The sequence below is a fragment of the Bradyrhizobium sp. CSA207 genome (assembly GCF_029051685.1).
In the GTDB taxonomy this organism is placed as follows: domain Bacteria; phylum Pseudomonadota; class Alphaproteobacteria; order Rhizobiales; family Xanthobacteraceae; genus Bradyrhizobium.
Map to the genome: position 1 here is coordinate 115,343 of NZ_JAACFT010000017.1, position 56,987 is coordinate 172,329.

General features: G+C 63.3%; 53 protein-coding genes (1 of these 53 cut by a window edge). 28 read left to right on the forward strand and 25 right to left on the reverse strand.

Translation table 11 applies throughout. The features are described from left to right. Window positions 1-147 precede the first annotated feature (147 nt). The gene (locus tag GWG65_RS20510) at window positions 148-1,434 is read left to right on the forward strand and encodes a divalent metal cation transporter (protein WP_275197355.1); all 1,287 of its coding nucleotides are present in this window, start codon (window positions 148-150) and stop codon (window positions 1,432-1,434) included. A gap of 134 nt (window positions 1,435-1,568) precedes the next feature. Next, a complete protein-coding gene (locus tag GWG65_RS20515; RefSeq protein ID WP_275197356.1) occupies window positions 1,569-2,783 on the forward strand; it encodes a mandelate racemase/muconate lactonizing enzyme family protein in 1,215 nt (404 codons plus the stop codon). Between the two features lie 34 nt (window positions 2,784-2,817). On the opposite strand, the gene GWG65_RS20520 is transcribed toward GWG65_RS20515, so the two are convergent. The 4 genes from GWG65_RS20520 to rocF form a co-directional block, all read right to left on the reverse strand. After that, complete coding sequence (locus tag GWG65_RS20520; RefSeq protein WP_275197357.1) at window positions 2,818-3,102, reverse strand: hypothetical protein; 285 nt, start codon at window positions 3,100-3,102, stop codon at window positions 2,818-2,820. Window positions 3,103-3,214: 112 nt separating this feature from the next. After that, window positions 3,215-3,757, reverse strand: coding sequence for a cytochrome c (locus GWG65_RS20525; RefSeq protein ID WP_275197358.1), 543 nt, complete (start codon window positions 3,755-3,757; stop codon window positions 3,215-3,217). Further along, the gene (soxC, locus tag GWG65_RS20530; protein ID WP_275197359.1) at window positions 3,744-5,015 is read right to left on the reverse strand and encodes a sulfite dehydrogenase; all 1,272 of its coding nucleotides are present in this window, start codon (window positions 5,013-5,015) and stop codon (window positions 3,744-3,746) included. The genes GWG65_RS20525 and soxC overlap by 14 nt, the downstream gene beginning before the upstream one ends. A 165-nt stretch (window positions 5,016-5,180) precedes the next feature. Next, window positions 5,181-6,158 carry an arginase gene (gene rocF / locus GWG65_RS20535; RefSeq protein WP_275197360.1) on the reverse strand — a complete coding sequence of 326 codons (978 nt, stop codon included), beginning with the start codon at window positions 6,156-6,158 and terminating at the stop codon, window positions 5,181-5,183. A gap of 274 nt (window positions 6,159-6,432) precedes the next feature. Between rocF and GWG65_RS20540 the strand changes: the two genes are divergently transcribed. After that, window positions 6,433-6,693, forward strand: coding sequence for a hypothetical protein (locus GWG65_RS20540; RefSeq protein WP_148738681.1), 261 nt, complete (start codon window positions 6,433-6,435; stop codon window positions 6,691-6,693). 15 nt (window positions 6,694-6,708) lie between these two features. On the opposite strand, the gene GWG65_RS20545 is transcribed toward GWG65_RS20540, so the two are convergent. Further along, on the reverse strand, window positions 6,709-9,453 hold the full coding sequence (locus tag GWG65_RS20545; RefSeq protein WP_275197361.1) for an EAL domain-containing protein: 2,745 nt from the start codon (window positions 9,451-9,453) through the stop codon (window positions 6,709-6,711). Between the two features lie 57 nt (window positions 9,454-9,510). Next, window positions 9,511-10,743, reverse strand: coding sequence for a FecR family protein (locus tag GWG65_RS20550; protein WP_275197362.1), 1,233 nt, complete (start codon window positions 10,741-10,743; stop codon window positions 9,511-9,513). A gap of 131 nt (window positions 10,744-10,874) precedes the next feature. Between GWG65_RS20550 and GWG65_RS20555 the strand changes: the two genes are divergently transcribed. The 3 genes from GWG65_RS20555 (at window position 10,875) to GWG65_RS20565 (ending at window position 14,229) form a co-directional block, all read left to right on the forward strand. After that, window positions 10,875-12,671 (forward strand): ShlB/FhaC/HecB family hemolysin secretion/activation protein, encoded by a 1,797-nt coding sequence (locus tag GWG65_RS20555; RefSeq protein ID WP_275197363.1) that lies wholly within the window; start codon window positions 10,875-10,877, stop codon window positions 12,669-12,671. 154 nt (window positions 12,672-12,825) lie between these two features. Next, window positions 12,826-13,656: an alpha/beta fold hydrolase gene (locus GWG65_RS20560; RefSeq protein ID WP_275197364.1), complete on the forward strand. Its 831-nt coding sequence runs from the start codon at window positions 12,826-12,828 to the stop codon at window positions 13,654-13,656. 255 nt (window positions 13,657-13,911) lie between these two features. After that, the gene (locus GWG65_RS20565; RefSeq protein WP_275197419.1) at window positions 13,912-14,229 is read left to right on the forward strand and encodes a cytochrome c; all 318 of its coding nucleotides are present in this window, start codon (window positions 13,912-13,914) and stop codon (window positions 14,227-14,229) included. Window positions 14,230-14,428: 199 nt separating this feature from the next. Here GWG65_RS20565 and GWG65_RS20570 read toward each other — a convergent pair whose 3' ends face one another. Both GWG65_RS20570 and GWG65_RS20575 read right to left on the reverse strand, forming a co-directional pair. Next, on the reverse strand, window positions 14,429-14,770 hold the full coding sequence (locus GWG65_RS20570; RefSeq protein WP_275197365.1) for a phasin: 342 nt from the start codon (window positions 14,768-14,770) through the stop codon (window positions 14,429-14,431). 154 nt (window positions 14,771-14,924) lie between these two features. Then, window positions 14,925-15,110: a hypothetical protein gene (locus tag GWG65_RS20575; protein ID WP_275197366.1), complete on the reverse strand. Its 186-nt coding sequence runs from the start codon at window positions 15,108-15,110 to the stop codon at window positions 14,925-14,927. Window positions 15,111-15,825: 715 nt separating this feature from the next. Between GWG65_RS20575 and GWG65_RS20580 the strand changes: the two genes are divergently transcribed. Then, entirely contained in the window at window positions 15,826-16,182 is a 357-nt protein-coding gene (locus tag GWG65_RS20580) for a hypothetical protein (RefSeq protein WP_275197367.1), read from the forward strand. 40 nt (window positions 16,183-16,222) lie between these two features. Here GWG65_RS20580 and GWG65_RS20585 read toward each other — a convergent pair whose 3' ends face one another. Together GWG65_RS20585 and GWG65_RS20590 are read right to left on the reverse strand one after the other, a co-directional pair. Beyond that, a complete protein-coding gene (locus GWG65_RS20585) occupies window positions 16,223-16,798 on the reverse strand; it encodes a hypothetical protein (RefSeq protein ID WP_275197369.1) in 576 nt (191 codons plus the stop codon). A gap of 40 nt (window positions 16,799-16,838) precedes the next feature. Further along, window positions 16,839-17,372: a GcrA family cell cycle regulator gene (locus GWG65_RS20590; protein ID WP_275197420.1), complete on the reverse strand. Its 534-nt coding sequence runs from the start codon at window positions 17,370-17,372 to the stop codon at window positions 16,839-16,841. 168 nt (window positions 17,373-17,540) lie between these two features. On the opposite strand from GWG65_RS20590, the gene GWG65_RS20595 reads away from it, so the two are divergent. Continuing rightward, complete coding sequence (locus GWG65_RS20595) at window positions 17,541-18,149, forward strand: S24 family peptidase (protein WP_275197370.1); 609 nt, start codon at window positions 17,541-17,543, stop codon at window positions 18,147-18,149. A 108-nt stretch (window positions 18,150-18,257) separates the two neighbouring features. After that, window positions 18,258-18,533 carry a hypothetical protein gene (locus GWG65_RS20600; protein WP_275197371.1) on the forward strand — a complete coding sequence of 92 codons (276 nt, stop codon included), beginning with the start codon at window positions 18,258-18,260 and terminating at the stop codon, window positions 18,531-18,533. 37 nt (window positions 18,534-18,570) lie between these two features. Here GWG65_RS20600 and GWG65_RS20605 read toward each other — a convergent pair whose 3' ends face one another. After that, entirely contained in the window at window positions 18,571-19,545 is a 975-nt protein-coding gene (locus GWG65_RS20605; protein ID WP_275197372.1) for a quinone oxidoreductase, read from the reverse strand. 222 nt (window positions 19,546-19,767) lie between these two features. Between GWG65_RS20605 and GWG65_RS20610 the strand changes: the two genes are divergently transcribed. From GWG65_RS20610 to GWG65_RS20620, 3 genes are all read left to right on the forward strand, one after another. Beyond that, complete coding sequence (locus GWG65_RS20610; RefSeq protein WP_275197373.1) at window positions 19,768-19,968, forward strand: hypothetical protein; 201 nt, start codon at window positions 19,768-19,770, stop codon at window positions 19,966-19,968. 147 nt (window positions 19,969-20,115) lie between these two features. After that, a complete protein-coding gene (locus GWG65_RS20615) occupies window positions 20,116-21,063 on the forward strand; it encodes a MoxR family ATPase (protein WP_275197374.1) in 948 nt (315 codons plus the stop codon). Between the two features lie 5 nt (window positions 21,064-21,068). Then, window positions 21,069-22,445: a VWA domain-containing protein gene (locus GWG65_RS20620; RefSeq protein ID WP_275197375.1), complete on the forward strand. Its 1,377-nt coding sequence runs from the start codon at window positions 21,069-21,071 to the stop codon at window positions 22,443-22,445. 17 nt (window positions 22,446-22,462) lie between these two features. Here GWG65_RS20620 and GWG65_RS20625 read toward each other — a convergent pair whose 3' ends face one another. Further along, window positions 22,463-22,645, reverse strand: a complete 183-nt coding sequence (locus tag GWG65_RS20625; protein WP_275197376.1) for a hypothetical protein — start codon at window positions 22,643-22,645, stop codon at window positions 22,463-22,465. Window positions 22,646-22,991: 346 nt separating this feature from the next. Between GWG65_RS20625 and GWG65_RS20630 the strand changes: the two genes are divergently transcribed. After that, on the forward strand, window positions 22,992-23,213 hold the full coding sequence (locus tag GWG65_RS20630; RefSeq protein ID WP_275197377.1) for a hypothetical protein: 222 nt from the start codon (window positions 22,992-22,994) through the stop codon (window positions 23,211-23,213). A 23-nt stretch (window positions 23,214-23,236) separates the two neighbouring features. Here the strand turns inward: GWG65_RS20630 and GWG65_RS20635 are convergent, their stop codons facing one another. Genes GWG65_RS20635 through GWG65_RS20645 form a run of 3 tightly spaced genes read right to left on the reverse strand, consistent with a single transcriptional unit; the run spans window position 23,237 to window position 27,217 of the window. Then, window positions 23,237-24,643 carry an NCS2 family permease gene (locus tag GWG65_RS20635; protein ID WP_275197378.1) on the reverse strand — a complete coding sequence of 469 codons (1,407 nt, stop codon included), beginning with the start codon at window positions 24,641-24,643 and terminating at the stop codon, window positions 23,237-23,239. 20 nt (window positions 24,644-24,663) lie between these two features. Next, the gene (locus GWG65_RS20640) at window positions 24,664-26,538 is read right to left on the reverse strand and encodes an adenine deaminase C-terminal domain-containing protein (RefSeq protein ID WP_275197379.1); all 1,875 of its coding nucleotides are present in this window, start codon (window positions 26,536-26,538) and stop codon (window positions 24,664-24,666) included. Window positions 26,539-26,551: 13 nt separating this feature from the next. Further along, window positions 26,552-27,217, reverse strand: a complete 666-nt coding sequence (locus GWG65_RS20645) for a TetR family transcriptional regulator (RefSeq protein WP_275197380.1) — start codon at window positions 27,215-27,217, stop codon at window positions 26,552-26,554. 307 nt (window positions 27,218-27,524) lie between these two features. On the opposite strand from GWG65_RS20645, the gene GWG65_RS20650 reads away from it, so the two are divergent. Then, window positions 27,525-28,538 (forward strand): formamidase, encoded by a 1,014-nt coding sequence (locus GWG65_RS20650; protein ID WP_275197381.1) that lies wholly within the window; start codon window positions 27,525-27,527, stop codon window positions 28,536-28,538. A gap of 83 nt (window positions 28,539-28,621) precedes the next feature. Next, a complete protein-coding gene (locus GWG65_RS20655) occupies window positions 28,622-29,941 on the forward strand; it encodes a dicarboxylate/amino acid:cation symporter (RefSeq protein WP_275197383.1) in 1,320 nt (439 codons plus the stop codon). Window positions 29,942-29,949: 8 nt separating this feature from the next. On the opposite strand, the gene GWG65_RS20660 is transcribed toward GWG65_RS20655, so the two are convergent. Together GWG65_RS20660 and GWG65_RS20665 are read right to left on the reverse strand one after the other, a co-directional pair. Further along, the gene (locus GWG65_RS20660) at window positions 29,950-31,323 is read right to left on the reverse strand and encodes a hypothetical protein (RefSeq protein ID WP_275197384.1); all 1,374 of its coding nucleotides are present in this window, start codon (window positions 31,321-31,323) and stop codon (window positions 29,950-29,952) included. A gap of 103 nt (window positions 31,324-31,426) precedes the next feature. Beyond that, the gene (locus GWG65_RS20665; protein WP_275197385.1) at window positions 31,427-32,701 is read right to left on the reverse strand and encodes an allantoate amidohydrolase; all 1,275 of its coding nucleotides are present in this window, start codon (window positions 32,699-32,701) and stop codon (window positions 31,427-31,429) included. Window positions 32,702-33,101: 400 nt separating this feature from the next. Here GWG65_RS20665 and GWG65_RS20670 point away from each other — a divergent pair, with 400 nt between their 5' ends. From GWG65_RS20670 to GWG65_RS20695, 6 genes are read left to right on the forward strand one after another with little or no spacing between them, the layout of a single operon-like run. Further along, complete coding sequence (locus GWG65_RS20670; RefSeq protein WP_275197386.1) at window positions 33,102-34,214, forward strand: BMP family ABC transporter substrate-binding protein; 1,113 nt, start codon at window positions 33,102-33,104, stop codon at window positions 34,212-34,214. Then, complete coding sequence (locus GWG65_RS20675) at window positions 34,211-35,323, forward strand: ABC transporter permease (protein ID WP_275197387.1); 1,113 nt, start codon at window positions 34,211-34,213, stop codon at window positions 35,321-35,323. The genes GWG65_RS20670 and GWG65_RS20675 overlap by 4 nt, the downstream gene beginning before the upstream one ends. A 1-nt stretch (window position 35,324) precedes the next feature. Beyond that, window positions 35,325-36,251, forward strand: coding sequence for an ABC transporter permease (locus GWG65_RS20680; RefSeq protein ID WP_275197388.1), 927 nt, complete (start codon window positions 35,325-35,327; stop codon window positions 36,249-36,251). A gap of 25 nt (window positions 36,252-36,276) precedes the next feature. Then, entirely contained in the window at window positions 36,277-36,960 is a 684-nt protein-coding gene (locus GWG65_RS20685) for an isochorismatase family cysteine hydrolase (RefSeq protein WP_275197389.1), read from the forward strand. Next, window positions 36,957-38,489, forward strand: a complete 1,533-nt coding sequence (locus tag GWG65_RS20690; RefSeq protein WP_275197390.1) for an ABC transporter ATP-binding protein — start codon at window positions 36,957-36,959, stop codon at window positions 38,487-38,489. Before GWG65_RS20685 ends, GWG65_RS20690 begins: the two co-directional genes overlap by 4 nt. Window positions 38,490-38,502: 13 nt before the next feature. Further along, on the forward strand, window positions 38,503-38,988 hold the full coding sequence (locus tag GWG65_RS20695) for a nucleoside deaminase (RefSeq protein ID WP_275197391.1): 486 nt from the start codon (window positions 38,503-38,505) through the stop codon (window positions 38,986-38,988). 117 nt (window positions 38,989-39,105) lie between these two features. On the opposite strand, the gene GWG65_RS20700 is transcribed toward GWG65_RS20695, so the two are convergent. Further along, entirely contained in the window at window positions 39,106-40,212 is a 1,107-nt protein-coding gene (locus GWG65_RS20700) for a hypothetical protein (RefSeq protein WP_275197392.1), read from the reverse strand. 574 nt (window positions 40,213-40,786) lie between these two features. Here GWG65_RS20700 and GWG65_RS20705 point away from each other — a divergent pair. The 4 genes from GWG65_RS20705 to GWG65_RS20720 all read left to right on the forward strand — a co-directional run bounded on the left by GWG65_RS20705 (window position 40,787) and on the right by GWG65_RS20720 (window position 45,491). Next, window positions 40,787-42,358 carry an ABC transporter ATP-binding protein gene (locus GWG65_RS20705; RefSeq protein ID WP_275197393.1) on the forward strand — a complete coding sequence of 524 codons (1,572 nt, stop codon included), beginning with the start codon at window positions 40,787-40,789 and terminating at the stop codon, window positions 42,356-42,358. Then, the gene (locus tag GWG65_RS20710; protein ID WP_275197394.1) at window positions 42,342-43,433 is read left to right on the forward strand and encodes an ABC transporter permease; all 1,092 of its coding nucleotides are present in this window, start codon (window positions 42,342-42,344) and stop codon (window positions 43,431-43,433) included. Before GWG65_RS20705 ends, GWG65_RS20710 begins: the two co-directional genes overlap by 17 nt. Then, on the forward strand, window positions 43,420-44,337 hold the full coding sequence (locus GWG65_RS20715) for an ABC transporter permease (RefSeq protein WP_275197396.1): 918 nt from the start codon (window positions 43,420-43,422) through the stop codon (window positions 44,335-44,337). Before GWG65_RS20710 ends, GWG65_RS20715 begins: the two co-directional genes overlap by 14 nt. 77 nt (window positions 44,338-44,414) lie before the next feature. Further along, the gene (locus tag GWG65_RS20720; RefSeq protein WP_275197397.1) at window positions 44,415-45,491 is read left to right on the forward strand and encodes a BMP family ABC transporter substrate-binding protein; all 1,077 of its coding nucleotides are present in this window, start codon (window positions 44,415-44,417) and stop codon (window positions 45,489-45,491) included. Window positions 45,492-45,600: 109 nt separating this feature from the next. Here the strand turns inward: GWG65_RS20720 and GWG65_RS20725 are convergent, their stop codons facing one another. Beyond that, entirely contained in the window at window positions 45,601-46,950 is a 1,350-nt protein-coding gene (locus GWG65_RS20725) for an 8-oxoguanine deaminase (RefSeq protein ID WP_275197398.1), read from the reverse strand. 153 nt (window positions 46,951-47,103) lie between these two features. Here GWG65_RS20725 and GWG65_RS20730 point away from each other — a divergent pair, with 153 nt between their 5' ends. Beyond that, the gene (locus GWG65_RS20730) at window positions 47,104-47,934 is read left to right on the forward strand and encodes an FAD binding domain-containing protein (RefSeq protein ID WP_275197399.1); all 831 of its coding nucleotides are present in this window, start codon (window positions 47,104-47,106) and stop codon (window positions 47,932-47,934) included. Next, window positions 47,931-50,657 carry a molybdopterin cofactor-binding domain-containing protein gene (locus GWG65_RS20735; protein ID WP_275197400.1) on the forward strand — a complete coding sequence of 909 codons (2,727 nt, stop codon included), beginning with the start codon at window positions 47,931-47,933 and terminating at the stop codon, window positions 50,655-50,657. The genes GWG65_RS20730 and GWG65_RS20735 overlap by 4 nt, the downstream gene beginning before the upstream one ends. Here the strand turns inward: GWG65_RS20735 and uraD are convergent. From uraD to GWG65_RS20755, 4 genes are all read right to left on the reverse strand, one after another. Further along, window positions 50,654-51,541 carry a 2-oxo-4-hydroxy-4-carboxy-5-ureidoimidazoline decarboxylase gene (gene uraD, locus GWG65_RS20740; protein WP_275197402.1) on the reverse strand — a complete coding sequence of 296 codons (888 nt, stop codon included), beginning with the start codon at window positions 51,539-51,541 and terminating at the stop codon, window positions 50,654-50,656. The genes GWG65_RS20735 and uraD overlap by 4 nt on opposite strands. A 7-nt stretch (window positions 51,542-51,548) precedes the next feature. Beyond that, complete coding sequence (gene puuE / locus GWG65_RS20745) at window positions 51,549-52,484, reverse strand: allantoinase PuuE (RefSeq protein WP_275197404.1); 936 nt, start codon at window positions 52,482-52,484, stop codon at window positions 51,549-51,551. After that, on the reverse strand, window positions 52,485-52,898 hold the full coding sequence (locus GWG65_RS20750; protein WP_148738639.1) for a DUF3830 family protein: 414 nt from the start codon (window positions 52,896-52,898) through the stop codon (window positions 52,485-52,487). Window positions 52,899-52,988: 90 nt separating this feature from the next. Next, window positions 52,989-53,267 (reverse strand): hypothetical protein, encoded by a 279-nt coding sequence (locus GWG65_RS20755; RefSeq protein ID WP_275197405.1) that lies wholly within the window; start codon window positions 53,265-53,267, stop codon window positions 52,989-52,991. A 2-nt stretch (window positions 53,268-53,269) separates the two neighbouring features. Between GWG65_RS20755 and GWG65_RS20760 the strand changes: the two genes are divergently transcribed. Then, window positions 53,270-53,713, forward strand: coding sequence for a hypothetical protein (locus GWG65_RS20760; RefSeq protein ID WP_275197406.1), 444 nt, complete (start codon window positions 53,270-53,272; stop codon window positions 53,711-53,713). Between the two features lie 1,051 nt (window positions 53,714-54,764). On the opposite strand, the gene GWG65_RS20765 is transcribed toward GWG65_RS20760, so the two are convergent. Beyond that, entirely contained in the window at window positions 54,765-55,154 is a 390-nt protein-coding gene (locus GWG65_RS20765) for a hypothetical protein (protein WP_275197407.1), read from the reverse strand. 333 nt (window positions 55,155-55,487) lie between these two features. Then, window positions 55,488-56,987: the 3' portion of a chloride channel protein gene (locus tag GWG65_RS20770; RefSeq protein WP_275197408.1), read on the reverse strand. 288 nt of this gene lie beyond the right edge of the window; the window shows 1,500 of its 1,788 coding nt (coding positions 289-1,788); its start codon lies beyond the right edge, outside the window; its stop codon occupies window positions 55,488-55,490.

Consider the following 56,987-nt stretch of genomic DNA (forward strand, 5'->3'; position numbering starts at 1 on the left):
CCCGACGGAGCACACGCGTTTCGTATAATCGGAAACAGCGCCGGCACCGGGGCAAGCCCCCGGAACTTTCGTTCCTGCTTTAGCATTTGTATGCGAAGCCGGGCGTCCCCAGACCCGGGGTCGTTGGTGCGGAGGAGACGCCCGTGCATGCATAGGACCGCCGTTTCCCCCGCCAAATCCGCGCTGACACTGCTGCAAAGGCTGGGGCCGGGCCTGGTCACCGGCGCAGCCGACGACGATCCCTCCGGCATCGCCACCTACTCGCAGGCGGGCGCCCAATTCGGCTTCGGGCTGCTGTGGACGGTGTTTCTGACCACGCCGTTCATGATCGCCATCCAGCTCGTCAGCGCGCGGATCGGGCGGGTGACCGGCAAGGGGCTCGCCGCCAATGTCATGCAGGTCGCGCCGCGCTGGACGGTGCTGGCGCTGGTGTTCATGCTGGTTGCCGCCAACACCTTCAACATCGCCGCCGACATCGCGGCGATGGCGGAGGCGCTCTCGCTCGTCATCGGCGGGCTCAATCACGAGCACGCCCTGATCTTCGCGGCCGGCTCGACCCTGCTCGAGGTCTTTTTGCCCTACCGGCGCTATTCGCCGGCGCTGAAATTCCTCACCCTGGCGCTGTTCGCCTATGTCGCGACCGCCTTCACCGTGAAGATCCCGTGGAGCACCGCGCTGCTCGCCACGGTGTGGCCGAAGCCGAATGTCAGCGCCGAGTATTTCCTGATGATCGTCGCCGTGCTGGGCACCACCATCAGCCCATATCTCTTTTTTTGGCAGGCCTCCCAGGAGGTCGAGGAGATGAACCACGGCAGGCATGACAAGCCCCTGCGGGAGCTCAAGCACGGCGGCAACCCCGAGATCGACCGCATCAAGATGGATACCATCTCCGGCATGCTGCTCTCCAACGGCATCGCCTTCTTCATCATCCTGACCACGGCATCGGTGCTGCACGCGAACGGCGTCACCAACATCAACTCGGCCACCGAAGCCGCCGAGGCGCTGCGGCCGCTCGCCGGCGATTTCACCTTTGCGCTGTTCGCGCTTGGCATCATCGGCACCGGCCTATTGGCGATCCCGGTGCTGGCGGGGTCGGCGGCCTACGGCGTTGCCGAGATTTTCGGCTGGCGCGCCACGCTGGAGGCCAAGCCGGACGAGGCGGTCGGCTTCTACACCATCATCGCCACCGCAACCCTGATCGGCTTCGGCCTCGGCTTCACCGGCATCAGCGGGATCCACATGCTGGTGTGGAGCGCGGTGCTCAACGGCATCGTCGCCGTTCCCATCATGGCGATGATGATGGTTATCGTCTCGAGCGGCGCAATCATGGGCCGCTTCAAGGCGCGCCGATGGCTGGTCGCGCTGGGATGGTTCGGCACCGCGCTGATGGCGCTGGCCGTGCTCGCCCTGCTGGGCTCGTCCGTGATCGGCTGAGGCTTCGGAAGTGCTCCCGGCTGCACCTGTCCAGTCTTCACGCCGGGCCGTCCTTGGCCTAACAATTGGCACCGAGGCCGGGCTCCGCGACCCCGGCCAAAAAAACCAAGCCCGGTCGGGCAACGGGGAGCGACATGACAAAATCATCAAAAGCAACAAGTCTCGAAATCCTCGCCTGCGACGCCGGCTGGAGAAACTACCATTTCGTCAAGCTGACGACGGACGATGGCATCGTCGGCTGGAGCGAGTTCGACGAGGGGTTTGGCTCTCCGGGCGTCGGTGCTGCGATCCAGCGCCTGTCCGCCCGCGTGATCGGACAGAACGTGTTCCAGCATGAGCGCATCCATGCCGAGCTGTTCGCGGCCACGCGTCCGGCTGCCGGCGGGGTGGTGGCGCAGGCACTCGGTGCGATCGAGAATGCACTGCTCGATGCCAAGGCGAAGCTGCTGGGCGTGCCCTGCTACGAGCTGCTCGGCGGAAAGATCCGCGACCGTGTTCGGGTCTACTGGTCGCATTGCGCGACCTGGCGGATCAATCATCCGTCCTGGTACAAGCCGCCGATCGAAAGCCTCGACGGCGTCAAGGCGATCGGGCGCGAGGTCGCGGAGAAGAAGTTCACCGCGCTCAAGACCAACATCTTCTCCTATGACGACGGCAAGCCCACCGGCTGGCGTCCGGGCTTCGGCTCGCCCTTTGCGCCCGAGATCAATGTCGATCGCAAGATCCTGCGCGACCTGCGCACGCATCTGGAAGCCATCAGCGACGGCGCCGGTCCCGATGTCGACATCCTGCTCGACTGCAACTTCAACGCCAAGACCGAAGGCTATCTGAAGATCCTGCGGACCATCGCGGACCTCGACATGTTCTGGGTCGAGATCGACAGTTTCAATCCGGAAGCGCTCGGCTATATCCGCAGGCAAAGCCCGCATCCGATCTCGTCCTGCGAGACGCTGCTCGGCCTGCGCGAGTTCCTGCCCTATTTCCATCAGCAAGCCATGGATGTCGCCATCATCGACACGCCCTGGAACGGCGTTTGGCAATCAATGAAGATTGCGGCCGCCGCGGAAGCTTTCGAGGTCAACGTCGCGCCGCATAATTTTTACGGCCACCTTTGCTCGATGATGAACGCGCATTTCTGCGCTGCGGTGCCGAACCTGCGCATCATGGAGATCGACATCGACCGCCTCGCCTGGGACCGCGAGCTGTTCACGCACGAGCCCGAGATTCAGAACGGTCATCTCGTCATTCCGGACAGGCCCGGCTGGGGCACCGAGCCGAACGAAGAGGCGTTGCGCGCGCATCCGCCGAAGACCAGCAGCGGGCTTCTCAATTACGGGCGCAAGGGCTGACGTTACAAGGGCTGACGGCCAAAAGGGCTGAAGACTACGGCGTTACGGGATTGACCGTCGGGGACGTTTTCGGCCCCGGCCGCGCAGGCTCGATCGGCGATTTTGGTTCGGTGGGAAGTACGTCGGCGCCCGCGGCACGCGCGGCCTCGCCGGTGGTATGGTACATCGCAACATGCGCCGGCTGGGTCTTGGCCCGGCTCCATGGTCCATGGTCCACCATCAACATCGCAGCAATGGTCAAACCGGCCACGATCAACGCAATCACGCCGGGATGACGAAGTGCCGTAGAGATAGAGTACGCGAAACGATCAGTTACCATCGAAACATCCGCACCTTTTCCTCTGTCGGGTTAATTCAAAAGAATCCGACGAGTTCCATAGTCTTCTTAAGCAAATTTCGAGCCAAGGCGCGGGAACTCTGCGGCCGCGCGCTTACCTCTTCACATCGGGCCGCGCATCGCCGACGAACCTGTCGCGGTTCGGCATCTTCACGGCGCTAAGCGATTTTGCATCGAGCGTCGCGTCGGCTCCCACCAACCCGTTGAGGTTCAGGACGTAAGCGGACACCGCATAGACATCGTCATCGCTCAGCGACTGCGGCGCGTTCTGCGGCATGGCGCGACGGATGTAGTCGAACAGCGTCGTCGCATAGGGCCAGAAACTGCCGACAGTGCGGATCGGCTTGGCCGTGCCGATCGTGCCTTGCCCGCCCGCGAGCCTGTCGCCGAGGCCGCCCTCGCCTTTCTCCCCATGGCACGAGGTACATTGCTGCGCGTACACCTCGCGACCGTCCGCCACCGAACCACGACCCGGTGGCAGATTGCCGCCGCTGCGTCCGATGTCGATGTTCCAGCCCGCGATCTCCGCCGGTGTTGCCGGCCGTCCGATGCCGTAGGGGCTTTGCGCCTGTGCGTCGCTGACGCAGGCGCACAGAAGAATCGCGAATGCGATGCTACAAGTCTCATGCAAGCGCATTGGTCACCTCGCCGTCAGCCGCGACGCGCCAGGGCCAGATCGCATTGTTGTGGTAGAAAAAGTTCTCGCCGCGCACCGCGAGCAGCTCGGCCAGCGTCGGCTGCACGTAGCCGGTCTCGTCGATGGCGCGGCTCTGGATCACTGCGGGCTTGCCGTCCCATCGCCACGGCAGGCGGAACCGTGTCAAGGCACGCGTCAGCACCGGCTCCTGCAATCGCGCCTCCTGCCAACTCTTGCCGTCGTCGACGGACACCTCGACACGCGCGATCCTGCCGTGTCCACTCCAGGCGATGCCGGAAATCTCGTGAAAGCCGCTCGCGTCGAGACGTTGGCCGCCCGAGGGACGCGTGATGATCGACTTCGCTTCCATGTAGAAGGAATGCTCGCGTGCCGTGCCGTCCGGCAGAAGATCGGTATATTTCGAAGTCTCTTCGCGCGAATAGACCGGCTCCGCGGTCACATGCAGGCGCCGCAGCCATTTTACGCTCATATTGCCCTCGAAGCCCGGCAGCAACAGCCGCAGCGGATAGCCCTGCTGTGGGCGGAGCCGTTCGCCGTTCTGGCTGTAGACCAGCATGGCGTCTTCGAGGCACTTCTCGATCGGGATGCTGCGCGTCATTGCCGCAGCGTCGGCGCCTTCGGCAATCACCCATTTCGCCTCCGGCTTCAGCCCCGCCTCCTGCAGCACCAGCTTCAGGCTCACGCCGGTCCATTCCGCACAACTCACCAGACCCACGAGGTCCGATGCCGTCTTGCCGTAGGGTTTGCTGTAGCCGGGATTGCCCGAGCATTCGAGGAAGTGGATGCGCGACTCCGACGGGAAGCGCCGCAGATCGTCCATGGTGAAAATCAGGGGCCGCTCGACGAGGCCATGCAACATCAACCGGTGCTGCGCCGGATCGATGCTCGGAACGCCACCATGGTGCCGCTCGTAGAACAGTCCGTTCGGCGTGATGATGCCGTCGAGCTCCTGCAACGGTGTGCGGCTCGATGCGGAAATGTACTGCTTCAGCGTCTTCGAGATATTCTTGACGACGCCCTTCTCGAACGGCGAGGGCGCGCCATAGGGCTGGCTTCCCATCGGCTCGCCCGGCGCCTTCATCCATTCGGGAATGTTGGGCGGGAGGTTGTCCGTCTCGGCAGCGACCGAAGCGCCCGCGCCGAGAGCGGCGCCTCCGAGCGCAGCAGTGCCACCTTTCAGAAAACGGCGGCGCGTGGTCGTCACAGGATCATCGTCGGGATTGATCGTGCTGCTCATTGCGGACCCTCGGCTGGCTGGGCCCGCATGAAACATTCCAACGGCCGCATTTGCAATTGGCAGCTATTTCAAAAGCGGCCAATTTTGATCAGGGCTGACCCAAATCTGCCGGCTGCGAGAGCAGTTCCTTTCCTTGCAATGCACAAACGTCGCCGCGGGACAATCTCACTCGCCCGGTGCGATCGCGTTGCTCGGTGTTGGGCGGTCGGTGATCTGCTGGCCGAACAGGCTGCCGATCAGTTCGACCGCGGTGCGCGCGGTCCGGCCGCGTTCGTCCAGGAACGGATTGAGCTCGACGATGTCGATCGATCCCACTAGCCCGGAATCGTGCAAGAGCTCCATGATCAGGTGCGCCTCGCGATAGGTCGCTCCGCCCGGCACTGTCGTGCCGACGCCCGGCGCGACGCAGGGGTCGAGGAAATCAACGTCGAAGCTGACATGCAGCACCCCGTCGCTCGCCCTGACACGCTCGATGACACGCCGGATCAGCACGGCGACGCCGAACTCGTCGATCTGGCGCATGTCGGCAACCCTGATCCGGCGGGCGCGCATCAGCTCCTTTTCGAGCTTGTCGATCGAGCGTATGCCGAACAGATCGAGCCGATCGGGATCGATCGAGGCACGGGGATCATCGCCCAGCAAGCCGTCGAGGCCCGGCTCACCGCATAGGAACGCCGCCGACATGCCGTGCATGTTCGCGGTGATCGTCGTCTCCGGGGTGTTATAGTCAGCATGCGCATCCAGCCAGAGCACGAAGAGCTTGCGACCGCGCTCCTGCCAATGGCGCGCCATGGCGTTGACCGAGCCCATTGACAGCGTATGATCGCCGCCAAGGAAGATCGGAATCGCGCCGGTCCCGGCGATCTCATAGCCGCGACGGCTCAGCACGCGCGTCCAGCGCTGGATTTCCCGGTAATGATTGGCCTTGTCCGGCGGCCTGTCGTCGAGATCCCTGATTTCAGCGATGGAGAGATCGCCGTAGTCCACGACCTCGAAGTCCAGGCTATCGAGCAGCGTCGCAAGGCCGGCGGTGCGCAGCGCCGCAGGGCCCATCAGAGTGCCGCGCTGCGAGGCCCCCATGTCGATGGGCGCGCCGAGCAGGGCGATGCTCCGGCCTCGATCCGGCCTGGTCCGATCTGTCACGGCAGTCTCCCGAGGTCAGCAAGCTTGCGCCAGCCTAACAGAGATTCGCACCCGTCGTTTCACGGATCGTTTGACGAAAATGCGTCACTCGAGGAACATCCGGGAACAAAATCGCAAGGGCCGAATTGCCAATCCAAGGCCGGCACCCGCCGTTTACCACGGCGCCTGTCGCGGATAGCCAAAGGTCGTCCGACCCGCTGTTCAAACGAGCGCTCGCGAGGATAGCCAAAGGTGCCGCGCCTCATTCATCGCTTCAGAAGCGGAGTTTACAAACTTGAGCACGGAAATTCCGCAATCCCCGACTCAGCCCGGCATGGCCGAGCGCGCCATTGACGCCGCGACCGACGTCTCTCACACGATAGGTGAGGTCGCGGGCGGTCTCCGCGCCGCTGTCGACCGCCTCACGTCTGCCATCGACGAAGCTCGAAAGCCCGGCAAACCGCTCGCGACGGTCGCGGCGATCACCCGCGAAGCGCCTTTGGCGAGTCTGTTCGTCGCCTTCCTCTTTGGCGTAGCGGTCGCGCGCCGCCGCTAGAACCGACGAGTCCGATCAAGCGGCGCTGACAGTTTCGCATTCAGCCGCGAGGAATTGCCGTTCAAACGCCTCGGCAGGCATCGGACGGCCGAAGAAATAGCCCTGCCCTTCCTCGCATCCCATACTAATCAGGAAGTCAGCCGTGGCGCGGTTCTCGATGCCCTCGGCCACGACGGTGAGCCCAAGCTGCTTGCTGAGGCCGATGGTCGAGCCGACGATCGCAGCGTCATCGGAATCCGAGAGCAAGTCGAGCACGAACGAACGGTCGATCTTGAGTCCATCGAGTGGAAATTTTTTCAGATAACTTAAGCTCGCATAGCCGGTGCCGAAATCATCGAACAGGACGCGGACGCCGAGCTCCTGGATCCGCTTGAACATATCTAGCACACGGCCTTCGTCGTGCAGCAGGATGTCCTCCGTGACTTCGAGTTCGAGCAGCGACGGCGTGAGCCCAGTCGCATCGAGCAATGTCGCGACGGCATGCGCGAGATCGCCGGAGTGAAGCTGCGACGGGGACAGGTTGATTGCTACGCGCACGTTTTCACCGGACAATTCCCACGTCCGCGCCTGCCGGCAGGCGGTCTCCATCACCCAGCTCGCGATTCGCTCCGAAAGTGCCGATGTGTTGACCACCGGCATGAACTCTCCGGGCGAGACGTAGCCCCGCGTGGGATGCTTCCAGCGGATGAGCGCCTCGGCCCCGACCAGACCGCCGTCAACCAGGCGAACCTGGGGCTGATAGAACAGCTCGAACTCGCCGCGATCCGCGGCAAGCGCAAGCTCGCTCTCCAGCGTCAGCCTGTTCTCCAGTTCCTGTCTGATGCTGCCGCCGAAAATCACATGGCCGCCGCGCCGGGTCGCTTTTGCCTTGGAGAGGGCCAGATGGCCGTTGCCAAGGAGATCGTCCGCGCTGTGCCCTGCTTCCGGATAGAGCGCGACACCAATGCTGATCCTGACACGGTGCTGGCGCACGCCCGTTGCGAGCGGCACATCGAATGCACGCGCGATGCGCTCGGCAAACTCGGCAATCGGCTCGCTGCCTCCCGCGCAGTCAAGAGCGACGGCGAATTCGTCGCCGCTGAGCCGGGCAACGATCGCCTTGTCGCCTGCCTCGTTGTTCAAGCGCCCGGCGACCGCTCTCAGCACGAGATCTCCGGCGGCATGTCCCAACATATTATTTATCTGTTGGAAGCCGTCGAGCCCAACGACCAGAAGCGCGACCTCGCCAGACTTTCGCTCGGCGGAAGCGATCAGGCCGGCGAGTCCGGCATTCAGCGAGTTGCGGTTGGAAAGACCTGTCAGCACGTCATGTTCGGCGAGATATCTGACACGCTCCGCTTCGCGCTTGCGCACGGAGATGTCGCGCAGGATCGCGCCATATTGGAAGCCGTCGGTTCCCTGCCAGCCGGAGAAACTCGCCTCCACCGCAAATCCTTCGCCATTCTTCCGTCGCCCTTCGAATTCCACAACGACGGCCCCGCCCGGCACCAGCAGCGATTGGCGAGCGGCGTCGTGCATGGAAAAGGCTCTTGCTCCTCCTCCTTCGCGCAATGCGCACAGCGTTTCGAACGGACGCCCGATCATCTCGGTCGGCATGTAGCCAAAGATCGCGCTGGCGCCCGGATTCCACACCGTGATGCGGTGATCCTCATCGGTGCAGACCAGTCCGTCGCCAAGCGACATCGCGATGCGGTGAAAGCGGCTTTCGGCAATGCGCCCCAGGAGGCTGCGGAAATCGATCTCGTCGAGTGCAATCGCTGTCAGATAAGCGACGATGGCGATGTGGAAAAGCGATGTGTCTATGACGAGCGGCCATTTGACCTGCACCAGAGCGGCGGCAAGCTCCAGTGCGGCACCCAGCGCGACCAGCATCGCGACGCGAAAGCCTGAAGCGATGCGGCGCCAGCAAAAGAACATCAGCAAGCAGATGGCACACAGGCCAAGCACCATGCCTACGTCAGAGGTCCGACGCAGAGTCCGATGCTGAAGAATTGATTCCGCGGCGAGCGCCTGGAGTATCGGCCCAGATACGATACGGCCATTGGGCACGCTGAATCGGTCACCGAGCTCGAGCGCCGTGGCCCCGATGATGACCTTCTTATCCTTCAGCCTCGCCAGAGTCGCGGCGTCGCCTCGCAACACGTCAATGTAAGACATCTGCGGAATGGAAGCTGAGCGAATACTGAAGTCGATCAGGAAAGGCGAGGTTCGGCTGCCATTCTGTCCCGCCAGCACAACGGCCATCGAGGGCAAAAAGGTATCGCCGAGCTTCTCCCCGAATGGGTAACGCCGAACGAGGCCGTCGGGTTCGACCGCGACGTTGACGACGGCGGGCCACGACTGGTTGCCGAATGACTTCAGCGGGCGATTGATGTGAGCTGCGCCACCATTCGGCCCAGGTTGCTTAAAGGACGGCAGAATAGTCGCGCCGCCGGCGTCCCGCAGCGACTTGACCAAGGCCTCGTCGTTAGCGGGATCGGAGGGCGTGCTGAAGTCGACGTCGAAGGCGACGTCCTGCACGCCGGCACTTTCGAGCTTTTGCAGCAATTCGCCATGCAAACGGCGGGGCCAGGGCCACACACCAATCTGGTCGATCGAGGGCGCGTCTATGGCGACGACGACGACGTCACCACTGGCCTCACGGGATTGCCAGGCAAACCGCAGATCGGTGAGCGCGTTGCGAAGGGAAGCATGCCATCCCGTGGACAGCACGATCGCCAGCGCAGTCGAAACCAGAATATGTGGTCGAAAGCGTTTCACCCGATGCTCCTGCACACCCGCTTCTGCGGATGCGCCCTCTCCCTCTAGGGAATGGCCTCAGCGTCTTCCGTGGCCCGACGTGCTGCCATGGCCGTCGCCCCCATTGCCGCCGCTGCCCCTGCCGCTGCCGCTAGCGCTTTGGTAGCCGCTTCCGTTGCTTGCAGTCCCGTTGCCGGAATTTCCGTTGCCGCCGGAATTGCCATTGCCCGCGACCGAGTTGCCGTTTGCCCCATGCGCATTGTCGCTAGACGCGCCGGCCGTGGTCGCGGCGGTGCTCGCACCCGATGAGTTCGTGCCCGTGGTTGCGCTACTTGTCGTCGCTGCGGTCTGAATCGCGCTATTGGCTGCCGGCGTGCTCGTCGCGCCATCGCTCCAGACCGTCTCGGCGCGGGATTGTGACCGACCTCTCATTGCGCCCGGCGCCGTTGCACCGCGTGCGAGGCCGTGCGTCGCGTTGTGGACGTTCAGCTTCACCTCGCCAAGCGAGCCCGAGATGCGGATCACGCCGGCCCCGAGATGGGACCCGCGGACCGCCTGCTGGGATTTCAAGTCCGCGCCGGCCGCCTTGATGCCTTTCATGCTCTTCTCGAGCTGACCGAAGGCATGAAATGCGTGACCGTTGGCGGCGTTGCGGGGGGCCAATAAGCCCGATTTCAACACCGGGATCCGATCGATCGTGGGTGCACGCGGCTTACCCTGCTCGATTGCATTAAAAGTGCCGGCCCCGCTCAGGCTGAGACCGGACTTGCCGTGCTCAAAGGCGGTCGCCACTTGGCCCGGCAACACCTGGGCAATCTGGCCCGTCTTGAAGTCGGAGACTTCGACCTGGCCGCGAAGCACGCCGACCTTGGTGCTGCCCGCGTTCACGGTAACGCTGAACTGTGTTCCCTTGACCACTGCCGCGAGATAGGGCGTCTCGACCTCGAAATGTTTGACGTTGCGCTTCTCGACCTCGAGTAGGATCGAACCCGCCTGCTGGATGATGGTGGTCGAGAGCCCCTCCTTCTTCTCGGCCGGTAAGCCGACCACCGAGTTGGGCGAGATCAAAATCGTTTCCTCGCCACGCACGAGGAGCACGCGGCCGTTGCGTCCGGTACGGATAGTATCGCCGGAGTTGACAGTCTCCTCCTGCTCCAGCGAGACTTGCTGAGTGCCGTCCGTCGCGATCCACACATCTCCCGATGCCTTGCTGACCGACCATGCACCGCCCTCCGCTGCGAACGCGTGAGAAGCGCTTCCCAGTATCAGCGCGGCCAACAGGACGCGCCGCAGTCCATCTCTGCCAAGCATAGTGATCCTCAGTCCGGAGTAGCCCGGCTCTCAGGATTATCGAATATCTCTCAAGATTGAATTAGCTGCAGTCCCGGTAAGATCACCCGCTGTATTAACCATTCATTGACCATAAAAAACTATGAAAAATCATGAGGCTAACGTCCCATTACGATTCCTGCGGCAAAACTCCGTTGAACTACGGAGCGCGCCACTCACGGAGCCGTAACTGGAGGTACTTGGCGACCGCGATCGGCCTGCTGCTGCCGACGATTGCGGGAATTCCGCAAGCACTCGCGCAGCAGGCTACCCAGCCCGGTTTCGATCCGCGGCAGACCGAGAAATATTTCGACACGCAGACTGACCAGAATTCCCGTGGAGGCGCGTCTGTCAAACTACCGGCTGTAGGGCGCACCGATAATGGCGCTGACACCAGTCCGCAATTTGTGCTCCGCGGCGTAAGCATCAGCGGGGCCGATGCTCTTCCGCACGAGCGCATCAGCGGGACCTATCAATCCTACCTCGGAAGACAGGTCTCCCAAGCGGACCTTGTGGCGATCGCCGGCGCCATCAGCGATCTCTACCGCTCTGTGGGTTTCCATCTGACCCGCGCCATCATCCCGCCGCAGGATATTCAGAACGGACACGTCCATATCCGGGTGATCGAAGGATCCATCGTCGAAACCGAGCTCAAGGGCGACGGCGCCGAACAATTCGGGATTAGGCCGATGTTCGGCCCGGTCCTCGCCGAGCGTCCATCGCGGCTGGCCACACTTGAACGCCAGCTTTATCTGATCAATGGATGGCCGGGTGTACGGATCTCCGATACCGCGCTTGAAGAAATCGGCCTGGCAACCGGTCGCTTCCGGTTCACTGTCTTTCTGAAGACCTGGCATATCTTCACGTCGTTCGGTCTGGACAACCTCGGATCCTCGACGGTCGGCCCGTGGCAGAGTTATGCGACAGGAGCTTTCAATTCCTATCTCACGCCCGGTGACACGCTGGCGGTGAACCTATCGACAACCGCGAACGATCCCCGCCAACTTCGCTTCGGACGCCTGTCCTATGACGCCCCTGTCGGCGTCGACGGCGTGCGTCTCGGTGCTTCGCTTCTGCACAGCGAGGTCCGGCCGGGGGATGCGCGACGTCTGGACAATGATGTCACCACAACCGACGCATTCGAGCTACGGGCCGGCCTCGTGGCGCTCCAGTCGCAATCCTCGTCACTTGTCCTGACGGCGGCCACCACCTTCAGCAATGTGTCCGAACGCGACATCTATGGGCCCTGGTACAATGACCACATCAGGACTGCGAGCCTGACCGCCGATTATCGGCTCCAGGACCGTTTCGGCGGCACCAGCTACGCGACGCTGACCTATCGCCAGGGCCTCGACATCTTCGGCGCCTCCCATTTTTACGACGACCTTCTGTCGCGCGACGGCGCTTCGTCGAACTTCTCGGTGCTGAACTTCTGGTTCACGCGCTATCAGACGATCAACGACGTCTGGTCGCTCAAGCTCTCCGCGGCAAGCCAGACCGCGTCGCGCCCGTTGTTCGTCTCACAGCAGTTCTACCTGGGTGGCGCTGCCTTCGGCCGGGGCTATGGCGCAGCCGAGATCAGCGGCGACAACGGACTTGCCGGATCGCTCGAACTACGCTTCGACCAAAAGCTCAATTTCCGCTATTGGAGCGGCTATCAGCTCTATGCTTTCGGCGACGCTGGCGCCGTCTGGAACGACAGGTACCGCCTCAGCGATGGCCTGTCGTTGACATCGGCCGGAGCCGGCGCGCGGCTATTCCTGTGGGACGACCTCCAGGCCGATTTCGGCGTCGCGGTTCCCTTGAGCTACCGGGCGCCGGACAATGAGCGCCGCAGCCCGCGCTTCCTGGTTACGCTCTCGAGCGCCTTCCGGCTCTGCCCCGAGCGCGGCAAGACCGGGTGTCTTTAGCCGCGCAGCCTTCGCTGCGGTGCATCCCCATGCGGCCCTTTTTGGGGACCCTGCTCACAGACTTGCCTAAATTTAATCCGTACTCTGCTCACGATCGCTCGATCTACAGGTTCGCAATATCTATTTTCAGTCAAAAGTGATCGAGACGGAACCCATGAAGAGGGTGTGTGCAATTCTGGCTTTTCTTTGCGTCCTCGGTGTCGGCGAATATTTCATCGTCAGCCGGTTCGCGATCCGCCATGAGACTTTGACGCTGTTCGACGCTTCGCGCCGACGGCCCATCACGGTCGAGGTCGCTGTGCGGCGCGATTATGAGACCAAGGCCAATCTCGGCCTTTGGAAACTTCCGCTCGCGATCATCAGCAACGGCAATACCGTCAGGGCGACCGAGTATTCGTTCCTCGCCAACGTGCTCGCCGCGCGCGGCTATCTCGTCACCAGCATTCAGCAAGACCTCCCGAGCGATCCGCCATTGATGACCCGGGTCGGTCAGCCATATGTCGGACGGCGCGAGGTCTATATCCGCTGCGAGGCCAACATCCTCTTCGTGCTGGGCGAACTGAAGAGGCGGCAGGAGAACGCCGATTACGACCACGTCACGCTCGTCGGACATTCCAACGGCGGCGACGTCTCCATGTATGTCGCCCATCAGCATCCTGAATTGGTGTCGAAAGTGATCACCCTCGACAATCTCCGGGTGCCTTTCGTGGTCAGCGAGAAGATGAAGATTTTGTCGTTCCGTTCGAAAGACCCGCACTTCGTCACCGATCCCGGGGTGCTGCCGACGCCGGAAGAAGCCAAGGCGCGAGGCATCGACATCGTCCATACCGGCGCACATCATACGGAGATGAGCGACCGCGGTCCCGACTCGGTCAAGGAGAAGATCCAGGCGACCCTCGACCGCTTCTTGCGCGACAGTGCAAGCAGCTCGCTCGCACCTGCCGATACGAGAAGCCCAATGATCATGAATCCCGGCGATTACTAGTCCGGCTGCCTTGCGCCAGATCAAGGCCCCTTCGATCCCAGTGCGATAGGCTGTCCGCACAACGTCGGAGAGACAGGTGCCGCACCACGCCGAAAGCCTTGGCCTGCCCGCAGCAAAGATACCGGGGCCCGTCCGTCATCTGTATCGCTCCGCTCGCCGACTGCTGCGGTCGATCATCGCTCGCATCGATCTCTCGCAATTTCCGGGATCGTGCTGCGGATGAGCAGCCGCAAGCAAATGCGTAAGGGCTGCCTGATGCACCAGCATTTGAGACAAATTTGTCTGCTTCTCGTCGTGGCATCAACCCTCGGCGCTTCGGCGGCATCCGCCGCCAATGCCGATCATGGCGGCGACCTTGCCAAACGCTGGTGCGCAAGCTGCCACGTCGTGACGAACGGCCAGAGCCAGGCCAGCGCAGACGTGCCCTCCTTTGCGTCAGTTGCGCGCAGACCAGACTTTAGTCCAGAGAGGCTCGCGTTCTTCCTGCTCGATCCGCATCCGAAGATGCCGAACTTTCCCCTGAGCCGGACCGAAGCCAGCGACATCGCAGCTTATATCGGGTCGCTGCGTTAGCATCGCGCCGGGCAATCGCGGCGTTCGCACCGGCAAAATGCAAATCCCTGCCGGTTGAACCGACAGGGATCAGCAGAAAGGATGATGGACGGCGAACGGGACTCATCCGGTGGCCCATCATGGACCTGCACCGGAATTGAAATGCGCATCTCGCCGCGACGCAAGACCAATTTGTGAGCAGGGGGCAACTCCGCGATAGTCAGGACTTGCCTTTGCCGGGTTGCATCAAGTTGCCGGTCATCTGGCGCATGTGATCCCCGGCATTGGTGAACTGGCTGCGCAGGAATTCGGACTGAATCCGCATGGCCTCCTGAAGGTCGGTGGCGTGAACGAGCTTGCGAGCGTGTTCGAACGCCGCCTTCATGTTCTGCTCGGTAAAAGCAAGCGCCTGTTTCGACACCTCCGTGCCCGTCCCCGGAACCGATGTCATCGATTTGGTGGCGGCATCGAAAAACATGCCGAACGCCCTTTCTGCTTGATCGATTGTCTTCTCGGCCAGGTCGCGCAGTTCGGCCGGAACTTCCAGCTTCGGTTCGATCATGGTCGCTCTCCTCCCCTTTTTTCTGACTCACTATCACATTTGCCGTACTGGCTTCCAGCGGTGAGACCAGACGGCAGGCGCGACTGGGCCGGACTGCAGTGCAGCAGGGACCAACGCTTGGGAGAGCAATATGGTGCCGGCGCGCCGCCCGGCCTCACGACAGGGGATGATCGGGGAGGACTTCGTCAGTCGCGAGGTCTTCGACGAGTTTGATGACCTCGAAACGTTGCCGAGGCGCTAGCTTCAGAAACGCCCGCATCAGCCGCAGGCTTTCGACGGTGCTGCTCGCAGGCGCGCCGAGCTTGAGGTGCAGTTCAGCCGCGAAATCGATGTTCTTCATCTCGCACCCATGACAAGGATCGGCTTTCGCGATCTGATCTAGAGGCCCTCACTCTCGAGAACCGAACGCCATAACCGAGCGCCACGGCGACGACGAACTCTCCGCCAGGGCACCCTGGCGGGTTAGCACGCTAAACTGCACATCCGAGCGGACCGGCTCAACCCGAGAGGTTGCAACTATGACAAGAAACAACCACTTCGGCAAGCCCAACCGCCCGCGTAGCGATGCGTCATCTGCATCGCACCACGGCGATTCCGGATAACAGGAATATGGAGCGCCGTCACCCACCTGCGTCAAGAGGCTGCATGATCCCGTACGCTGGCTTGATTGCCGCCGATCGACACGGCGTTTCGTCTTGTTTTCCGGTGTGAACGGAGATTGGCAGACGCGGACTATTGTTTCGTCAGGGTATACACGCGATTGTTGAGTCCGATCTCGGCGGTTGTATCGCCGACTAAAGCGATATCGATCCCGCAGCCAGTCTCTAGCGTCTAGATCGGGGGCCACCGAGCCGATCGAAGCGGCGAGCGCGTTGGGATCGACTTTCTTGTCTGCCCTCTGCATCTCGTCGATTGCGCCCTGGACGATCATATGTATTTCCGCCGATGAACCGTCGTTCAAGATCGAGCGACCAAGCGGTTGCGAACGGCCACGCAAACCACGCCGCCATGGCTGATCTCAAATCAGGCGCGTGTCAGCACCAAAGGACGACGGCATGCTTTCTCGCTGCGATCTCATCAAGGGCGCCGCGGTCGCGCTTCTCACCTTCTCGATACAAGGCGCATGGGCGCAGGAGACCAAGATGAACCTCTTCAAGATCGTTACCATCAAAGACGAGATCATCATCGGACTGTCAGCGGAGGAACTTCAGGCGCTCGGCGGCAATGACGCGAGCGGGGTGGCGCACGCACTGGCGCAGAAGGGGGATCTCACCGTCTGGCAATACAACGTGCATCGGGGGGCGAACGGCGAATTGCAGCAGGCGCCGACCGCCAAGATCGGGCTTCTCGCCAACGCCTCGCTCCGCGTCGAGCCCTATACGACGCCCTACCAAATCGTCCCGCATCCGTAGCGAACGGCGGCGCCAGCGGCGAAAGCCGCCGGCGCCCACATTATCGATGCGACTCGGGGCGCCGTCCTGTGGCTTCTGTTGCAAAACCGTAGATCAGCGCCAGCCGGTCGAGGCATTCGCGAAAGCGCCGCGCAAAATAGTCGTTCCAGCGCTGGGTGCGGACGGCGCGGCGCTGTCCGATCTGGTCCATCGTCAGGCCCAGCACCAGTACGTCGTGCACGAGCGCGGCACCATCGGTGCCGAGCTCGCGCTCGATCCGGTTCAGCCGCAGCACCGCCTGGCGCTGGCTTTCGGTGACAGGCTCGCGCGTGCGCGCGCCATCGACATATTCGCGGGTCGGATCCACCGCCTGAGGCCCCCGCTCCGCCCTCTCCCAGTCGCTCTGGAACGCCCGCCCGCCTCGGTATTGCACCTCGTCGATCTGGTGGTGCGAATGCAGCCGGCCAAGCGGATCGTTGCGGATGGAACGCAGGGCGACGATCCTGTCGCCGGAATCGAGCGCCAGGGGATCGTCGACCTCGATCTCGGCCACCTCGCCATTGAACGGCAGCTCGCGCGACCGGCGGTCGTAGACCTTGGCCAACTTGTAGGAACTATTGCGTCGAACACGTCCCACTCGAATACTCCCTTGCAGAAAAATACGGTTGAACGGGCGGTCAGGCGGCAGAAACGAGCCTCAGCAGGACGGGCCCCGCATTGCGCGCGGAGCCGGTTGCGGGTCGGCGAGTCAGGCGGAGATGGGGCGCACAATAGCTGGAGCCCGGCTGGAGTGGATGACCGCAGAAAGTGATCTCTTCCCCATCCCTGTCGCCGCCATAGGGATAGCGGCAGTCGCCTGGTTCGAGTTCAACCAGAGAGACCAGGCGCGGCTGTACGCCAACACAGCGCCACTTGACCGGCGCGGCCGGCTTCAGCGCGGATTTTGGCGGCAGGTTCAAATATGGCAACGTCTGACGTCCCGGAGAAAGCAGACAGGCCTCGCCGAGTAAGGACGGAACGATTGACGGACTGGTCATCCGTGCTGGCGCCGCGAGTCCGAGCCGCTTGGCGCGGCCGACCACGGCATTGCGTGAGTAAGCCGTTCCAAACCTTGCGTTAATCTGTCTTCCGATCTCCGCATAGGACATTCCTTTGAGAAAATAGTCGCGAAGCACGTCGGAGTGCTCCGACGGCCAATGGCCCGGTTCCATGCTGCTGTCCCGTGATGCGCCACATGTCGACCCTTGCGGTCGGGTGGCGGAACACACATTCCGGTATTCCGAAACAAAAGTCAATCGAAACTTCTGATATTCATAATTGCATCAATTCCGAATTTCGGATTACAAGAGGCAAGACCACGGGTAATCAAGGGAATCACCATGTTGGACGTTGCAATGATCGAACGCGGCCTGGAGAAGACGGGCAAGAGCAAGGGCGGCCTTGCCGCCGCCATGGGCGTGCGGCCGGGCGCAGTGTCGGAGATCCTCGGCGGCGAACGCCTGGTGAAGGCGTCGGAAATTATTCCGATTATGGAATATCTCGAGCTGAATCTCGCGCCGATCATGGGCCGGGTCGGCGCCGGCGCGGTGATCGAGCCGGATTATGAACAGGTTCCTCCCGAGGGGCTCGGCGACATCGCGCTGCCCTTCCCCATCATGGAGGAGACCGTCGCCTTCGAGATCGTGGGCGATTCGATGCTGCCTAAATACGAGAGCGGCGACGTAATCGTGGTCTATAAGGACCAGCGCCATCCGCTGTCGAGCTTCTACGGCGAAGAGGCGGCGGTGCGACTGAAGACCGGGGAACGCTACCTGAAGACCATCGAGCGCGGCAAAACCCCCTCCGTCGTCAACCTCACCAGTTTCAATGCCAAGCCGATCGTCGGCGTCAAGCTGGACTGGGTCGGCGAGATCTGCCTGTCGATGCCCAAGGGTCAGCTCGAGCGGCTGCGCGCCAAGTCGGCGCGCCCCCGCAAGAAGAGCAAATAGGCGCCTGGCGCAAATTTCCGATTTTTGGAAATCGCGCTTGACTAAATTATGATTTTCAGAAATACTCTGCCGCGACCCGGACCAGTTGGGCCGCGGCAGGGCCATTCCATGCAGTATTTCGTCGTGATGCTCGATTATGGGCGGCGTGGCCGCGAGGCGGTCGTCGACCCCGAAATCACCCGGCGCGATGTCGTCTCCCGCATCACCTCGGGCGAGTATCGAAACATCTCTTTCATTCACGAGATCGTGGACCAATCGGTCGAGGACGTGACCGAGGCGATCCTGACCGAGGCCGCCCTCCCCCAAATCCCGCCTGACCAAGTCGACCTCCAGGCGATCCGCCTCGATCACGCCCGCGACCTGCGCAAGCACGAACGAACGTGACGCAGGCCTGCGGCCCACGCCACTATCCGGCCGGAGACTACACCGTGAGTACGGTCGATCCCGTGGTCTTGCGCGCGGCGAGATCGGCATGCGCCTTCGCCGCATCCTTCAACGGATAGGTCTGACGCACCTCGATCTTGACAGCGCCCGACTTGACGACGTCGAACAGTTCCCCTGCCATCGCGACCAGGCTCTCGCGCTTGGCTGCGTAAGTAAACAGGGTCGGGCGGGTGACGTAGAGCGAGCCCTTCTGCGCGAGCAGGCCAAGATTGAGCGGCTCGACCGCGCCGGAGGAGGCGCCGAACAATGCAGCAACACCGAGCGGCGCGAGGCAATCCAGCGATTTCAGGAAGGTGTCCTTGCCGACGGAATCATAAACCACCGGCACCTTCTTGCCGCCGGTGATCTCGTCGACGCGCTTTACGAAATCCTCGCGGGTGTAGATGATGACGTGGTCGCAGCCATGCGCCTTGGCGAGCTTCGCCTTCTCGTCGTTGCTGACGGTGCCGATCACGGTCGCGCCGAGATGCTTGGCCCACTGGCTCAGGATCAACCCGACGCCCCCGGCTGCCGCGTGGAGCAGAATGGTGTCGCCGGCCTTCACCCGATAGGTCTGCCGGATCAGATACTGCGTGGTGAGGCCCTTCAGCATCATCGCCGCCGCGGTCTTGTCGTCGACGCCGTCGGGCAGCTTCAACAGCCGGTCGGCAGGGATCAGCCGTGCCTCCGAATAGGCGCCGAGCGGCGAGGCGCCGTAGGCGACGCGATCGCCCGGCTTCAGATCGGTAACGCCGGGTCCAATTTCCTCGACGACGCCGGCCGCCTCGCTGCCAAGACCACTCGGCAGTTGCGCAGGATAAAGACCCGAGCGGTTGTAGATGTCGACGAAGTTGAGACCGACGGCGGTGTGGCGGATACGCGCTTCACCGGGCCCGGGCTTGCCGACACTGACTTCCTCCCAGACCAGGACTTCAGGGCCGCCGGTCTTGTGAAAGCGAATGGCATGCGTCATGGGGTTGCTCCCTTATCGTTGCAGTGAGGTCCGAGAACCGGATCGGCCTGTGAAATAGGCATTTGGTCTGCTCGTTACAGTACAGAGCCGTAACAAGAATGTCACAGCGAACACTAAACTTCCGCCGTTCCGCCTCTGTTCGAAAGAGTTGATGACGACGCCGGCGCAACCGGCAGTAACGTTTGTGCGGGGTTTGGTGGTCGCCTGCGAAGGAGAGCCGAGATGCCAGCTTATGTACAGCGTCATCAGGATATCGAAATCGCGCCTGTGATTTGCCCCACCTGCATGGGGTTCCTGCCGATGTATGTGCGCGAGGTCGAGCCGCACTGGAGCCTTGCCAAGATCGACTTCGTCTATGAATGCGCCGATTGCGGTGCCGAGGTCAGGCAGACGATCCGAAAGCCGGAGCTGTCGCGGCACTGATCGTACGATCGGCCAATCGCGCAAGTATTTGCGCCAAACGGAAAAATGGCCGCTCGCGCGGGTCTGCTGCTTCCCAAACGAGGCTTGTTCTTTGCTTGGAACACAGGCAGAACAAGCCTCAAGCAAGACCTTTGGGAGCGCCCTTTCGTGGCTGAACAGAAGGCCTCGACCGCGATCGAGGCAGTGGAGAGCGGCCTCGCCGCGCAGGGCTATATCGCGAGCCGGCAGATCGCGACCGCCGTCTATTTGTCGCAGCAGATCGAGAAGCCGATCCTGGTCGAGGGCCCCGCGGGCGTCGGCAAGACCGAGCTTGCCAAGGCGGTTGCCGCCTGGCGCGGCAAGAAGATGATCCGGCTGCAATGCTATGAGGGTCTCGACGAGGCCAAGGCGCTCTACGAGTGGAAATACGCCAAGCAGCTCCTCTATACCCAAATCCTCAAGGACAAGCTCGGCGAAGTCCTTGGTGGTGCACAGACGCTGCATGCCGCGCTCGAACAGCTCCACGATTTCGGCGACGTGTTCTTCTCCAAGGAGTTCGTCGAGCCGAGGCCGCTGCTTCAGGCGCTCGAGCATCCCGGCGGCTGTGTGCTGCTGATCGACGAGATCGACAAGTCCGACGCTGAATTCGAATCGCTGCTGCTCGAGATCCTCTCGGACTTCCAGGTCACGATCCCCGAGCTCGGCACGGTCTTCGCGATCACGCCGCCGACGGTGATCCTTACCTCCAACAGCGAGCGCGATCTCGGCGACGCCTTGAAGCGGCGCTGTCTGCATCTGCATATCGGCTTCCCCGAGCAGCGGCTGGAGGAGCGCATCGTCGAAAGCCGCGTGCCCGGCATCACACAGACGCTGCGCCGGCAGATGGTGGGCTTCATCCACGAAATCCGCTCGCTGGATCTGAAGAAGCTGCCTTCGGTCAGCGAGACCATCGATTGGGCGCGCGTGCTGGTGCTGCTTGAGGCTTCGGAGCTCGACACCGAGATCGTCCAGGACACACTCAACGTGCTTCTGAAATACGAGGCCGACATCGAAGCGGCTCAGCCCCAGATCACGACCTTCATTGCCAAGGCAGCACGATCCAACGTCTTCGGTTGACTCCGATGCGCGAGAATATCCATCGTTTCTTTCGGGCGGCGCGCGGTGCCGGCGTGCATGTCTCGCCTGCTGAAAGCATCGATGCGATGCGTGCGGTCGCAGAGGTTGGCGTGTCCGACCGCGCCATCCTGCGCGACACCCTCCTTCTGACCCTCGCCAAATCGCAAGACGAAAAGCTCGCACTCGGCGACTGTTTTGACCTGTTCTTCAGCCAGCCAGAGCCGCGACAACAGCAGCCTGAGGCCAGCAATGACGACACTCCGCATGAAGCGGCTCAATCTCGCTCCTCGGGTGCAACCAGCGATGCGGGCGAAAATCAGCCGTCCGAAGGACTGGGCCCGCTTGCGCAGATGCTGCTTTCGCAAGACCGCAATGCGATCGCAGCCGCGATCGCCAGCGCCGCCGGCGCGGCGTCCCTGTCCGACATCCGCTACTCCACGCAACGCGGCATTTTCTCCAGCCGCATCCTCGACGCCATGGGCCTCCAGCGGCTCCGCGACGACCTCGACGATCTGACCGCGACCAACCCGGCATTGGCCGAGCGCCTCCGCGCCACGCTCGACGGCTTGCGCGAGGCCGTGCGCGACACCGTCGCGCAGGGGCTTGCGCTCTATGCCCGCGAGGAGGCCGAAAACCTCCGCAACGAGATCTTGCGCAACGCGCCGCTCGCGCGCATCGAACGGCGTCAGGTCGCGGAGATGCGCGCGCTCATCCGCCAGATCGCGCGGCGGCTGCGCGAACGCTATTCAAAGCCGCGCAAGCGTCAGCGCCGCGGTCATCTGGACGTACGCCGCACGCTGCGCCGCAACGCGGCCTGGGGCGGCGTCCCCTTCCTTACGGCCTGGAAGCGCAAGCATCGCGATCGGCCGAAGATCGTAGCGCTGTGCGATGTCTCGGGCTCGGTCGCGCAGGTCTCCGATTTTTTCCTGCTCCTGATCCACTCGCTGCATGAAGTGGTCGGCGACGTCCGCTCTTTCGCCTTTTCCTCGCATCTGATCGAGGTCAGCGACATCCTGGAATCGAAGTCGCCGGAAGAGGCCATGGCCGAGATCATGTCCAAGGTTGGCTTCGGCTCATCCGACTATGGTTCTTCCCTCGTCGATTTCGAGAAGGAGTGGATGAGCACGCTAACGCCGCAGACCACGGTAATCGTGCTCGGCGATGCCCGCAGCAACAACCTCGACCCGCGCGCCGACATTTTGCGCCGTATCTCCGAGCGCTCGAAACGGCTGGTCTGGCTCAATCCCGAAGGACGGCTCGCCTGGGGCTTTGGCGACTCGGAAATGCCGCGCTACGCGACCTTTTGCAGCCTCGTGCGCCAATGCGCCACCGCCCAGCAACTCGAGCGCGCAGTGTCCGACATCGTGGCGACTTATCAGTAGGCGACGATCGGCTCGCGTCAGGCGGCAGCCAGCTCGGCCCCAGCCAGATTGCACTCGCGGAAGTGATACGCGATTTCGTCGAGAGCACGCTGCTCCCACTCTTCCGCCTGCGCTAGCCAGAAAACGCGTCGCTCCGAATCCAGCGCCGCGCGCTCCCGGCAAAACAATTCCTGACTGCGAATTTCGATCAGCCTGTTCATGCACTCCACTCCTGCCGCGTGAAGCTATTCCCCGCAAATCAGCGTAACAGAGTCTTGAACGCTCTGCTCACCTTCCTGGGCAACATTGCAGCGCGGAATGGGGCAGCGGTACTGCCCGTGCAGGGCGAACCTTGCGGCGCAGCATCACACAACATCATTAATTAGTGATCGATGACCCGGACGATATTCGTCCGCTGCGGATCTTAAATATTGTGACGCAACAACGTGCGGCAATTTGTGAAGAGACCTTCTAAACAGCTATCGAATTCCCGACTCAATGTCGTCGCACGGTGTTCATGCAGCGCCGTTAACAGGTGCACGCGAACGGTCACATATTTGAGGCAACATGAACATCGATGTCGACTTGGATCTTTCGCCGGACCAGTGGGAGGTTCTGAAAGCGCTTCGCAATCCTATGCCGCGCGGTCGCCTCGCGAAGACCTACGTCGTCGAAGACCTGGTCAAGTTCGGTCTTGTCACGATCAGGGACGGCATTCCCGTCATGACCTCGACAGGGCGCAAGGTGCTGGTGCGGGGATCTTGCCACCTCCTCGATCTGGCGGCCTAGATTTTTCGCGACATCCGGACATCTCAAAAGATCTGTGCGGTCACGAACGCATAGGCGATGAACACCACGCCGAGACCCCAGACCATGGCAGGAATCCGCGCGCGCCGGCCCATCGCAACCTCCAGCGCGATATAGCTCAGCGTCCCGAGCGCCATTCCGTTGATGAGATTGTTGGTCAGCACGGTGACCAGCAGCGTCAGCACGATGGGCACGGCGTTGACCAGATCGGTCATGTCAATGCGGGCGAGGCCCTGCATCATCAGCACGCCGACGAGCACCAGCGCAGGTGCGGTTGCTTGCGGTGGAATGATGACGAAGACGGGCCAGAAGAACAAGGCGAGGCAGAAGAACGCCGCGACCGTCAGCGACGTCAGGCCGGTGCGACCCCCGGCCTGCACGCCCGTGATCGACTCGATGTAGGCCGTCACCACCGACGTGCCGAGCAGCGGGCCGACGATGGACGCCGTCGCATCGGTAGCGAAGGCGGCGGTGGCATTCGGGATCGAGCCATCCGGGCGACGCAAATTGGCGGCACCGGTCACACCGATCAGCGTTCCCAGAGTCGAGAAGAATTCGGCGCACAGGAAGTAGAACAGCAGTGGCAGCGCCACGACGAAATGACTGATGAGGTAACCGACGTCGAGTGCCATGAAGGTGCTGGTGGGCCAGCGCGGCCATGACAGGATCGCCGATGGCATCGAGGTTACCATCTTGCCGTTTGCACCGGGAACGAAGAAGCCGATCAGGGTCAGCACGGCGATCGACAAGATGAGTCCGCCGGGAACACGTCGCGCCACCAGCACCGGCGTAAGCAGCAGACCTGCGAGTGTGAGCAGCACCGGCGGGCTGCGCAGCGATCCCATGGCGATATAGGTCGAGGGGTTCTGCACCACGAAGCCGGCGCCGCGCAGCGCAATGAACACGATTAAGGTGCCGACCGCGGCCTGGATGCCGATCTTCAACGCTTCGGGAACGTCGCGTGCTATACGCTCGCGCAGCTTCGACAGGCTGAGGATCAGGAATAGCACGCCCGTAAAGGCGACCATGGCGAGCGCGCCCTGCCAGGGCATGCCCATCTGCTTGACGATCACATAGGTGAAGATGACGTTAGAGCCCATCGCGGGCGCAACGGCGAGCGGCAGATTGGCCCAAAGCCCCATCAATACCGAACCGAAGATCGCCGCGAGCGCTGTCGCGCTGACAAGATCGGCGCGATCCATCCCGGCATTGGACATGATCGCCGGGTTCACTGCGATGATATACGCCATCGCAGCGAATGTGGTCGCACCGGCCATCAGCTCGCGTCCAACGGTGGTGCCGCGCTCGGACAGGCCGAAGAGGCGGTCGATTGGACCCTGCGGGCCCGACGGGCCGACGGATTTTGGCGCGATGTCTGCGGAATTCGTTTGCGGCAGCGTCATCTCGTTCATCGCCGTCTCCCCATCAGCACTCACCAGACCACCGGGTGCGCTTCGCCGGTCTGGACGTTGATAAATCCGAGCGGCGCCTGCTCGCAGGGCGCGACCAGCACCCAGCTCCAGGGCGCGCAGGTCAGCGTCGCGAACATCAAGCGCTCAGGAAATCCGGGATACCAGCGCGGCCGGAAGGTCGGCTCATACATCCAGTCCACCTTGCGGCCCTCCGCATAGAGCGCCTGCATCTCGGCATCGAGCGCCTGCGCCGAGCTGCAACTCATCAATCCGCCAACCTCGAACCGCACGGTGGCAACGAGCTCGCCTTCGCGCACCAGCGCCCATCCGCCCTGGCGTTCGACCAGCGCGTTCACGGCCTTGGCCATCGCGGCGTCGGATGAGCCGACCACCCAGATGTTGTGCTTGTCGTGCGCGACCGAGCAGGCAAGTGCTGTCTCCGGCGTGCGCGGTCCGCAACCGCGCCAGAACATTTTTGCAACCCGGCCGTCGCCGGAGAAGCGATCGACGATGGCAAATTTGGTGATGGCCTCGCTCTCATCGCGCTGCACGGCGCCGTCACGCACCGGCAATTCGACTGTGTAGAACTCCGGATGCCAATGGAACGGGCGGATCACGGCAGCTTTCATCGTGGTGCGGCCGGGTTCGGCCGACAGCTCGAAGTCCTTCGGTTGGATCGCGCGCTTGATATTCACCGTCCTGGTTGCCCAATCGGGCCAGGAGATTTCGGGGACCTTGCCCAGGTAGTGCTTGCCTTCAGACACCTGCGCACCGTCGGCCCAGACTTCGGCGATGCTCAGCGTGGCGAGATCCGAGAGCAGCACGACGTCGCCAAAACGCCCAGGGGCAAGACTGCCGACGAACGGGGTGATGCGCATGTGCCGCGCGGGATTGATGGTAAGACACTGGATCGCGACTTCCGGCGTCAGACCGGCCTCGATCGCGACCCGCGCGTTGTGATCGCTGGCGCCGAGTTCGAGCGTATGGCTGGCGCTGCGGTCGTCGGTGGTGAATGCGATCTGCGACCAGTCTTGCAAACCCTTGGCGAGCAGCCAGGCGACGGTTTCAGGCATGGCGTAGACGCGCAACTCGATGAAGAGACCGCGGATGAGCTTGTCCCAGGTCTCCTCCGGCGTCTGCACTTCATGGTCGGAGGCGAGCCCGGCCGCGGCAAAGGCGTTGATGGATGGCAGGTCCCGCAGACCGGAGCCATGGCCTTCGACGACGCCGCGCGCCGCGAACGTGGCTTCGATCATGCCCCATAGCCGCTTGTAGGACGGGTTGTCGGGATTCCAGACCGCCGGCCAGTCCATCACCTCGTCGAGCCCCGTGACCATCAGGCTCTCGCTCATGAAGCTCGCCTGCTCGTCGCGACCATACCAGCCGCCGCCCCACTCATAGGCCGTGGGCGGCACCGCCGATCCGGGCTGCGGAAAGATTTTGAGCGGCGATCCGCGACGGCGTGCCTCGAACCAAAACTCGAGATTGCGTGCGCCGTTGACATTGGAGAATTCGTGGCTCGCCTCGCAGGTCCAGGTATTGCCATGCGGCAGCACCAGCGCGGCCTCCCATTCCGGCGTCAGATGCGAGCTTTCGATATGCTTGTGCACTTCACCGAAACCTGGAACGGCCGCAAGATCGGGACGATGCACGCGTTCGCTGACTTCGCCAGGATAGCTTCCGGCCGGCCCGACCCATGCGATCCTTCGGCCCTTGAACACGATCTCCTGATCTTCGCTCCAGGTGCGGCTGTGCACGTCGAGCAAACGCCCGACCCGCAAGCTCCGATCGGCCGGGCGGCGACCGAGCGCCGTCAGCGCCAGATCCTGCCGGATGCGAACCTCATCGGCCGCGTTGATCAAGAGGCCGTCCGGCATCTCGTTCGAGGTTGTCATGACCTGCTCCACCCTATGACAGCTCTCTCGCTGCGGTTCGTTTCCGCGGCGGCTTGCCACCTTGTTCGGAACGCAGCCGTGCCGCAGCCGTGTCGCGCTGCCGGATATCCTTCAGGAGCGTGGTGAGCGCCCAGTCGATCGCATCGGCAATCTCGGCGCTCGACATGCCGAAATCTTCGCGCAACGCGCTCCAGGCGAGCACATTGTTGAGATAGGCCGCGAGCGCCTCGGCTTGGCGGACCTCCTTCGGTTTGAGGTGCCGCACCAGAGGTGCCATCGCCTTGCTGTGCTGGTCGATCAGGTGCCGCCGAAAGCCGGCCCGCACGCTGCGGCCGACCCGCGTCATGGCGATTGCACGCGCAAGATTCGGATGGCGATCGAAGCTCTTGCAGAGCTTGCGAAAGATATCCGGCAGTTGGTCCGGCGAGGAAAAGGGAACGTAGCCGAAGACGTTGTCTTCGATCCACTCACCGGCCGCCGCAAACAGCTCCGCGCGAGTCTTGAAGTGCCGATAGATGGTGCGCTCGGCAACCTTCGCGCGCTTGGCGACGGCAGCCATCGAGACCTCGTCGGCGGCATCATCCTCGAGCGTCTCGACGAAAGCCGCAACGATACGCTGCCGCGTCAACTCGGCATATTCGTCCCGAAGATTTGCGCCGTGTCGTCTTACTGTACTCATGTCATAACCCTGACATCGGCGATCGCGACGGGTCAAGGCGACATTCGAGGCACCTCGCGCCTCAATAATATGCGGGGTTCGTGCGCGGCGCGGCGGCAGCCTTAAGAGGCCCACCGACTCCCAGGAGATCAGGAATAGCAGATACGCCTTTGCGCTCTCGTGGCATGTTCCGCCCGCGTGGTGCCCGCACTCTTGCTTCACCGCCTGAGAAATAGCCTTTTGCCGGCCGCAAAAATCGGATTTGCTTGGCGCCCGACAGATCGCGCCGGCAATGTCGCCAGCGCTTGATCCAGCAAGGGAGCTGTTCATGAACGGGCTTGGCGGCTTGAACAAATCGCCTGAGGGCGTCGTGATCGGGCTGGTGCAGTTGCAATTGCCCAACGTCGCGACCGCGGCCGATCTGGCGCGGCAGACCGAGCGCATCGTCTGGATGGTCGGCAAGGCCCGCCGCAATCTCGCCACCATGGATCTGGTGGTCTTCCCGGAATATTCGCTGCACGGGCTCTCGATGGACACCAATCCCGAGATCATGTGCCGGCTCGACGGGCCTGAGGTCGCGGCCTTCAAGAAGGCCTGCGTCGACAACAAGATCTGGGGCTGTTTCTCCATCATGGAGTTCAACACGCACGGCAATCCCTACAACTCTGGTCTGATCATCGACGATCACGGCGAGATCAAGCTCTACTACCGAAAACTCCACCCGTGGATTCCGGTCGAACCGTGGGAGCCGGGCGATGTCGGTATTCCCGTCATCGAGGGCCCCAGGGGCGCCAAGATCGCGCTCATCATCTGCCACGACGGCATGTTCCCGGAGATGGCGCGCGAATGCGCCTATAAGGGCGCGGAGATCATGATCCGCACCGCAGGCTACACCGCCCCGATCCGCGACTCCTGGCGCTTCACCAACCAGGCCAATTCATTCCAGAACCTGATGGTAACGGCGAACGTCTGCATGTGCGGGTCAGACGGCTCGTTCGATTCCATGGGCGAAGGCATGATCGTCAATTTCGATGGCACGGTGCTGGCACATGGCACAACCGGCCGGGCCGACGAGATCATCACCGCCGAGGTGCGGCCCGATCTGGTGCGCGAGGCTCGCATCAATTGGGGCGTCGAGAACAACATCTACCAGCTCTGGCATCGCGGCTACGTCGCGGTGAAGGGCGGCGCGATGGACTGCCCCTATTCGTTCATGCAGGACATGGTCGCAGGCACCTTCCGCCTGCCGTGGGAAGACCAGGTCAAGATCACCGACGGGACGTCCTGCGGCTTCCCGGCACCGAGCCGGATGTTCGGCAAAACGGCGAAGGCGGCGGAATAGGCCATTTTCGGCCGGATCCGCTACAATCTGGCACGGTTGTTGCTCCTTTTGGCGTCCAAGACGCGTCAAAACGGGGAGTAACCATGTCGACCATTGCTGCGGCCCCGGCCGCCGAGCGCAAGCCGCTTTACACCTCGCTGTTCGTCCAGGTCTTGGCCGCGCTCATGCTCGGCATCATCCTCGGCGTGGCCGTGCCTGACTTCGCCATCAGCCTCAAGATTCTCAGCGACGCCTTCCTGAAGCTGATTTCGATGATCGTGGCGCCCATCGTGTTCTGCGTCGTCGTGCACGGCATTGCCGGCGCCGGCGACCTCAAGAAGGTCGGCCGCGTCGGCGTCAAGGCGCTGGTCTATTTCGAGGTGATGACCACGGTGGCCCTCGTGGTCGGTCTGATTCTGGCCTACATCTTCGGCCCGGGCCATGGCATGAACATCGATCCCTCGACGCTGGATGCCAAGGCGCTCAACACCTATGCCGACAACGCCCACAAGCTGCAGGGCGGCGGCATCGGCTCCTTCCTGCTCAACGTGATCCCGAGCACCTCGTTCGACGCCCTGTCGCGCAACGACGTGCTCCAGGTCCTGTTCTTCGCCGTGCTGTTCGGCGTCGGCCTCGCGCTCGTCGGCGGCGAGAAGGGCAAGCTCGTCACCTCCATCATCGATGCCGCCTCGACCGTGCTGTTCCGCGTCATGGGCCTCATCGTGCGCATCGCCCCGCTCGGCGTGCTCGGCGCGGTAGCCTACACTGTCGGCAAATACGGCGTCGGCTCGCTGAAGCAACTCGTCTCGCTGGTGATGCTGTTCTATGTCTCGGTCGGCATCTTCGTACTCGGCGTGCTCGGCAGCGTGATGGCGCTCGCCGGAATCAACATCCTCAAGTTCCTCGCCTACCTGCGCGAGGAGCTGACCATCGTGCTCGCGACCGCCTCCTCCGATGCGGTGCTGCCGCAGATCATGAAGAAGCTGGAGCGGATGGGGGTGAAGGACTCCGTCGTCGGACTCGTCATTCCGACCGGCTATTCGTTCAATCTCGACGCCTTCTCGATCTACCTGACGCTTGCAGTCGTCTTCATCGCGCAGGCGACCAACACGCCGTTGTCCTTCGGCGACCTCCTGCTCGTGCTCGGCGTATCGCTGATTACGTCGAAGGGGGCGCATGGCGTGCCGGGTTCAGCAATCGTGATTCTGGCCGCGACGCTCAACGCCGTGCCGAGCATTCCGGCCATCGGCCTCGTGCTGGTGCTGTCGGTCGACTGGTTCATCGGCATGGCCCGCGCGGTCGGCAACCTCACCGGCAATTGCGTTGCGACCGTGGTGGTCGCGGCCTGGGAAGGCGACCTCGACCGCGCCAAGGCAGCCAAGGTGCTCGACGGTGGCGAACTGGTCGACGTGACGGCCGGGTAGCGCGCGGATCAGTCATTCCAATGGAGCAAGGGCGTTCCGAACGCCCTGCTCCAGACGGAAAGGAAACGCGGAAACCAGGAATGCGCTACGGCGCCCTTGTAGGCCCAGGTGCGATATTTCAGGCCCTGTTCCGATAACAATTCCTGATATCCACCGTGAACTTCGGTCGCGGTCCGAATGTCCTTCAATATCCCTTGGGCGCAGGACCGGTAGATGTCGCGACCTGAGAATTCGTCGTAGTCCAGCATGCGATCGGCAAACTCGACGTTGAACGTCGGCCAGGAGGATCGTCCCTGGTAGGCGGGCGCCGCAATCTTGTGGATCATCTTGTTGCGCGGATTATCCGCCGACACGAGGAAGTGGGATGTTCCGGGTATGCGAAACCGCGGTTCGGCGATGATCAGATCTGTCGTCGCCGCGAACAGCGCGCGTTCGCTGGCCTCACTCAGGTCCCAAAATCCGCGATGCACGCCGACGAAATCCAGAGCAACTGAGGACACCGGAGAACTCGCCGGGCCGTCAAGGGAATGCGCGATATAGCCGCCCTTGCCGAACAGATGCAGAAGGTCGCTTTTGTACTGCGAGAGCTCGCGCCCGAGCAGCGACTTAAGCTCATTCTCATCGACGACACCGAGCTGCACGCCCCAAACGAAAGTCGTGTAGACGCAGGCATTGGTGACAAAGCGCCTGCGTTCAGCGCGGGTGTCCGTTGCCGCAGACCGTGGCCGGCTGACGTCGCAAAGCAAATACCTGATGCCGCCGTCATGGAAAGGCTCCAATTCGCTGGCGAGCTGCAAAATCGCCCGCTTCAAGTCGACACCGTATTCGGCCAGCAGCAGACGGCCCGCATGCGCGCATTGTGACATCGCCAGATAGGACGACGCCCTCTCCTCGGCAGAGATCATCTGCTGGAGTCCGGCGAGAATGCCGAGCAGCGTATCCGAGGGGCGCGAGAAATAATTCACTCCAAGATACCGGTCACGCCCCGCCGGAACGATGGTCGTCGTGACGACGTCGGCGCGAACCGCCTTCAGCAACAGGCGGACGCTCTTTTCGAGCAAACGCGCCCGCCGCACCGCGTCCTGCGAATCCATGATGGTTTCAGGATCGAGAACGTCGGGATAGAACCAGGCGAAGTCGCGCGGATAATAGGCGGAGGCGTGCGGCGCGCCCGTGACTAGGAAAGCTTCAGTCGCCGAAAAGGCGCTGTCCATCGAATGACGGTAAAGATCCTCGATGGCCGACAACGAATGATGCGATTTTCTCAGGAATCGATCGCCGAGAAAATTGACCGCCTGAAGAGCGTTGGCGACAAAGGTCGCGGTCGTACCCTGGTAAAACCGGTTCTCACGATGTGACGGAAAAGAGATGTCGCTGTTCATGTGCGTAAGTCGGCTGATGTCTCGTGATCCCGATGATGGCGGTCACCATTCTAAACATGCCTGATTCGTATCTCTACCCGGTGACTTGCGGGCTCTCTTACCGTCAATTCACGCTGGCACGGTCCTCCCGCGGCCTAAAATTCTCGATCACCCCGAGCAGCACTCGCGCGCCAGCATCGGCATCGGCGAGTTCGACATGCTCGTCCGGGTGATGGCTGATACCGCCGCGACAGCGCACGAAGATCATGCCGACATCGGCGATGTCGATCATCGCCATGCCATCGTGCCCTGCCCCGCTCGGCAGCTCGAATACGGAAAGGCCCTCCGCAGCGATTGCCCGCGCGATCTGCTCCTTCAGCCAGGGCGCACAAGGGGCCGTGCGGTTCTCGTGGGTGACGTCGAGCTGAAGCGACAGTTGCCTGCGCGTTGCGATCGCCTCGATCTGGCGGACGACATCGGCGACCGCGCGCTTGCGGTGCATATCGGTCGGCGCCCGCATGTCGATGGTGAACGATACCTCACCCGGAATGACATTCGTCGCGCCGGGCTTTGCGTGGACATAACCGACGGTGCCGACCAGCCCTCTCTCGTCGGTCCGGCAAAACTGCTCGATCGCACCGATGCATTCAGCCGCGCCGGCCAGCGCGTCGCGCCGCAACGCCATCGGCACCGTTCCCGCGTGACCGGCCATGCCGGTCAGTCGTGCGGCAAGCCGCGTGGCGCCCGCGATCGCGGTGACCACGCCGACGGACAGGTTCTGTGCTTCCAGCACGGGCCCCTGTTCGATGTGCAGCTCAAGATAGGCCAGCAACTCGCGCCGCGCCCGCGCGGCCGCGCCGATATGATCGGGATCGAGGCCGAATAGCACGAGCGCATCGCGCATCGAGACGCCGTCGCGGTCGCGGGTGGTCAGGACGCTCTCATCGAACGTGCCAGCCACCGCGCGGCTGCCGAGCAGCGTCGAGGCGAAACGCACCCCCTCTTCGTCGGCAAAGGCTATGACCTCGATTGCGAACGGCAGGCGCTTGCCGCGGCGGTTGAGATCGGCGACGCAGGCGATCGCGGTGATCACTCCCAGCGGCCCATCCCATTTGCCGGCGTCGCGCACGGTGTCGTAGTGCGAGCCAAGCATCACGCAGGGCGCACCCGGCCGCTCACCCTCATATCGGCCGCAGACATTGCCGATCGCATCGAGATGCGCGCTCATGCCGGCGTCGCGCATCCAGCCCAGGATGAGGTCCGCGGCTTTGCGCAATTCCTTGCTAAGATAGATGCGGGTCAGCCTGCCGGCTTCTTCCGAAATCTCACCAAGTTCATTGATCCGAGCCACGATCTCTTCGCCGAGCGATGCATTCTGAACGGCGTTACCAACACCCATCTCGGCGAGCTTTCCATCCTCTGGGGCCGCGGCAGCGGCGGCCCCGGCGACAATCGATACAAGTTCGGTGCCAGCGAACGCGACCGGCACTGTCCCAATTACGGGGTGGTTAGCACGAATGCGATGAACGACCGACCTTGGAGCCGCCTCCATACACACGCACAGGCCGGCGAAGTCTGCTTAACTCGATTGCATACAATCAGAAAGTACTGCCCATAAATTAGTCTGCCGATTTCCTGATCAAGATTCGATTCAACACGATAGCCACTACTTATCAATAGGTTGGATCGGCATGCGCGCTTCATGGCCTCTGGCACGAAGCTTGCGACATCTTGTTCCGGCTCCGCCAGACCGGCGCAGCCGCGAGATTAAGGCGGTTCGTCCGCCAAGGGAGCATCCAATGGATTTTGGCAGGATTTCACGACGGCATTTGTTGCAAGGCGGCGCGGCCCTCACCCTCGGCGCGGCGGCTGGCGCCCGCCCGGCTTTCGCAGCCGAGACGACCATCGGCTTCATCTATGTCGGCTCGCGCGACGACTACGGTTACAACCAGGCGCACGCGCAGGGCGCCGCGGCGCTGAAGAAGATTCCCGGCCTCAAAGTCGTCGAGGAAGAAAAGGTGCCGGAGACCGACGCGGTCGAAAAGACCATCGAGTCGATGATCAATCTCGACGGCGCCACCCTGCTCTTCCCGACCTCGTTCGGTTACTACAATCCGCACATGATCAAGATGGCCAACAAGTTCCCGAAGCTGCGCTTCGAACACTGCGGCGGCCTCTGGAGCGACAAGGACCCGAAGAACGCCGGCAGCTATTTCGGCTATATCGACGAGGCCCAATACATCTCCGGCATCGTCGCCGGCTACACCTCCAAGAGCGGCAAGCTCGGCTTCGTGGCCGCAAAGCCGATCCCGCAAGTGCTGCGCAACATCAACGCCTTCGCACTCGGCGCCAAGCTCGCCAACCCGAAGGCCACCACGCAGGTGATCTTTACTGGCGACTGGTCGATGCCGGTCAAGGAAGCCGAAGCCACCAACAGCCTGATCGACCAGGGCGTCGACGTGCTGACCTGCCATGTCGACGGCCCGAAGACGATGGTCGAGAACGCGGCGCGCCGCGGCGCCTTCGTCTGCGGTTATCACACAAACCAGTCGCCGCTTGCGCCGAAAGCCTATCTGACCGGCGCCGAGTGGAACTGGGAGGCGCTATATCCGAAATTCGTCAAGATGATCGCCGCCGGCGAGAGCATCCCGAATTTCTATCGCGGCGGCCTCAAGGAAGAGATCGTCAAGACCTCGCCCTACGGCGAAGCGGTCTCCGCTGAAGCGCGCAAACATGCCGACGACATCAAGGCAAAATTCCTGTCCGCGGAGGGCTACGCCATCTTCAAGGGCGGACTGCTCGACAACAAGGGCAAGACAGTGATCGCCGCCGGCACCGATCGGGGCCAGAAGGATCCCGAGCTCGAGAAGATGGACTATCTCGTGGAGGGCGTGGTCGGAGCGACTTCGTGACATCGGAAGCGGCGGATTCCACGCAGGCGGTCGGGACAATTGCCCCGGCCGCCGACCCGGGATTTCTCCAGCGCCACGGCGCGACAATCGAATACCTCCTGATCCCGGGCGCGGCGCTGGCCGGCGCGCTCGTGGTCTTCGGTATCTTCGTGGCGATGTTCGGCAAGAACCCGCTCGATCTCTATTTTTACATGTACTACGGGGCCTTCGGCACCTGGTTCTCCTGGCAGAACACGCTGACGCGCGCAGCCCCATTGATCCTCACCGCGCTCTGCACCGCGCTGCCGGCACAGCTTGGCATGGTTATCATCGGCGGCGAAGGCGCGCTTCTGATCGGCGCGCTGACGGCAACGAGCGCAGCGCTTGTGCTCCAGGGCATGCCTCCGCTCATCGTCCAGATCGCTATGGTCTGTGCCGGCGTGATCGGCGGCGGCCTGTGGATCATGCTGTCGGGCGCACTGCGTCAGTTCCGCGGCGTCAACGAGACGATCTCGAGCCTGCTGCTCGTCTACATCGCGCTCGCGATCCTCAACCATCTCGTCGAAGGCGTGATGCGCGATCCCGCCAGCCTCAACAAGCCGTCGACGCGCGAGATCGGCGCCGTCAACATGATCGGCTCGATTCCCGGCACCGACGTGCACTGGGGCCTCGTGTTCGGCCTCATCGCCGCAATCGGCGCCTACATCCTGATCTATCACACCGTGTTCGGCTTCGCCGCGCGCGTCGCCGGCGGCAACATCCGCGCTGCGAAAATCGTCGGCCTCGGCGTCAGCAGGCTCATTCTCACCATCTGCTTCCTTGCCGGCGGGGCGGCTGGCCTCGCGGGCATGATCGAGGTAGCAGCCGTGCAGGGCCGCACCAACGCCAACCTCGCCGCGGGTTATGGCTTCACCGGCATTCTCGTCGCTTTCCTGGCGCGGCAAAATCCGCTCGCGATCGTTCCTGTCGCGATCCTGCTCGGCGGCATCAGCGCCAGCGGTGGCCTGTTGCAGCGGCGCCTTGGATTGCCCGATGCCTCCGTGCTGGTGCTTCAGGGCATCATCTTCGTCTTCGTGCTCGCGAGCGATGCGCTCTACGGCCGCATCGGATTCCTGAAGGGAAAATCCTGAGATGGCAGACGGATCGATCGGGCTCTGGACCGTCCCGCTCGCCGTGCTCGGCGGCGCCATTCGCGTCTCGACGCCGTTCCTGTTCGTGAGTCTGGGCGAATGCATCACCGAACGCTCGGGCCGCATCAATCTTGGCCTCGAAGGCACGCTGGTGATGGGCGCGATGAGCGCCTATGGCATCTCGTACCTCACCGGATCGCCCTGGCTGGGCGTGCTCGCCGCTGGCGTCGCCGGCGCGCTTTTGGGCGCACTGCATGCCGGCATCTGCTCGCTGCCGCGCGTCAACGACATTGCCGTCGGCATCGCCTTGATGCTATTCGGCACCGGGCTCGCCTTCTATCTCGGCAAGCCGTTGATCGAACCGACCGCGCCGCGGCTGCCCGCGATCGATTTCGGCTGGTGGAGCGATATCCCGCAGCTTCGCGCCGCGCTGCGCATAAACGTGATGTTCCTGATCGGCGTGGCGCTGGCCCCGATCCTGTATTGGGCCTTCCGCACGACGCGCTGGGGCCTCCTGATTCGCACCGCTGGCGAAAGCTCGGATGCCGCACGCGCCATGGGCTATTCGGTACTCCTGATCCGCCTGCGCGCGACCATGGTCGGCGGCTTCCTCGCCGGCATCGGCGGCTCCTTCCTGTCGCTGTTCTATCCAGGAAGCTGGAACGAAGGATTGTCCTCGGGACAGGGTATCACCGCCGTGGCGCTCGTGATCTTCGCGCGCTGGGATCCCCTGCTGTGCCTGTGGGCCTCGCTCGCCTTCGGCGGCGCTGCGGCCTTGGGGCCGGCACTCCAATCGGTCGGCGTCACCTCCGGCTACCACCTCTTCAATGCCGCGCCCTACATCCTGACGCTGGCGATTATGATCGTCACCTGCTCGCCGAAGCGGACGCTGACTGGCGCGCCCGCCGAACTCTCGATCACACGGTAACACGCGGCACGTAACGAGGTCGTCCATGCCCGAGCGCTACATCAAGTCCGAGCCCTACGCCTGGCCCTACAACGGCGACCTTCGCCCGCAGAACACTGCCCTCGTCATCATCGACATGCAGACCGACTTCTGCGGCGTCGGCGGCTATGTCGACAAGATGGGCTATGACCTCTCGCTGACGCGGGCGCCGATCGAGCCGATCAGGAAGCTGCTCGCGACCATGCGCAGTCAAGGCTTTCACATCATCCATACCCGCGAGGGCCATCGTCCCGATCTCTCCGATCTTCCCGCCAACAAGCGCTGGCGCTCGCGCCAGATCGGCGCCGGTATCGGCGATCCCGGCCCTTGCGGCCGCATCCTGGTGCGCGGCGAGCCCGGCTGGGACATCATCTCGGAGCTCGCGCCCCTGCCCGGCGAGCCCATCATCGACAAGCCCGGCAAGGGCTCGTTCTGCGCCACCGATCTGGAACTGATCCTGCGCGTGCGCGGTATCGAGAACATCGTGCTGACCGGCATCACCACGGACGTCTGCGTCCACACCACCATGCGTGAGGCCAACGACCGCGGCTTCGAATGCGTGCTCCTGCACGATTGCTGCGGCGCGACCGACAAGAGCAACCACGAGCACGCGCTGAAGATGATCAAGATGCAAGGCGGCGTGTTCGGCGCGGTCTCAACCTCCGACGCCTTCATCGGAGCGATTTCGTGATCATCGGCGAGCAGCCTCCGCCGCCAGGTGCCTTCGGGGTCAACGCCATCGCCATGACCATGCGCTTCGGCGACTTTATTGCGCTGGACAATGTCGAGCTGAAGGTACGACCGGGCTCGTTCCATGCGCTGCTCGGCGAGAACGGCGCCGGCAAGTCGACCCTGGTCAAATGCATCATGGGCTATTACCACGCGACCGAAGGCGACATCATCATTGGCGATCGCGAGCAGGCGATCGCCAATCCGAAGGACGCCCACGCGCTCGGTCTCGGCATGGTCTATCAGCACTTTACCCTGGTGCCGGCGATGACGGTTGCGGAAAATCTCGTGCTGGCGCGCGACGATGTGCCGGCAATCGTGGACTGGTCCAAGGAGATGAAGGAGCTCGAGGCGTTTTTGGCGCGGATGCCCTTCAAGGTGCCACTCAGCGCAAAGGTCTCGGATATCTCGGCCGGCGAGCGGCAGAAGTGCGAGATCCTCAAGCAGCTCTATCTGAAGCGCCGCTTCCTGATCCTGGACGAGCCGACCTCGGTGCTGACGCCGGCGGAAGCCGACGAGGTGCTTGGCATGCTCCGCGACATGGTCGTCAGAGGAGAGCTGACCATCCTGATGATCACGCACAAGTTCCGCGAGGTCATGGCCTTCGCCGACGAGGTCACCATCCTGCGCCGCGGCAAGCTCGCGGGCCACGGCAAGGTCGCCGAGCTCACCGCGGACGCGATGGCACGCACCATGATCGGCGCCGAGGAGCTGACCGTGCAGCCGCCACGCACCGGCGAAGCAGGTCGGACGAGGTTAGAGCTGGCAAAAGTACGCGCGCTCGACGACGCCGGAGCCATTGCCGTGCATGACGTCTCGCTCACTGTTCGTGCCGGCGAGATCGTCGGTATCGCCGGCGTCTCCGGCAACGGCCAGCGCCAGCTCGTCGAGGTGCTGGCGGGCCAGCGCGAGGCCGAGAGCGGCGAAGTCCGCGTCGCAGGCGATCCCTATCGTGCCAGTCGCGCGGAAATGCGCCGCCACAAGATGTCGCTTCTGCCGGAGGAGCCGCTGAAAAACGCCTGTGTCGGCGGCATGAGCGTCGCCGACAACATCGCCTTCCGGGAGTTCGATCGTGCGCCCTTTGCAAGCCTCGGCTGGTGGCTCAACCGCGGCGCGTTCCGCGACGATGCCAAGAAGAAGATCGGCCAGTACAAGATCAAGACCCGCACCCCGGATACGCCGATCTCGGCGCTGTCAGGGGGCAACGTCCAGCGCGCCGTGCTGGCGCGCGAACTCGGCAGCGACGTCGAGGTGCTGATCGCGGCAAATCCGTGCTTCGGTCTCGACTTTGCGGCGGTGGCGCAGATCCACGCCGAGATCATGGCCGCGCGCAACCGCGGCGCGGCAGTGCTGCTGGTCAGCGAGGATCTCGACGAGCTGCTTGAACTCTCGGACCGGCTGGTGGTGATGTTCCACGGCGAATTCGTGTATGAAGCACGCACCAGCGACGCCGACCTCACCGTGGTCGGCCGGCACATGGCGGGACATTAACGGCGGAGCAGCGATGAACGGCCCATCAGAACGCGACGAAGGCTTTCTGCGCCTCTCCTTCGCGGTCGCCCGCCGCTCCCTCACCCATGGCAACCATCCCTTCGGCTGCATCGTCGTCGGCGCGGACGGCAAAGTGCTGATCGAGACCGAGAACGGCTACATGCCGGATCGTGACGGCACCGCGCATGCCGAACGCCTCGCGGCGACGCAGGCCTGCCGCACGCTCAGCCGCGAGGTGCTGGCAAGATCCACGCTTTATTCCTCCGCCGAGCCCTGCGCGATGTGCGCCGGTGCGATCTACTGGGCTGGCATCGGCCGCGTGGTCTACGGCCTCAGCGAGCACCGCCTGCGCGGCGTCACCGGCAACCATCCGGAGAACCCGACGCTCGACCTGCCCTGCCGCGAGGTTTTTGCCAGCGGCCAGCGGCCGACCGAGGTGGTGGGCCCGTTGCTTGAAGACGAGGCCGCAGCGCTGCACGACGGCGTGTGGACGAAGTAGGCGAGAGCAGTGCGATTACGCTTTCCTAGGCCGCACGCGATTCAAACCGAAATAGAAGATGGCGCCGCGGAGGTTTAGCGCGGCGCCATCGTCGTTCACCTGGAGACCATCAGGTGGTTAGAACTTCATCGTGATACCGCCATACACCGTCGATTCGGTGCAGGTTTGATTGCTTTGACCCTTGAAGGTGCAGGCCACGCTGTTGTTGTGGTCGAGACCGAACTTGTTCTGCCAGTAGCGGTAGGCAACCCAGAGATCAACGAAGTGCGAGTACTTCGGACCCCAGACCGCCTTGGAGGCGTCGAGGGTCAGACGGATCGGTTCCGAATTGAACTCGACTTTGGTGTTAATGTTGCCAGGAGCTGCAAACGGCACCGCGTTGCTCTCGGTACCCTTGGCGCCATACCAGCCGGCACGACCGCTGATCGACCAGAACTGCATGTTTTCGGGCAGGAAACCCAGATCCATGTAGTAGTTGGTTTCAACCGCCCATGTCGGCTTGAAGCTACGGTCACCATCTCCGAGACAGGTCACACCCGCAACGCCTGGCGCGAACAGGTTGCACTGGGCAAACACGCTATGGCTTGAGAACTCCCAATAGACCAGCGGGGCAACGTTGAAGTAGCCCTTGTAAGGCAGGTCGAAGGCGAACTGCAGACCGGCAACGACGTCGCGCTTGGCGGCTGAGAAGAAGCTGTTCTCCGTACTGCCATCCATACCCACCTCGAAGGAGATGTTGTGCAGCGGACCGGCCGTGAACGCCTTGGTGTTGAAGATTTCATTCCAGCCAAAGGTGGACCGGAACAAGCCGTAGATTTCGGTCATGCCCGAACAGTTGGCCGGCAGACCGGACACGGCGCTCACGATCTGACCCGTGCCGTTGGTGAAGCAGGGGTTCGCCGGATCGTTGTGGTCCGACTTGAACATCGAGATGGTGAAGAAGTTGGTGCCGTAGGCCCAGGCGTCGAAGTGGGTGAACGAATAGACCTGCTTGGCGGTCTTTCCATTGATGGTGCCATTCGGCTGAACGCTGAAGACGCCGGGGTCGGTGCCTTTCGGCATCCAGGAGAACGATACGCGGTCGTCGATCACCAGGAAGAAGGGGAGATCCGCCGCCTTCTTTGCGGCTTTGACCGGCAAATCTGCCGCCTGAGCCAAGCCACCGGTGGCGAGTGTAGCAAGTGACAGCGCCGCTGCTGCAATTGCCCTGAAACGAAACGACATCCTGAATACCCCCAAGTTTGGACACGTAATGAACGTCCCTGGGTGCGACACTTGCGCTGATCGCCCGGAGTGAGAAGCCTCAACTTGTTCCAAGACGTGACGCTAGTTTTGGCAGCGAGTGGCTTTTCATGACGAAATTTCGAGGGCTCTTGCGCCTCGCGCTTGCTTGCGAGCGGCAAGGCAAAGCCGGCGATTGCGAAATTTTCCCGACTGATTTTGCTTGCCTTTTGCATCGTGCGGGAGCGCGGCCACGATCTTCGGCGACGATCATCATTGCTGCGCGGCAATGCATACGTGTGGCGGCGCGATAGTGCTCAACTTCGCGTCAAGCCTGCATAGCGGGTTCCGATTTGGTTTGAACCGTCACAAATTAGCAACAGACGTTTCGCTGGACCCGACCGCAAGCGCTATTGAGGGAGCAATTGGGACGCTCCTCGTCCGAAGCGAGCACGATTAGCGCCGCCTTGCCCACCTGCCAAAGCGTTGAGCAAGGGATGACGCTTTTTCACACCTTACGCGCCGGTTTAAACTGGCCCACAATTGAGGCACCTCACCCACGCAAGCGCATCAACGAATGTTAGATCCGACGCCTAACGGCCTGCATTCCGGCGAGTCCCCGCTCCTCAGGACGATCGGACTCACCAAACGCTATGGTGACTTCCTCGCCAACGATTCCATCGACATCGACATCTGGCCGAAGGAAATTCACGCGCTGCTTGGCGAGAACGGCGCCGGCAAGTCGACGTTGGTCAAGGCGATCTACGGGCTAATCCAGCCCAGTGCCGGCGAGATTCGCTGGCAGGGGCAACCGATCGTGCTGTCGGGTCCGTCGCAGGCACGCAGCCGCGGCATCGGCATGGTGTTCCAGCATTTCTCGCTGTTCGACAATCTCACCGTCGCCGAGAATGTCGCGCTCGGCCTCGACGGACGAGAGTCCTTCAAGGACATGTCGGCGCGGCTGGAGCAGGTGTCGAAGACTTATGGCCTGCCGCTCGATCCCAGACGCGAGGTCTGGCAGTTGTCGGTCGGCGAGCGCCAGCGCATCGAGATCGTCCGCGCGCTGATGCAGGATCCGAAATTCCTGATCCTGGACGAGCCCACGGCGGTGCTGACGCCGCAGGAAGCCGATCAGCTCTTCATCGTGCTGGAGCGACTCAAGTCCGAAGGCCGCGCCATCCTCTACATCAGCCATAAACTCGACGAGGTGAAGCGGCTCTGCGACACCGCCACGATCCTGCGCGGCGGCAAGAAGATACAAACCTGCAATCCCAGACTTGAGACCGCAGCTTCGCTCGCACGCATGATGGTCGGCAGCGAGATCAGGCAAGTGAAAGCTGCCGCCGGCCGGCGGACCACCGTGCCGCGGCTCGTCGTGAACGATCTCTCGCTCGCGCCTGGCGAAGCGCATGGCGTACGGCTCGAGCACATCTCCTTCGAGCTGAAGGGCGGCGAAATCCTGGGCATCGCCGGCGTCGCCGGCAACGGCCAGGACGAACTGTTCGCAGCGTTGTCCGGCGAACGATTGGCGAAGGACCCCGGCACCGTGGTGATCGAAGGTATTGCCGCCGGCCACCTCTCAATCACGCAGCGGCGCAAGCTGGGCGCGGCCTTCGTCCCCGAAGAGCGGCTCGGCCACGGCACCGCGCCGCGCATGAAGCTGTCGGAGAATGCGCTGCTTACCGGGCACGCGGCCAGCGGTATGGTCAATCACGGCTTCATCGACACTGCGGCGACGCTCAAGACCGTCGACCGCGCAACCGAAACCTTCGACGTCCGCAAGGCCAAGCGCGATCCGGAAGCCGCGAGCCTCTCAGGCGGCAATCTGCAGAAATTCATCGTCGGCCGCGAGATCCTGCGCAACCCGGCGGTGCTGGTGGTGAGCCAGCCGACCTGGGGCGTCGACGCTGGCGCGGCCGCCGTCATTCGTCAGGCCCTGCTTGATCTGGCCACCGCAGGCGCCGCTGTGCTCGTGACCAGCCAGGATCTCGATGAACTCGCCGAGATCGCCGACCGCATCGCCGTGATGTTCCACGGCCGGCTATCGGCCCCGCTCGCCGCCAGCGATGCGACGCGCGAGAAGCTCGGCCTGTTGATGGGCGGCAGCAGCCTGGAACCGAAGGAGGCGGCGCATGCAGTTGGTGCTTGAGAAGCGCGCCGAGCGCTCCAACACGATTGCGCTGGTCTCTCCGCTGATCGCGATCGGCCTGACGATCGTCACCATGGTCATCCTGTTCGCGATCCTCGGCAAAAATCCGCTTCTGGCGCTGCACGCCTATTTTATCGCGCCTTTGACCGACGGTTATTCGCTCCAGGAGATTGCGGTGAAGGCGACGCCGCTGGTGATGATCGCGATCGGGCTGTCACTGTGCTATCTCGCCAACGCCTGGAACATCGGCGCCGAGGGGCAATTCCTGATTGGCGCCGTGGCCGGAAGCTGGATCGCTGTGAAGACGCAGGGTACCGACGCCGGCGCCTGGGTGCTGCCGGCAATGTTCGTGCTCGCGGCAGCCGGAGGCGCGCTCTATGCGCTGATCCCGGCGATCTGCAAGGTGAAGTTCGGCGCCAGCGAAATCCTGACCAGCCTGATGCTGGTCTATGTCGCCGACCTCTTTCTTGACTATCTGGTGCGCGGGCCATGGCGCGATCCGCACGGCTTCAACTTCCCGACCACGGCCGAATTCGATCCGGTGGCCACCGTCCCGCTGCTGATCGAAGGCGGCCGGCTGCATCTCGGCTCGATCATCGCGCTGGTTGTCGTCGCGGCTGCAGCGATCCTGCTGGGACGAACCATCAAGGGATTCGAGATCCGCGTGGTAGGCGCGGCACCGCGCGCGGCACGGTTCGGTGGCTTCAATGCCGACCAGTTGATCATCCTGACCTTCGCGGTCTCCGGCGCACTCGCGGGTCTCGCCGGCATCATCGAGGTCGCAGGTCCCGTTGGCCATCTCCAGCCCGGCATCTCGCCCGGCTACGGTTTTACCGCGATCATCGTTGCCTTCCTTGGTCGACTGAATCCGCTTGGAATACTAATTGCAGGCCTTTTCCTCGCATTGACGTTTATCGGCGGCGAGCAGGCGCAGATCGCGATGAAGATCCCGTTGGACGTCACCAAGGTTTTTCAGGGCATTCTGCTGTTCTACGTACTCGCCTGCGATTCCCTCATCCTCTACCGCTTCAAGCTGGTCTTCCCGAACCGTCAGGTGGCCCGTGGAACTGGTTGAAGCCATCATCCTGGCGGTGCTCGCCGCATCGACGCCGCTGCTCATCGCGGCGACGGGCGAACTCGTGACCGAGCGCTCCGGCGTGCTCAATCTCGGCGTCGAGGGCATGATGATCGTCGGCGCGGCCTGCGGCTTTGCCGGTGCCTGGCTGACGGGCTCGATTCTGATCGGCGCGCTATTCGGTATCGTCGCGGGCACGCTGATGTCGCTGATCTTCGCGCTGATGGCGCTTGGGCTTGCCGTCAACCAGGTCGCGACCGGTCTCGCACTCACCATCCTCGGCATCGGGCTCTCCGGCCTGATCGGCGCCGGCTTCGTCGGCGAGCGCATCACGCCGGCGGCACATCTCTACATTCCCGGCCTTACCGACATCCCGCTGATCGGCCGGGTACTGTTCGGCGAGGACGCCTTCGTCTATTTCTCGCTGGCTCTGATCGTTGGCGTCTGGTGGTTCCTGTACCGCGCCCGGCCGGGGCTGATCCTGCGCGCCTGCGGCGACAGCCACGTCTCCGCGCATGCGCTCGGCTATCCCGTGCTGCGCATCCGCACCTTCGCCGTGATGTTCGGCGGCGCCTGCGCCGGTCTTGCCGGCGCCTATTTGCCGCTGGCCTATACGCCGTTCTTCATTCCCGGCATGACCGCGGGCCGCGGCTGGATCGCGCTGGCGCTGGTCGTGTTTTCATCCTGGCGGCCGGGCCGGCTCGTGGTCGGCGCCTATCTGTTCGGCGCGGTGACGATCCTGCAATTGCATGCCCAGGGCTGGGGGGTCGGCATTCCCTCGCAATTCATGTCGGCGCTGCCTTATCTCGCGACGGTCATCGTCCTGGTCCTGCTTTCCCGCGCGCGCACCGGCGGCTCGACTGCGCCGGCCGCGCTCGGCACCGTGTTCGTGCCTGACCGCTGAATTTCGTTTCCGCAGCGTACGCGATGGGGCGCGCATGTTGCGGATTGTGGCTTTCCCCGACTGTTTGGAGATTGATGATGAGGAAAACACTTCTTGCGCTCGCTGCCGGGCTTTTGCTTGCCGGAAGCGTCAGTGCAGCCTCTGCCGCCGACAAGCTGAAGGTCGGTTTCATCTATTTGGGTCCGATCGGAGACCTGGGATGGACCTACCAACACGATCTCGCGCGCCAGGCGCTGGTCAAGGAACTGGGTGACAAGATCGAGACCACCTACCTCGAGAACGTCCCTGAAGGTCCCGACGCCGAGCGTGCCATCGAGCAGCTCGTCCGTGCCGGCAACAAGCTGATCTTCACCACCTCGTTCGGCTACATGGATCCGACGCTGAAGGTCGCGAAGAAATATCCGAACGTGCATTTCGAACACTCCACCGGCTACAAGCGCGACAAGAACATGTCGACCTACTCGGCCAAGTGGTATCAGGGCCGCTACATCCAGGGCCTGATCGCGGCCAAGATGTCGAAGTCCGGCGTGCTCGGCTATATCGGCTCGTTCCCGATTCCCGAGGTCGTCTCCGGCATCAATGCGACGATCCTTGCGGCGCAGACCATCAACCCGAACATCAAGGTCAAGATCATCTGGGCCAACACCTGGTTCGATCCGGGCAAGGAAGCCGACGCCGCCAAGGCGCTGATCGACCAGGGCGCCGACGTCATCATGCAGCACACGGATTCGCCGGCGGCGATGCAGGTCGCCAGCGAGCGCGGCAAGCTCGCCTTCGGCCAGGATTCCGAGATGATCAAGTTCGGGCCCAAGACCCAGCTGACGTCGATCCTCGACACCTGGGGTCCCTACTACATCGCCCGCGTCAAGGCCGAGCTCGACGGCACCTGGAAGTCCGAGGACACCTGGGGTGGCCTCGACAGCCATATGTTCGCGATGGCGCCCTACACCAACATGCCCGACGACGTGAAGAAGATGGCCGAGGATGCCCAGGCGGCGATCACCGCCGGCAAGTTGCATCCGTTCAAGTGCCCGGTCATTGGGCAGGACGGTAAGCCGGTCGAGTGTAAGGGCGGCGATCACCTCGACGACGGCCAGATCCTTGGCATGAATTTCTACGTCAAGGGCATCGACGACAAGCTTCCGGGCAAGTAGCACGCTTCTTGCATCGCTAGAATCACCTGCTCCTCCCGGAGGAGGTTCGGAGGGGGTAGCCAGAAGCACCCGGCACTTGTGGTTGCCCCCTCTTTTTATTCCTCCGCTCCTAGCCCGCCTGCATCGCCCGCGCCGCGGAACTGTGGCGGCGGATGAGGTCGGGGACGTCCAGGCCCGGGATCGCGCCATCGACCACGGCCCATTTTCCCGCCACCATGACCCGATCGGCCCGATGCGCCCCGCAGAGCACCACCGCGGCCAGTGGATCGCCATGGCCGGAGAAGCGCAGCTCGTCGAGCTTGAAAAACGCGAGATCGGCCGCCTTGCCGACCGCGATCTCGCCGAGCTCCGGACGGCCGACGCAGGCTGCCGAGCCCTTGGTCGCCCAGCGCAGCGCGTCCTTGTGGCTGACTTTCGTCACCCCGTAGCGCGCCCGTTGCAGCAGGAAGGCGGCGCGCACCTCCTGCATCAGGTTCGATCCGTCGTTCGAGGCCGAACCGTCGACCCCGATCCCGATGCCGATGCCAGCCTCCTCCATCTCGCACACGGGACAACAGCCCGAAGCCAGCAGCTGGTTGCTGCAGGCGCAATGGCTGATGGTGGTCTTGGCCTTGCCGAGCCGCTTGATCTCGTCGGCGTTGAAGAAGATGCCGTGGGCGAGCCAGGTCCGGGCATTGAGCCAGCCGCACTGCTCGAGATAGTCGAGGGGACGGCAGCCATACATCTGCTCGCAGAATTTATTCTCATCCTCGGTCTCGGCGAGATGGGTGTGCAGGCGCACGTCGAGCTTGTCGGCGAGATCGGCGGTGGCGCGCATCAGCGATGTCGTCACCGAGAACGGCGAGCATGGTGCGAGCGCAATCTGCACCATTGCGTCCACACCGCGCTGGTGGTGCTTGGCCACCACGCGCGCGCTGTCGGCGAGTATCGTATCCTCGTCCTGCACGACGCTGTCCGGCGGCAAGCCGCCGTCGCGCTGCGACAGGTTCATCGAGCCGCGCGTGAGCAGGACGCGCACGCCGAGCCGTTTTGCAACCGCAACCTCGATATCGACGGCATCTTCGAGGCCGGCTGGAAACACGTAATGATGATCCGTCGTGGTGGTGCAGCCGGAGAGCAGGAGTTCGGACATCGCCACGGTGACGCCGAGTTCCAGCGATTCCGGCGTCATCCTCGCCCACACCGGATAGAGCGCCTGGAGCCAGGGAAACAGCTCGCGGTCCATTGCGGCCGGCAGCGCCCGCGTCAGCGTCTGGTAAAAATGGTGATGCGTGTTGATGAGCCCCGGCAGCACGATATGATCGCGTGCGTCGAACACCGCTGCACCCGCGGTCGCAGGCGTGCCGCCGGCCGGCACGAGCTCGATGATCCGGCCGTCCTTCACCACGATCCCGCGCTCGGCACCGTCGGCGAGGATGGCCAGGGGATCCTTGATCCAGATCGGCTTTGCGTCGCTCATGATCCTGCTTCTCCTCACATCCGCTGACGGCTGGTCTGCAAGGCAAGGGCCAGCCCGATCGCACTATTGCCGCGACTTGTTGTTGCGACTTGGCGCCCGTCTTGCAAGACTTTGCCGCGGAGCAAATCATCCGTTCGAAGCGCCGGCCTCGCCATGGACTTGAATACCATCACGACAGTGGCCCATCCGCAAACGCGCGCGCAGCTGCCCGTTTGGACGGCAGGCGATGCTTGGCTCGCGGGCGGCACCTGGCTGTTCTCGGAGCCGCAGGTCCACCTGACGCGATTGATTGATCTCACCGATCTGAATTGGCCGGCGCTGACGATCACGGAGAGCCACCTCACCATCGCCGCGACCTGCACCGTCGCTCAGCTCGATGCCCTCGCCTGCCCGGCCGACTGGCTCGCAGCGCCGCTGATCAGCCAGTGCTGCCGCGCCTTCCTCGCCTCCTTCAAGATCTGGAAGACGGCGACGGTGGGCGGCAATCTCTGCATGTCGCTGCCGGCGGGACCGATGATCTCGCTCACCTCCGCGCTCGACGGCGTTTGCACCATCTGGAAGGCCGATGGCGGCGAGCAAAAGATTCCCGTCGTCGAATTCGTCACCGGCAATCAGCGCAATCGCCTGGCGCCAGGCGACCTGCTGCGGCAGATCGATATCCCGCATGCCGCGCTGAAGCGCCGCTCGGCATTTCGCCAGATCTCGCTCGCACCGGTCGGCCGGTCGGCCGCGCTTCTGGTCGGCAGCCTCGATGCCGATGGCACGCTGATGCTGTCGGTGACCGCATCGACGGTGCGCCCAGTTCAATTGTCGTTTCCCAAGCCGCCCGATGCGCGCGCGCTTCGCGCCGCAATCGAGCAGCAGATCCCCGACGCGTTGTACCACACCGACATCCACGGCAAGCCGCTCTGGCGCAAGCACATGACGCTACGGCTCGCCGAGGAGATTCGCGGCGAATTGCTGGATACGGCGGCACGGCCATGAGCTTCGAGATCAACGGCAAGCCGTTTTGGCAGGAACCGCGCGCGGGACAGTGCCTGCGCACGTTCCTGCGCGAGCTCGGCCATTTCGGCGTCAAGAAGGGCTGCGACGCCGGTGATTGCGGCGCCTGCACCGTTCTCCTCGACGGCGAGCCCGTGCATAGCTGCCTGATCCCGGCCTTCCGCGCCGACGGCCGCGCCATCACCACGATCGAAGGGCTCGGTGGCGAGCATGGCGCCCATCCGATGCAACAGGCCTTTCTCGACGCGCAGGGATTCCAGTGCGGTTTCTGTACCGCCGGCATGATCCTGACTTGTGCCTCGCTCAACCAGGCCCAGCAGCGCGATCTCGGCGCGGCGCTGAAGGGCAACATCTGCCGCTGCACCGGCTATCGTTCGATCGAGGATGTCCTGCTGGGCAAGTCCAACGTTGAAGATAGCGTGGAGGCCGGCGCCGCATTCGGCCGCAGCCTGCCGGCGCCCGCCGGGCCCGAAATCGTGCGAGGCAAAGCGCGCTATACCTTCGACACCGCGATCGACGGCCTGCTTCACATCAAGCTGCTCCGCTCGCCGCACGCGCACGCAAAAATCGTCGCGATCGACAAGTCGGCGGCGCTGGCCGTTCCAGGCGTGCACGCGGTGCTGACGCATGAGGATACGCCATCAGTCCTGTTCTCGACTGCGCGGCATGAGAAGGACTGGATGGATCCAGAGGACACCCGCGTGCTCGACGAGGTCGTGCGCTTCATCGGGCAGAAGGTCGCTGCGGTCGTAGCCGAGAGCGAAGCCGCCGCAGAGGAGGCCTGCCGCCGGCTAAAGGTCGAATACCAAATATTGCCCGCGGTGGTGGATCCCGAGCGGGCGATGGAGCCGGGAGCGCCGATCATTCATCCCGACCGCACCACAGCGAACCGGGTCGCTGACGCCAAGCGCAACCTCGTCGCGGAGATCCACGGTGAGTTCGGCGATGTCGCAGCGGCGCTTGCTACCTCCGCGGTGACTTTCGAGTGCACCTTCCATAGCCACCGCGTGCAGCATGCCGCGCTCGAAACCCATGGCGGACTCGCCTGGCTCGATGAGTCCGGCGTGCTCAACGTCCGCTGCTCGACGCAGGTGCCGTTCCTGACCCGGCGCGCGCTGTCTGACATCTTTACGCTTCCGATGGATAAGGTCCGTGTGTACTGCGAACGCGTCGGCGGTGGCTTTGGCGGCAAGCAGGAGATGTTCGTCGAAGACATCCTGGCGCTCGCCGCGCTGAAGACCGGCCGGCCTGTCAAGCTCGAGCTCACGCGCGAGGAACAGTTCATTGCGACCTCGACCCGGCATCCGATGCGGGTTCACATCAAGGCCGGCGCCGATGCCGGCGGCAAGCTGACCGCGCTCCAGCTCGACGTGCTCTCGAACACGGGCGCCTACGGCAATCACGCCGGCCCGGTGATGTTTCACGCGCTGTCCGAGTCCATCGCGGTCTACAATTGCCCGAACAAACGAGTGGACGGCTTCGCCGTCTACACCAACACGGTGCCGGCGGGGGCATTCCGGGGCTATGGCCTGCCGCAGACGCTGATCGCGGTGGAAGCGGCAATCGACGAACTGGCGAAGCAGCTCGGTATCAGTCCCTACGAGATGCGTCGCCGCAACGTCGTCAAGCCCGGCGATCCCATGCTGGCGCCGCCGCCGTCGGAGTATCACGACGTGTTCTACGGCTCCTATGGGCTTGATCAGTGCCTCGACCTCGTCGAGCGCGCGATGCAGGCGGATAGCCCGCAGCCCGAGCTGTCGGCGGAGTGGCTGATCGGCGAAGGCATCGCACTGACGATGATCGACACGGTGCCGCCCGCCGGCCACCTCGCGGATGCCGTCATCGCGCTCAACGATGACGGCAGGTTCGATCTCACCGTCGGCACCGCCGAGTTCGGCAACGGCACCAGCACCGTGCACCGACAGATCGCGGCGACGACGCTTGCGACCACGGTCGACAGGATCCGCCTGCGCCAGTCCGACACCGCCCACGGCGGTCACGACACCGGCGCCTACGGCAGCGCAGGCATCTTCGTTGCAGGCAAGGCAACGCACGCCGCGGCGAAGCAGCTCGCCACCGAACTGAGGGCAACCGCCGCCGGCGCGTGGCTGTGCGATGTGGAAACCTGCGTGCTCGATGGCGACTCCGTCGTCAGCGGGGTACGGCGGATGTCCTTTACCGAGCTGGCCAAGCTTGCGCGCGAACGCGGACAGCCGCTCGCGGCGAGCGGTAATTCCGGCGGCACGCCGCGCTCGGTCGGCTTCAACGTCCATGGCTTTCGCGTCGCGGTGAACAAGGGCACCGGCGAGCTCAAGATTCTGAAGAGCGTGCAGGCGGCGGACGCCGGCGTCGTCGCCAACCCCATGCAGTGCCGCGGCCAGATCGAGGGTGGCGTCGCGCAGGCGCTTGGCGCTGCGCTCTACGAGGAGATGGTGCTCGACGCAGACGGCCGCGTCGCCAACCCGAAATTCCGCGATTATCACCTGCCCTCCTTCGCCGACGTGCCGCGCACGGAAGTCTTCTTCGCAGATACGTCCGACACGATCGGACCGCTGGGCGCAAAGTCGATGAGCGAGAGCCCCTATAATCCGGTCGCGGCCGCACTCGGCAATGCGATCGCGAACGCGACCGGCATCCGCTTCACTGCAGCGCCCTTCAAGCCGGACCGGTTGTTTCCGGCCCTGCACGAGAAGTTTGGATCCTAGCTGCCGCGATAAGTCGAATAGCTCCAGGGCGTGACCAGGAGCGGCACGTGATAGTGCCCCTCGGGTTCGCTGACCGCAAAGCGCAGCGGAATCTCGTCGAGGAACGGCGGCTCGGACAGCGGCACGTTGCGCTCGGCGTAGTATTTGGCCACGCTGAATTTGAGCTCGTAGCGGCCGATCGGCAGCGGGCGCCCCCCGATCAGCGGCTGGTCGGTGCGGCCATCCGCGTTGGTCACCGCGCGCGCGATCACGCGGCTCTCACCGAGGTTCGCGAGCTCGATCAGTTCGACCGCGATGCCCGGCGCGGGCCTGCCGGCGTGATTGTCGAGCACATGGGTCGATAGGCGGCCATGCACCTTGAGCTTGTCATCGGCCGCGACGAGCTGATCGAGCCGCAGCGCCGAGATACGGCCGATCTCCTCGATTGCACGTCGGGTCTCGGTCTTGCCGATATTGAGCAGCCGCGTCTCGAAGTCGCGCAGGACGGAATCCTTGGTGTGACGGCGTACGCAGACGATATAAGGGAATCCGAACTTTTCACGATAGGCATTGTTGACGCGCTCGAACGCGGTGTATTCGGCATCCGACAGCCGGTCGAGACCGGCGCCGTTCTGCTCGTCAGTCGATTCCGCGGTGAGACCCGCCGCGCGCTGGGTCTTGTTGGCGAGATCGGGATGCGCCCGGATCAGTGCCAACTGCACGTCGGGCTCGGCAGTCTGGATCGCCGCCATCAGTGCGGCGTGCAAGTGATTGACGCCGGCGAACGGCCGCTGTTCGGCAAGCTGCTCAGCGATCCACGGCGAATATTCGACCACATTGGCAAGCGCGGCGACGAAACTGGCCTTATCGGCGGCGTTGAGATCGGCGAGCGAAATCTGTGACATCGCCCGCTCACCCGATCTCGAATGCATCGGCGGCAAGATGCGCGTGCTTGTCGTGCCAGTGCTGGGCGATCTGGAGCCGCGTCGGCACCCAGACCTGTTCGTGCTTGCCGATATAGTCGAGGAAACGGATCAGGCCTGCGGCCCGGCCGGGCCGGCCGGCGAGACGGCAGTGCAGCCCGATCGACATCATCTTCGGCGCGGTCTCGCCTTCGGCATAGAGCACGTCGAAGGCGTCCTTCAAATAGATGAAGAACTGCTCACCCTCGGCAAAGCCTTGCGGGTTGATGAAACGCATGTCGTTGCAGTCGAGCGTGTAGGGAATGATGAGCTGCTTGCCATTCGCGCCCTTGATCCAATAGGGCAGATCATCGGCATAGGAGTCGCAGAGATAGAGGAAGCCGCCCTCCTCCATCAAAAGACGGTTGGTGTTGATCGAGGAACGCCCGGTATACCAGCCGAGCGGCCGCGCGCCGGTGGCCTCGGTGTGGACGCGGATCGCGTCCGCGATCTCGGCGCGCTCCTGCGCCTCGGTCATGTCCTTGTGCTCGATCCATTTCAGGCTGTGGCTCGCGATATCCCAGCCGGACTCCTTCATCGCCGCGACGATTTCCGGATTGCGCTTCAGCGCAGTGGCGACGCCGAACACGGTGGCCGGCCACTTCCGCGCGTTGAACATCCGCCACAGCCGCCAGAAGCCGGCGCGCGAACCATATTCGAACATCGATTCGATATTGGCATGGCGCTGCCCGGGCCAGGGCTGCGCACCCAACACGTCCGACAAAAATGCCTCGGACGCACGGTCGCCGTGCAAGATGTTGTTCTCGCCGCCCTCTTCGAAGTTGACGACGAACTGCACCGCGACCCGTGCATGACCCGGCCATTGCGGATGCGGCGGGTTGCGGCCGTAGCCGCGGAGATCGCGCGGATAGCGGACGTCCGTCACTCAGACTGCCTCGAAGCGGATCGGGAGAGCGCCCTTCCACAGAACGCTCTTGCCGAGAGTGGCCAAATTCTCCAGGCCGGAGGTCAGCGTGATGAAATGGTTGCCGGCGAGCTGGCCCATCTTGCTGGCAAAGTGCACGCCGCCATAGGCCAGCAGGATCTCGGTCTCGCTGATGCCGCCGGGATAGAGGATGATCTGGCCGGGCGCGGGATAGCTCGTGTGGTTCTCGTAACCGACGCCAAAATCAAGGTCGCCGAGTGGCATCCACACGCCCTCGCCGCTCCAGCGCACGTGGATGATGTGGCTTTCGAACGGCAGCGCCTTGCGGAACGCGGCAACGGTCTTGGGCGCAAGCTGCTCCTCGAAGCGGGCATCAAAGGAGAAATCACCGGCGCGGATAACGAGTTTGCTCATCTCATCTCTCTGGATCGGGGCGCGGCAGCCCCACGGGGAACTTTCAGGCAAAGAGCATTCTGGGCGGCTTCGCGCAAGTCGCGTGACGCCTCACCTGCGGTCGTAGGACCAACCGAAAATGCCGCTCCGTCGCACCTCCGGTTCCGGCTCGGCGGCCGGCTGCGGCGCCTCCTTCAGTTCCGCTTGCGGCGGGGGCGAAGGCGGCGCCGGGAGGTTCTCGCATTTCATGGAATAGACCAGCTTGCCGTCCGCGGTCCGCCCGATCGGGGCACAGGGGTCGGGATGCGCCGCCGTGGCCTTTGGCGTCAACTTGACTTGCGCCGCGGCCGGCGAGGCGATCAGCAGAAGGACCAGCAGATATTTCGACATCGTTGTCGCTCAAAGCTCGATTTACCCCATTCAACCGGATTGCAGGGGGCAAGTCCACCGGCCGCACGGATGCGATTGCCGAATATTTAGCCGAGACTAAAAAATTTGCTCGCCCCATCGTGATTTTCGAAGCTGCTGATATTCGGCAGACCCATCGCCATGTCACCGGCGACGACGAACACACCAGACCCTCTCACAGCCGGGGCGTCGTCACGGGAGAAACAACGATGCGAACGACCTTCACCATTTTCGGCGCCGCGCTGATCGCCGCCATCACCATCCAGGCCGCCGCCGCGAACGACCGCCATCGTGTCCGCAAGGCGCACCCCGCGCCGATCGCTCACCCGGTGCGCGACTCCAACGCCGCCATCTGGCCGGCGCAGCCGACCGCGCCGGACTGGTCGCGCTACGCCAACGGCGCCATGTCGGCCCCGGCCGGACACTGATGCTGGCCGCATAGCGCGCAACTGCTTCAACGTCGTCGCTCTTCGGGCTATGGCGGGTGCGTCGGCTTCTCAAGCCGGTCCCAACTCGCAATGATGGAGTATGATGCGGCAGCTCCTCATCCTGAGGAGCGCATCTTCGCGCGTCTCGAAGGATGGAGGCCCGGCCGGGGGCCTCGCCCTTCGAGACGCCGCGCGAAGAGCGCGGCTCCTCAGGGTGAGGGTCCTCAATGGCGGTGGCCGCAACGTGCAACATCTCATGTAGCAGACACGGCTTCGCGCTCTCGCGGCGCATTTCGCCCGAGCTTTGCTAGGTTGCTCCACCCTCTCAAAGCCAAGAGGGCGCAGGGAAGGCCGGGTGCCGGCTGGCACCCGCGGTCCGCTGCGCGAAAAGCACGCGCAGAAAAACCGCACAGCAGCATACAGGTGTCGCCGAACACTCGGCCTTCCCTGCGCAGTGGGTTGACGGCTTATGCCGTGCTCTCCCGGGAGCCGAGTTCGTTCTGGCCTCCCTCGCCTTTGCGAATTGACGGCGCCGTCCGCCCGGTTGGGCTCGCTGGCACCTCCGCGAAAAGCTTGACCGTAGCAACGACGGTCAGGACCACACGGTTTTGCCGTACGCACGGCCCGCCATTTCGCCACAGGGTTCTCCGGCGGTGTACACCCGACCGGAAAAATGTTGGCGAGACGAACCTTTCAGCGCCGCCCGTCCGCACGTGGCCTCGGGCTCACAGGGACTACCCGCCCTGCCCGCACCTTTCGTGCCGACGCTGCCGCGTCCACCGCAAGCCCGGCTCGCGAAACGTGACGACGTACGATCGCCCCTCAAGGTCGAGCCGGGATGGGCGACACATACCGCCATTTCCGAATTTCGGTAAAGTGGAATATTTTCGCGGAGAGGGATTGACGGGCAGCGAAACGGGGCCGTAATCCGAAACAATAAAAAAGGAGCGATGCAAAGCACCGCCCCTGCCAATCTGGAAAACTTCCCGCAGATCCAGTCGATAGCGCCCCGGGATCGCGCCCTCGCGGGATAGGGCGAAGCGACCGCCAACTAATACGGCGGATAATAGTAGCGCTGGCCGTAATAGGGACCACCGCCGTAATAGCCCGGGCCACCGTAGTAAGGACGCGGGCCGTAATAGTAGTTGTTCTCGTAGTAATCGCGGCGGCGCTGCTCGGCGATGACCCCCCCGATGATGCCCGCCGCCGCGCCCATGAAGGCGAGGCCCGCAGCGTTCGAGCCGCGACGATAATAGCGGTGGCGACGGGCAGCGCTGAAGTCGGTCACAGAGGATGCATTTGAGCTCCCGGCAACCGGACTTGCCGGCTTAGTCGATGCCGCGCTCGAGGGCGATCCGGAGGCCGCAACCAAGGCAAGGCTTGCGAACGCAGCCAGCGCGGTGTTGCGGCCGGCCGCGGAAATCGTGGGTCCAACACTCATTCTGATCTTCCTGATCTTCCTGTTCTCGCCCAAACGATCTACAATGCGCAAACCACTGAAATGGTTTCGTGATCGCGGCAATCTGCCACGCTTTGAACGATTGTAAACCGAACAACCGCATCCAGCTTGCCCGATCGAACCTGAGCGGTTAATGAACGGCCGCACCGTTCTTTCGGTCGCCGTAAGCGTTTTACGTGAACCAACGCATCAACCGACGCCGTCGGGATCGATGCCATTTTCCTGGTTCAACGTGACTGACGCGTCGTTATCTCAACCAAGCCAATAGCCGGCGCAGGCGGCGATGCCGCTCTGGCCGGCCGGGCGGCGCGCCGCCTAGGACAACGCTCCGAGCACGCCGCGCGTGGCCTTGTCGATCTCCTCGACATAACGGCGGCGGGCAAAGGTCTCGGTCAGGAAGCCGACCACCTTGCGGCTGTCGGTGGAATCGACCACCGCCAGCATCTCGGCTTCCGCCTCGTCGAACACCGCCATCGCCGACTTCACGTTCATCTCCGGAATCAGCACGATCTCGGTCAGGCGCGCGAGCTCGATCACCTGGATATCGTCGGCGATGGTGTCGAGGTCGCTGGAGAACAAATCGGGTAGCAGGACGAGGCCGACATATTCGTCCGAATTGTTGACGATGACGATTCCGGGCCGGGAGCCCAGCGCGAATTCGCGCCGGACGGCAGCGATCGTCGTGGTCGAGGGCACCTTGCCGACATCGGAGCGCATCAGACGCTCGACGGTGAGATTGCGCAGCCAGCCCACATCGTTGGCGCTGCGGATGGTCTCGCCGCGCAGATGCAGGCGCCAGGTCGAGAACGAATGGCCGAACATGAAACGAACGCAGATCGAGGTGACGATGCAGCCGGCCAGCACCACCGCGGTGACGTCGACATTGCGGGTCATCTCGAGCACGAGGAACGACATGGTCAGCGGGCCGCCGACGATGGCGACGCCGAGCGTCGCCATACCCGTCAGCATCGCGACCAGCGGATCGATCACGAAGTCCGGGCTGATGAGCAAAAGCACTGCGGCAAAAAACTTTCCGATCAGGCTGCCGACGAACAACGAGGCAAAGAACAGACCGCCGCGGAAACCCGAGGCGAGCGAGATCAGGCAGGCCGTCACCTTCAGAGCGATGATGATTGCGATCAGGCCGATCGTCATGTCGTGAAACAGATCGAGCACCATGGCGCCGTGGCCCGCTGCGAGGACCTGCGGCGTAACGAGAGCAAAAGCACCGACGATGAGGCCGCCGATCGCCGGGCGCAGCCAGACCGGCAGCCAGGCGAACAGGCGCTCGAACGTCGAAGACGACCGCATCACCGCGATGCCGACGCCGCTGGTGACGAGTGCAAGCCCGATCAGCGCCAGATATTGCTCGACGCCGACGGCGCTGACCTTCGGTATTTCGAGGGAGTATGGCGCGCCGCCGAGCCATTGCGCGGTCAGCGCGCCGGCGAGCGAGGCCGCCAGGATTGGCGCAGCGCTGCCGACCGAATAGACGCCGACGATCAGTTCGCAGGCGTAGAAGGCGCCGGTGATCGGCGCGCCGAAGGCAGCCGCGATCGCCGCCGCGGCCCCGCAGCCGACGATCAGGCGAAGATCGGTGCGGCGAAGATTGAAGAACTTGCCGAGCAGCGAGGCGATGCCAGACCCGATCTGGGTGTAGCCGGCCTCGAGGCCGACCGAGGCGCCGCAGCCGTTAGAGATTAGCGTCTGGCTCGACACCACCACGCTGTCGCGCATCGACAAATTGCCGCCGCGCAGTGCATTGGCCTCGATCGGGTCCACCGCGTTCGATATTTTCAGTCGCCGCCGCCACCA

Coding starts and splice junctions, on each gene's coding strand:
- GWG65_RS20580 (WP_275197367.1), top strand. CDS start 15,826: ATGCTTTCTCGCTGCGATCTCATCAAGGGCGCCGCGGTCGCGCTTCTC.
- GWG65_RS20510 (WP_275197355.1), top strand. CDS start 148: ATGCATAGGACCGCCGTTTCCCCCGCCAAATCCGCGCTGACACTGCTG.
- GWG65_RS20625 (WP_275197376.1), bottom strand. CDS start 22,645: ATGAACAGGCTGATCGAAATTCGCAGTCAGGAATTGTTTTGCCGGGAG.
- GWG65_RS20725 (WP_275197398.1), bottom strand. CDS start 46,950: ATGAGCGACGCAAAGCCGATCTGGATCAAGGATCCCCTGGCCATCCTC.
- GWG65_RS20750 (WP_148738639.1), bottom strand. CDS start 52,898: ATGAGCAAACTCGTTATCCGCGCCGGTGATTTCTCCTTTGATGCCCGC.
- GWG65_RS20575 (WP_275197366.1), bottom strand. CDS start 15,110: ATGAAGAACATCGATTTCGCGGCTGAACTGCACCTCAAGCTCGGCGCG.
- soxC (WP_275197359.1), bottom strand. CDS start 5,015: ATGAGCAGCACGATCAATCCCGACGATGATCCTGTGACGACCACGCGC.
- GWG65_RS20550 (WP_275197362.1), bottom strand. CDS start 10,743: ATGCTTGGCAGAGATGGACTGCGGCGCGTCCTGTTGGCCGCGCTGATA.
- GWG65_RS20515 (WP_275197356.1), top strand. CDS start 1,569: ATGACAAAATCATCAAAAGCAACAAGTCTCGAAATCCTCGCCTGCGAC.
- GWG65_RS20610 (WP_275197373.1), top strand. CDS start 19,768: ATGCCAGCTTATGTACAGCGTCATCAGGATATCGAAATCGCGCCTGTG.
- GWG65_RS20765 (WP_275197407.1), bottom strand. CDS start 55,154: ATGAGTGTTGGACCCACGATTTCCGCGGCCGGCCGCAACACCGCGCTG.
- GWG65_RS20565 (WP_275197419.1), top strand. CDS start 13,912: ATGCACCAGCATTTGAGACAAATTTGTCTGCTTCTCGTCGTGGCATCA.
- GWG65_RS20590 (WP_275197420.1), bottom strand. CDS start 17,372: ATGGAACCGGGCCATTGGCCGTCGGAGCACTCCGACGTGCTTCGCGAC.
- GWG65_RS20525 (WP_275197358.1), bottom strand. CDS start 3,757: ATGCGCTTGCATGAGACTTGTAGCATCGCATTCGCGATTCTTCTGTGC.
- GWG65_RS20755 (WP_275197405.1), bottom strand. CDS start 53,267: ATGTCGAAATATCTGCTGGTCCTTCTGCTGATCGCCTCGCCGGCCGCG.
- GWG65_RS20695 (WP_275197391.1), top strand. CDS start 38,503: ATGAACGGCCCATCAGAACGCGACGAAGGCTTTCTGCGCCTCTCCTTC.
- GWG65_RS20665 (WP_275197385.1), bottom strand. CDS start 32,701: ATGGGTGTTGGTAACGCCGTTCAGAATGCATCGCTCGGCGAAGAGATC.
- GWG65_RS20680 (WP_275197388.1), top strand. CDS start 35,325: ATGGCAGACGGATCGATCGGGCTCTGGACCGTCCCGCTCGCCGTGCTC.
- GWG65_RS20670 (WP_275197386.1), top strand. CDS start 33,102: ATGGATTTTGGCAGGATTTCACGACGGCATTTGTTGCAAGGCGGCGCG.
- GWG65_RS20685 (WP_275197389.1), top strand. CDS start 36,277: ATGCCCGAGCGCTACATCAAGTCCGAGCCCTACGCCTGGCCCTACAAC.
- GWG65_RS20600 (WP_275197371.1), top strand. CDS start 18,258: ATGCAGTATTTCGTCGTGATGCTCGATTATGGGCGGCGTGGCCGCGAG.
- GWG65_RS20570 (WP_275197365.1), bottom strand. CDS start 14,770: ATGATCGAACCGAAGCTGGAAGTTCCGGCCGAACTGCGCGACCTGGCC.
- GWG65_RS20635 (WP_275197378.1), bottom strand. CDS start 24,643: ATGAACGAGATGACGCTGCCGCAAACGAATTCCGCAGACATCGCGCCA.
- GWG65_RS20655 (WP_275197383.1), top strand. CDS start 28,622: ATGTCGACCATTGCTGCGGCCCCGGCCGCCGAGCGCAAGCCGCTTTAC.
- GWG65_RS20730 (WP_275197399.1), top strand. CDS start 47,104: ATGGACTTGAATACCATCACGACAGTGGCCCATCCGCAAACGCGCGCG.
- GWG65_RS20640 (WP_275197379.1), bottom strand. CDS start 26,538: ATGACAACCTCGAACGAGATGCCGGACGGCCTCTTGATCAACGCGGCC.
- GWG65_RS20595 (WP_275197370.1), top strand. CDS start 17,541: ATGTTGGACGTTGCAATGATCGAACGCGGCCTGGAGAAGACGGGCAAG.
- GWG65_RS20605 (WP_275197372.1), bottom strand. CDS start 19,545: ATGACGCATGCCATTCGCTTTCACAAGACCGGCGGCCCTGAAGTCCTG.
- GWG65_RS20720 (WP_275197397.1), top strand. CDS start 44,415: ATGAGGAAAACACTTCTTGCGCTCGCTGCCGGGCTTTTGCTTGCCGGA.
- GWG65_RS20645 (WP_275197380.1), bottom strand. CDS start 27,217: ATGAGTACAGTAAGACGACACGGCGCAAATCTTCGGGACGAATATGCC.
- GWG65_RS20710 (WP_275197394.1), top strand. CDS start 42,342: ATGCAGTTGGTGCTTGAGAAGCGCGCCGAGCGCTCCAACACGATTGCG.
- GWG65_RS20735 (WP_275197400.1), top strand. CDS start 47,931: ATGAGCTTCGAGATCAACGGCAAGCCGTTTTGGCAGGAACCGCGCGCG.
- GWG65_RS20555 (WP_275197363.1), top strand. CDS start 10,875: ATGAGGCTAACGTCCCATTACGATTCCTGCGGCAAAACTCCGTTGAAC.
- GWG65_RS20650 (WP_275197381.1), top strand. CDS start 27,525: ATGAACGGGCTTGGCGGCTTGAACAAATCGCCTGAGGGCGTCGTGATC.
- GWG65_RS20630 (WP_275197377.1), top strand. CDS start 22,992: ATGAACATCGATGTCGACTTGGATCTTTCGCCGGACCAGTGGGAGGTT.
- GWG65_RS20700 (WP_275197392.1), bottom strand. CDS start 40,212: ATGTCGTTTCGTTTCAGGGCAATTGCAGCAGCGGCGCTGTCACTTGCT.
- GWG65_RS20560 (WP_275197364.1), top strand. CDS start 12,826: ATGAAGAGGGTGTGTGCAATTCTGGCTTTTCTTTGCGTCCTCGGTGTC.
- GWG65_RS20520 (WP_275197357.1), bottom strand. CDS start 3,102: ATGGTAACTGATCGTTTCGCGTACTCTATCTCTACGGCACTTCGTCAT.
- uraD (WP_275197402.1), bottom strand. CDS start 51,541: ATGTCACAGATTTCGCTCGCCGATCTCAACGCCGCCGATAAGGCCAGT.
- GWG65_RS20620 (WP_275197375.1), top strand. CDS start 21,069: ATGCGCGAGAATATCCATCGTTTCTTTCGGGCGGCGCGCGGTGCCGGC.
- GWG65_RS20660 (WP_275197384.1), bottom strand. CDS start 31,323: ATGAACAGCGACATCTCTTTTCCGTCACATCGTGAGAACCGGTTTTAC.
- GWG65_RS20705 (WP_275197393.1), top strand. CDS start 40,787: ATGTTAGATCCGACGCCTAACGGCCTGCATTCCGGCGAGTCCCCGCTC.